Origin of the sequence: Longispora albida DSM 44784, assembly GCF_000379825.1 — a bacterium.
Lineage (GTDB): Bacteria > Actinomycetota > Actinomycetes > Mycobacteriales > Micromonosporaceae > Longispora > Longispora albida.
Genome location: NZ_KB903816.1, coordinates 1 through 57,170 on the forward strand (window position 1 = coordinate 1; position 57,170 = coordinate 57,170).

Genomic DNA, 57,170 nt, shown 5'->3' on the forward strand with positions numbered 1-57,170 from the left:
GGACCGGTCGGCCATCCCCGCCTCACCGAGCTCGCGATACCGGCCGGCCCACCGCGCCGCGGTCGTCGCCGACACCTGGAACCGCTCCGCGGCACGGCGCAACGGCCACTGATCATCAACAACGCAACGGGCAAGACGCAGCCTGCCCGTCTCGGACAAGGGTGCATTACGGTGGACCATCGAGGGCCTTCCGGCTCGGGTGCGGCTGACTTGGTAGCTCCACACCTAACCGGCAGGCCCTCACCCTTTCAAGACCCCACATCACCAACGTCCATGGACAGAACATCTAGAGCCTGTCTGGTAGATCTTGTCGGTGCGAGGCGAGTCTCAGGAGTCGGCTGACAAGCCGTTTTCGTACCGGAATACCGGTGTTGTATTCCGGTACGAAAACGGCGCAGGCAGGCGACTTCTGAGACTCGCCGCAGCCCGGCAAAGATCTACCGGACAGGCTCTCGTGGTCAGGCTGTCCCCACCCCGGCTCTGGTGCTGGCAGGCTCGTTCCTGAGCCGGGCGGACCATAGCGTCGAACACATGAGAATCCGCCTCACCAAATACACCCGCGCCACCGCCGTCCTCGCCCTCGCCGGGCTCCTCGTCAGCGGGATCGCCGCCCCGGCTGCCGCGTTCTCGTCCGCGCCGCCGGCCTTGGTCTCGGCGTCCAGCCATCGTGGACAGCTGATCCGGGCCGAGCTGATCCGGACCCTGAGCAAGGCCGAGGAGGTGTCGGCGTTCCTAAGTTCCGACGAGTTCGACGGCAGCCAGGCCAGGTACGGCGTGGACGTCTACCGGGTGACCTACTGGACGATCGACGTGAACGGCCGCCGGACCACGGCGAGCGGGCTGCTCGCGCTGCCCCGCAACCGGCAGGGCGGCCTGACGATCGTGTCCTACGCGCACGGTACGGCGACGACGAAGGCCGACGCGCCGTCCACGGCCGGGACGGTGTGGGCCGAGGGGCCTGCCGTCATGTTCGCCTCCGCCGGGTACGCGGCTGTCGCGCCCGACTATCTGGGCATGGGTACCGGGCCGGGTCACCACCCGTGGATGCACGTGCCGTCCGAGGCCACCGCCTCGCTCGACCTGCTGCGCGCGGCACGGGACTTCACGCCGCGGATCGGCAGGCAGGTCCTCGCCACCGGCTTCTCCCAGGGGGCCTCGGCGGCGATCGGCCTGGCCCGGGTACTGGAGGACGGCCGCGACCCGTGGTTCCGGCTCAGGGCCGTCGCGCCGATCAGCGGGGCGTACGACTTCCGGGGCGTCGAGCTGCCGGCCCTGCTCGGCGGCCAGGTACCGGCGCCGTGGGACACCGTGTACCTCACGTACCTGCTCGTCTCCTGGAACCGGCTGCACCACCTCTACGACGACCCGGCACAGGTCTTAACCGATCCGGCCGTCGAGAACCTGTTCGACGGCCTCCACACCGGCCCGCAGATCTTCGCGGCCCTCCCGAAGGACGCCGACGGGATGCCACAGGTGAGGCTGGTGCTCACGCCGTACGCGATCGAGCTGCTGCGCAACCCGCCGCCGAGACTGGCCGCAGCCCTCGCCGACCTCGACGCGACCTGCATGACCTGGACCCCGCGCGCCGCCGTCACCCTCTACTACGGCGACGGCGACAACGAGGCCCTGAACGCGAACACCGAGCACTGCGCAGGCGCACTGAGGTCGCACGGCGCAAACGTCTCCACTGTGGACGTCGGAACCCCGGACCACAGCGAGTCGAACAAGCGCGGGACGGCAGCAGCCGTGCGCTGGTTCCGGACGCTGTAGCGGAGTTCAGTCGCGGAGCGCCCTGGCATAGTTGGTCATCGAGCGGCGGTACCGGGTCATGTGGCCGGCCAGCTGCTCCAGGGCGATCGACAGGGCCTCGCGGTCGCGGCCGGCGCTGGAGAGCGCGAGGGCCAGAGTCGCGGCGAGGGCGTCGTCGTAGCCGTCGGAGGCCCGTTCCCGCTCGGCGGTCAGCAGCTCGATGGCCTCGGCCGGGTCGCCAAGGTTCCGCACGGAGCTGGAGAGCTGGACGATGACCTCACGGCGGCGGTAACCGTCGAGGCCGCCGGCGAGCGCCTCCCGGTACAGGACGACGGCCTCGGCCGGGTGTCCGGTGGAGTCGAAGGAGCCGCCGCGCTCGAAGGCGCTCACCGGATGCCCGGGCGGCAGCTCGGCACAGACGCTGGCGATGAGTTCGCGGAACTCCTCCTCCTTGCCTTCGTACTCGTCGGCGCTCGCCCAGGCGTCGGCGATGCGCTGTTCCCACTCGGCGGCCGGTGCTGCGTGCATGGTGGTGTCCCCTCGGTTCTTCTTCCAGCTGTATGAGTTGATCTTTGGGCCGGAGCTAGACTCGGGCAACTGATTCGGTCAGAAACGAATCTCAAGAGTTACCGAAGGGGATGCCGTGGCCGTCACGCTGCGATTCGGCCCGGCAGACCTGCTGCGTACCCGATTCGCGGTCTCCCCGGCCTTCGAGACGATCGCGGCGATCCGGCTCACCGCGCCCGGCGAGAGCCCCGGCCACCACGAACGCTGGCTGCACGCCGCCCGGCAGCGGCTCGGCGGGCTCGACCTGCGGCCGGTCACGGTGCTCCAGCCGAGGCGCGGGTACAGCCCGGACTTCCTCGCCCCGCCGCCGGGCGGGCCAGCCACCACCATCGGCGAGGACCTGGCCCGGATCGCCGCCACACCGCCAGAGCAGGCCCGCGCGGAGATCTCCCGGGCGCTCGCCGGGACACCCGGCGCGTCTGACAGCGAGCTGGGCCGTTCGCTGCTCGGCGACCCGGCTGCCGTTCTCACGCAGCTGACCGGCCTGATCAGGAACGCGTGGCACGCGATGGTCGAGCCGGTCTGGCCCCGGGTCCGCGCGCTGCTCGACGCCGACATCAGCCACCAGTCCCGGCGGCTGGCCGAAGGCGGGCTCGGCAGGCTGCTCACGGAGCTGCATCCGACCCTGAGCTGGCACGACGGCGTGCTGACCCGGTCGAGAGGCGACGACGAACACCGCGACCTGCGCGGCGAGGGCGTCGTGCTGATGCCGAGCTGCTTCAAGTGGGACCAGGTACTCGTGGTCCTCGACGAACCCTGGCAGCCCACCGTCATCTACCCGGCCCGGGGCATCGGAGCCCTCTGGGAACCCGTCGCGGGCACGGCCGACGCGGCCCTCGCCAAGCTCCTCGGCACGACCCGCGCGAACATCCTCAGTGGACTGACCGAGCCGGCCAGCACGACAGCCATCGCCTACCGGTACGCGCTCGCCCCGGCCACCGTCTCCCAGCACCTCACCGTGCTCCGGGACGCGGGGATGGTGGCAGGTGCCCGGCACCGGTACGAGATCCGCTACCGCCGCACCGAGCTGGGCGACGCCGTCGTGGCCGCCCGTGCCGCTACCCTCACGCCATGAGCTTGCAGGTGGCGTACATGACCGGAATGGCGGAAGACGAACGCGGCGGCGTGGCCGTGGTCCTCCTGCAGGGCTGGGGCGCCCCGGCCGATGACCTCGTACCCCTGGGCAAGGCCCTGGTCCGGCCGGGCCTGCGGGCCTTCGTACCCGGCGCGCCCCTCCCCGAGCTGGGCGGCGGCCGGGCCTGGTGGCACCTGAACGACGACGACCGGCCGGCCTGGTCGTGGGAGGGGAAGGCGCCCGACGGGTACACCCCGCACCGGCTCGTCTCCGCCGCGCGGCTGGAGGTGCAGACGCTGCTGGCGGCGATCCGGGAGCAGTACGCGCCGGAGCTCGTGGTCCTCGGCGGGTTCTCACAGGGCGCGATGCTGGCACTCGACGTCGCGCTGCGCCCGGGCTCCGGCGTCGACCGGGTGGCCGCGCTGTCCGGCGTGCTGATCGCGGACACGGCGCTCGCGCTCGACGAGACGCCACAGGCCGAAGACGAACGGCCGGCCCTGCTCGTCACGCACGGCGAGTGGGACCAGGCGCTCCCGTTCTCGGCCGGCGAGCAGGCGAAGGACGTGCTGGCCGGGCGCGGGTACCAGGTGGACTGGCTACCCTTCGAAGGCGGTCACGAGATCCCCGGCCAGGTACTGGAGGCGCTGCGCGCGCTGACCGTCGACGCGTGACGTTGTTCTCGCAGGTCACGGGCGAGTTGACTTCAACTGGGGTTCAGGTTTTAGGGTTCTGTCCGCCAACCCGGACACCACCCCCGCATCCTGCGCACAGACCCCAGAGGAGTACGTGGACATGAGCAGCACAGCCCTGCGCCTGGCCGTGATCATCGCCAGCACCCGGGCCGGCCGGCGAGGCCCGATGGTCACCAGCTGGTTCGCCGGCCAGGCCGGGGAGTACGGCGGCTTCGACATCGACGTGATCGACCTCGCCGAACACCCGCTGCCCCTCGACCTCACCGACGACCTGGACGAGGGCCCGGCGGCCGTCCTCGCCGAGGTGTCCGGCCGGCTGGACAAGGCCGACGCCTTCGTCATCGTCACGCCGGAGTACAACCACAGCTTCACCGCCCCGCTGAAGAACGTGATCGACTGGCACAAGGGCGAGTGGAAGGCCAAGCCGATCGGCTTCGTCGCCTACGGCGGCACGTCGGGCGGCCTGCGGGCCGTCGAGCAGCTCCGCCTGGTCTTCGCGGAACTGCACGCCGTCACCGTCCGCACCTCGGTCGCGTTCCCGCAGGTCTGGGAACAGTTCGACAGCCAGGGCCAGCCGGTCGACCCGGCGATGTTCGCCGACCACGCCAAGAACATGCTCAGCCAGCTCACCTGGTGGGGCGAAGCGCTCCGCGAAGCCCGCACCACAAAGCCCTACTTCGGCTAGTGCCGACCCGCTGAGGACGAATCTGGACTGCGCGACGCTTGCCAGATCCGCCCTCAGCGGGCCACCTCAGGTCAGATCAAGATCAAATATCAAGAGCAAGATCTGGTTGTACGCCTTCGCCGGGTCTCGTGCCAGCAGGGTGGCCCACTCGTCAGGGCCACCCTGCCCCTTATCTGGGATGCCGTTGAGGCGACCGGCCGCGATACTCGCCTGATGTTCTACGCGGCTCTCGGCGACTCGATGTCCATCGACGACTACGCGGGCGGACCCGGCCGGGGTGCCGCCAGCCTTCTGTACCGCAACGACGACCACCGCTTCCCCGCGTGGGCCGGGCGGGACCTGGCGACGGCGGGCTTCCGCTTCGCGTATCTGGCCAGGGACGGCGCGACAAGTGCCGACGTGCTCGAACACCAGCTCGGCCGGCTCCCGTCCGAGCCGCTGGGCCTGGCCACGCTGACGATGGGCGGCAACGACATCCTCGTCCGGTACGGCGACACGGCTGCGGCGATGGCCGGACTGGACGCTTTCGTGGCCCGGGGAGACGCCATCCTCCATACGCTCCGGCAACGGCTAGGGGACTGTCCGCTGCTCGTGAACACCATCTACGACCCGAGTGACGGGGCCGGGGCGATCCCTGAGGCCGGGCTGGCGGACTGGCCGGAGGGCCTGACGGTGATCGCCGCGTACAACGAGAAGATTCGTGAACTTGGCTCCGCCCACGGCGCCGTCCTCGTCGACCTGCACGCTCTCTTCACTGGCCACGGCCTGATGACCGGCAACCCGGCCCAGCTCGAAGCCGAACCGTCCAACCACGACCTCTGGTACTGCGGAGTGGTCGAACCCAACGCCTGGGGCGCCCACGCCATCCGCCGAGCCTGGCACCAAGCACACTCTCGCCACTGACCTCGCTCTTGCTCTTGCTCTAACACGAGGTGGCCCGCTGAGGGCGGATCTGGCAAGCAGAACGGCTTCCCTCGTACCGGTGTTGTACGTGGGAAGCCATTCTGCGCAGTCCAGATTCGCCCTCAGCGGGTCGGCACTACCCAGGCACAACCAAAGAAGTTTCATAGGCGGTTATTACTAGCTGGGCTCGGTCGCGGGCCTGGAGTTTGGCCAGTAGACGGCCGATGTGGGTCTTCACTGTCGGCATGCTCAGGTGCAGGCGCTCGGCGATCTCCACGTTGGACAGCCCGGTGGCGACCAGGGTGAGGACTTCGCGTTCGCGGGCGGTGAGACCGTCGAGGCCGTGCGGTGCCCGCCTCGGCTCGGCGGGGGCGTTCCGGGTGAACTCGGCGATCAGGCGGCGGGTGATCGACGGGGACAGCAGGCTCTCCCCTGCCGCGATGATCCTGATCCCGGCGAGCAGGTCGGCGGGCGGCGTGTCCTTGAGCAGGAAGCCGCTGGCCCCGGCGCGCAGCGCGGCGTACACGTACTCGTCCAGGTCGAAGGTCGTGAGCACCAGGATCTTGGTTGTCCCGGCGAGCCTGCGCGCCGCCTCGATCCCGTCCATCTCCGGCATCCGGATGTCCATCAGCACGACGTCCGGGCGGGTCTGGCCGGCCAGGTCGACGGCCTCGCGGCCGGTGGCGGCCTCGCCCACGACCTCCATGTCGGGGGTGGTCTCCACGAGCAGCCGGAAGCTGCCCCGGAGGAGGGCCTGGTCGTCGGCGATGAGGACTCGGATCACTGGTTGATCTTCCCGTACGGCAGGGTGGCGAACACGCGGAAGCCGCCGCCCGGCCACGCTCCGGCCTCGAACTCGCCGCCGAACAGCGCGACCCGCTCGCGCATGCCGATCAGCCCGTGACCGGGAACGGCCTGCGGGACCGGGGCCGGCCCCTGGTTGGTGACCTCGATCGTGATGGCGGAACTGTCCACTGTGAGGTGTGCAGCGCAGGTGGCCGGGGCCGCGTGTTTGACCACGTTCGTGATGGCTTCCTGGACGATCCGGTACGCGGACAGTGCGGCCGTCTCCGGCAGGCCGGTGCCGTCCCCGGTGATGGTCAGGCCGACGGTGACGCCGGCCTGGGCCGCGCGGTCGGCGAGGGCTGGCAGGTCGGACAGGCCGGGTGCCGGGCCCAGCTCGGCGGCTTCGCCAGCGGCGAGACGGAGCGCGCCGACCGTCCGGCGGATCTCGGTCAGCGCGGACCGGCTCGTTGCCTCGATCGCGGCCAGGGCCGCGCCGGCCTCCTCCGGGCGGGCCTGGGCGACGTGCTGGGCGACGGCTGCTTTCACCGCGATGATGCTCAGGCTGTGGCCGACCACGTCGTGCAGGTCGCGCGCGATCCGGAGCTGCTCGGCGCTGACGGCCTCGGCGGCACGCTGCTCGATGGACCGGGCTGTGGCCGCCCGGCGCTCGGCTGCCAGGAGCCCGGCGAGCCAGGGCGCGACGACCAGCAGCACCGCCGTACCGGAGCCTTCCGCTGCCTCCCACATCGAGTCGCTGCCCGAGACGATCAGGGTCACGATCGCGAGGAGGGCCAGCACGAGCGCGCCGAGCGCTGGACGGCGCGGTACTGACCGGCCGACGGTGAAGAGAGCCAGGGCGACCGCCGCATACGGGGCGAGGGCCGCGTAGGCCGGGATGACGCCGGTGCCCGTGGCGGCGAGGGTCGCGGCCACGGTGCCAGTCAGGGCCAGCACCGGCCAGCGCTGCCGGAGCAGCAGCGGCAGGCTGACAAGGGCGGCCATCAGCACAGCGACCCAGCCGGGGGCCGTGCCCTCCCGGCCGGCCACCCAGCACACCACGCCGGTCACGAGCACCCCGGCCACCGTCACCCACCTGTTCACCCGGCCGAGCCTAGCCCCGGGCGGGCGGCGCGTCGCCGGCCTTGAGTACGTCATACCCAGGTATGGGCCGGGCCGCCGGGTGCATGCCCAGGTCCGATGTGGAGGGGCTGCCGGGCCGCGAGGCTGGTGGACATGATCGAGGTACAGGAACTCACGAAGCGGTACGGCGAGCACGTGGCGGTCGACCGGCTGAGCTTCACGGTGCGGCCGGGCGAGGTCACAGGATTCCTCGGGCCGAACGGGGCCGGCAAGTCGACCACGATGCGGGCCGTGCTCGGGCTCGACCGGCCGACCTCCGGCACGGCGCTCGTCGGCGGCAGGCAGTACCGGGAGTACGCCCGGCCGCTCACCGAGGTCGGCGCGCTGCTCGACGCCGGGGCCGTCCATCCCGGGCGGACGGCGTTCGGTCACCTGCACTGCCTTGCCCGGGCCAGCGGGATCGGCATGGGGCGTGTCACCGAGGTGTTGCAGCTGGCCGGGCTGGGCGGGGTCACGCGCAAGCGTGCCGGGACGTTCTCGCTGGGCATGCGCCAGCGGCTCGGCATCGCTGGCGCCCTGCTCGGCGATCCTGGCGTGCTGCTGTTCGACGAGCCGGTGAACGGGCTGGACCCCGAGGGCATCCGCTGGATCCGTGGCCTGCTGCGCGGGCTGGCCGCCGAGGGCCGGACGGTGCTGGTGTCCAGCCACCTGATGAGCGAGATGGCGCTGACCGCCGACCGCGTGGTCGTGATCGGCAGGGGCAGGCTGATCGCCGACCTGACGATCAGCGACCTCGCGGCACAGTTCCAGCGGGACGTGCTGGTCAGGACGCCGGACACGGCGCGGCTGCGTTCCACAGTGGAGAGCGCGGGCGGCGCGGTGTCCGCCGAGCCGGACGGCGGGCTCGCGATCACCGGGCTCGACGCGAGCCGGGTCGGGAGCCTGGCGGCCGGCGCCGGGATCGTCCTGCACGAGCTGACCCCGAGGAACGCGACGCTCGAGGAGGCGTACCTGGAGATGACCGACGAGAGTGTGGAGTACCGGCATGGCTGACGTGATCGTGTCCGAGTGGCTCAAGCTGCGCACAGTGCGGTCGACGTACTGGGTGCTCGCGGCGCTGGTGGCGTTCTTCGCTGGTGGCTCGGTCATCGCGTACCTGATGACCGCCGACTACGACGGATCGCCGCCCGCGATGCAGGTTCTGTTCGCGGCGGCCGACCCGGGGGTCGTGGTGGTGCCGCTGGCTCAGTTCTGCCTGGCGGTGCTGGGGGCGCTGGCGGTGACGAGCGAGTACGGGACGGGGACGATCCGGCCCAGCCTGACCGCGGTACCGGGCCGGGCGCGGCTCCTGCTCGGCAAGGTGCTCGTGGTCGGCGGGCTCGGGCTGGCGGCCGGGCAGCTCGTGACCTTCGCCTCCCTGGCGGCCGGCGAGCTGATCACCGGCGACCGTCCGGCCCCGATCTCCGCCTGGACCGAGTGGTCCGACGGCGTGCCGAGCGCGATCGCCGGCGGGCTGTCCATCATGGTCGCCGGGATCGCGGCCCTCGGGCTGGGCTTCGTGATCAGGTCGACGGCCGGGGCGCTGGTCACGATGACGTTGCTGCTGTTCGTGCTGCCGTCCGTGGCGTTCTTCCTGCCAGCCCCGTGGGGCGCGCGGGTCTCGGCCGTCATGCTGCCGAACCTGCCTGGCCAGCTCGCCGGGGCGTACCCGGACGCGGTGCTGTCGCCCGCCGGGGCCGGGGTCGCGCTGGCGGCGTACGGAATCGCCGCGATCGGTGCCGGATGGTGGGCACTGAGCAGGCGCGACGCGTAGAGCCTGCTCAGAGCGCGAGATCCCGGTGGCGGCCGGACCGGCCAGCGACTCCGGACCGGCCCGGTCGCCACTGAGGACTGTTAATAGTTGATCATGGCGGGATGAGTACAACTTTCGTGTTTGTTCCCGGAGCGGCCAGCAGCTCCTTCCACTGGGCGCCGATGATGCGCGAGCTGGCACTGCTCGGGCACCGCTCGCTGGCCGTCGACCTGCCCGGGCACGGCTTCGGCGCGACCTTCCCCGCCGCGTACCAGGCACCACAGGACCTGGCGGCCCTGGCCACCGCCCCGAGCCACATGGCGGGCAGGACCCTCGCGGACAACGTCGCGCACGTCGTGGAGACGATCAAGCAGGTCGCCGAGCACGGGCCGGTCGTCCTGGTCGGCCACAGCCGTGGCGGCCTCACCACCACCGCCGCCGGCAACGCCATCCCGGACCTGATCAGCCGGATCGTCTACGTCTCCGCATGGTGCTGCGTGGAAGAGGGCCCGGGCGACTACCACGCCGGCCCGGAGAACGCGTCCAGTGTGCTGCACCGGACCGCCGCCCTGATCGCCGCGAACCCGATGGACATCGGCGCGCTGCGCTTCAACTGGCGCACGGCCGACCCGGAGCTGCTGGCGGCGCTGAAGGAGGCGACGCTGGCCGACGGTACCGACGACGAGTTCCTCGCGATGCTCAACACGCTGGAGCCGGACGAGGGCCTCGACGTCGGCGAGCCGTCCGACCGCGCCCAGGCGGAGACCTGGGGCCGCATCCCGCGCACGTACATCCGGCTCACCGCGGACCAGTCCATGCCGGTCGCGCTCCAGGACCGGTTCATCCGGGAGGCCGACGCCCTCACCCCCGGAAACCCGTTCGACGTGCACTCCCTGGACAGCAGCCACAACGGCTTCCTGATCCGCCCACGAGAGACAGCAGAAATCCTGTCCAGCCTGGCTATCTAGCTTTTGATCTAACGCGAGGTGGCCCGCTGAGGGCGGATCTGGCAAGCGTTGAGAACGCCCGCATACCGGTGTTGTATGCGGGCGTTCTCAACGCGCAGTCCAGATTCGTTCTCAGCGGGTCGGCAACATCTCGTTGCGGAAGAGGTCTACGAAGATCTGGTGGTCCTGGCGGGCCTTTTCTCCGTAGCTGTGTGCGAACTCCGCGAGCATCGTCGCGAAGCCCTCGTCGTCCCCGCCGATCTGCGCCGCGATCGCCTCCTCCGTGGAGAAGGTGACCAGGTCGTGGCTCGACTCGTCGTCGGCGACCGAGTGCATGCGGGCGGCGGCCCGGCCGAGGTAGGTGATGACCTGGCGGACGTCGTCCGGTTCGCTCAGTTCCGACCAGTCGAGGTCCGTCGCGTATGGCGAGACCTCGGCGACGAGCTGGCCGATCCCGCCGAGCTGGGTGTGGCCGAGCCACGGGTCGGCGTAGGCCTGGAGCGCGCGCTGTGACTCGGCTGTGCGGTGACCCTGGTCGGTGAAGTAGCCGCGCACGCGCTCGTCGTCGATGACCCGGCTGACGGCGGGGGCCTGCGCCTGCTTCATGTAGATGATGACGTCGTTCTCCAGGGCCTGCGTCGGGCCTTCCAACAGCAGGTTGTACGAGGGCAGCCCGGCCGACCCGATCCCGACGCCCTTCCGGAGCACGATGTCCTTGATCGTGTACTCCGACTGCCGCCGGGTCTGCGCGGCTGGCAGCGTGGCCAGGTACGCGGCGAAGGCCTCCCGGACAGCTTCGGCCGTCACGGAGTCGATGGGGAAGACGCCGTCGGCGACGGTGAAGCGCCGGTCGTAGTTCTCGATGGTGGTCTGGGCGTCGAGCAGCGACACGCGCGTGCGGAGCCGGGCCCGCTGGAGCGCCTCGTGCAGCGGGCCGGACGTGTTGTCCAGGGTCAGCGAGCCGATCGCGTCGTCGCCGCCGGCCGCCAGCGCCCGCAGCTCGGAGAGGTAGCTGTGCGCGAAGCCCTCGACCAGCCCGGTGATCGCGGCGTCGGACAGCGCCTTGGCGTACCCGATGAGCGCCACGCTCGCGGCGAACCGCATCAGGTCCCAGGTGAACGGGCCGACGTACGCCTCGTCGAAGTCGTTGACGTTGAAGACGTAGACGCCGTGCGCGTTCATGTACGAGCCGAAGTTCTCCGCGTGCAGGTCGCCGTGGATCCACACCCGGCTGGTCTGCTCGTTGAGGTACTTCGCCGACGGGTCCTCCTCGGCCAGGTCGGCGTAGAACAGGCAGGCGCTGCCCCGGTAGAACGCGAAGGGCGAGGCGGCCATCTTCCGGAACTTGCGCCGGAAAGCGGCCGGATCGGCGGCGATCCCCGCGCCGAACTCGGCGGTCAGCACGTCAACGATCCGCGTGGCGCGGGCACCGGCATCAGTCACGGGGCCAAGCATGGCTCGGACGTTAGCTCACTGGCCATACGAGTATCGGGTAGTACGCAGATTCACCAGGAGTTATGGCGCCGAAAGTCCCGTCACGATGGGTTTGCGAGCTGCCCGGCCCGCCGTGATGGCCGCAGCCAGGACCGCGGTGAGGACGGCGGCGAGCCCGATGACGGCGAGCTGCCCGAAGGGGACTGTCGGCGTGCCGTGGCCGTAACGGCTGATCAGGGCGAGTGCGGCCAGCCAGCCGACGGCGGCGCCGAAGAGGACACCGCTGAGCGCTCCGGCCGCGCCGATCAGCCCGGCCTCGGCAAGGAGCATGCCGCGTAGCTGGCGGCGGGACAGGCCGAGTGCACGGAGGGTGGCCGACTCCCGCGTCCGCTCCACGATCGACAGCGCGAGCGTGTTGCTGATCCCGAACAGTGCGATGAGGACGGACATGCCGAGCAGCGCGGCGAAGATGCCGAGGAGTTCGTTCAGGGAGGCCGACAGCGCGTCCGCCCGGTCGGATCCGGCGCTGACCTGGATCAGCGGGTAGGCGCTGGCGACCTCCTCGATGACCGTGCGGGCCTCGCGCGGGGCGTTGACCAGGACCTGGTGGGCTTCGCCCGGCCCGTAGGACTCGGCGTACTGCTCCCAGGAGACCAGGGCGTCGGCGTCGACCGGGGAGTCGTCGTAGGTGGCGACGACGGTCAGGTCCCGGTAGGTCTCGCCGACGTGCAGGCCTGTCCGGCGGCTGACCGCGACCGTCCCTGGCCGCAGGTCGAGCAGCCCTTCCGTGATCTCCGGGGTGAACACGCCGGGCGGCGTCATGGCCCAGACCGGCCCTGAGCTGCGTACTCCGGCGACGGATTCGATCTCCGGGCGCTGGCGGAGTGCCGTGATCAGTGCTTCGGGGATGGTCGGCCGGATGCGTTCACGCTCGGCGACGGTGCCGGTGGCCGAGGCCGGGGCCAGGCGGAAGTCGACGCGGAAGTTCTCGCGGAGTTCGGAGCCCGCCTGCACGCGGGCCGTCGACAGCAGCACGCTGAACAGGGCCATCAGGGTCACGCCGATCATCAGGGCCGTGGCGGTGGCTGCGGTGCGGCGCGGATTGCGCCGGGCGTTCGCGACGGCGAGCCTGGCGGTCACGCCTGGCAGCCAGCCGCCAGCCCCGACCAGCCGCTTGATCAGCGCCGGGGCCGCCGCCGCGAACCCCAGGAAGACCAGCATCGCTCCACCCAGGACGAACGGCAGCCCGCCGAAGCCACCGCGCAGGCCCAGCAGCGTGCTGCCCAGGCCGGCCAGCCCGCACGCCCAGGCCGTGACGACCCTCGAAGAGCTGATTTTGTACTCCGTGGCAGCGCTCGCCCTGATCGCGGCGACCGGCGGGATCCGCCCAGCCGACAGTGCCGGGAGCAGTGCCCCGAGCAGGGTCACGGCGGTGCCGAACGCGACGGTCAGCACGACTGTCCGCCAGCCGAGGACGAGGTCGTGGCCGGGGATCTGGGTGCCGACCAGCTCACGGGAGACGAGCAGCCCCCAGCCGACGACCAGGCTGAGCACGACACCGCCGAGCGAGGCGAGCGCCCCGAGGACGAGAGCCTCGGCCGTGACGACCCGCCAGACCTGGGCGCGCCCGGCTCCGGCACAGCGCAGCAGGGCCAGCTCGGCGGCGCGCTGCGCGGTGAGGATCGTGAACGTGTTGTAGATGACGTACCCGGAGACGACCAGCGCCACCAGCCCGAACGCGATCAGCACGCTGAGGAACCCGTCGACGTACTTGCCGGCCCGCCAGGCCAGACCGCCCCGGTACTGGTCCCCCGTGATCACGCGGTGCGGCCCGGCGAGCACGCCGTCGACCCGGGCGCGCAGTGCCGCCTGGCTGACCCCGGGCTGCGCGGCGATCGCCACGTCCATGTACCGGGTCGTGCCGGTCAGCCTGGCCAGCTCGGCGTCGGTGAGCACCCCGGCGGGCGAGCCGCTGAAGATCCGGTTGACGCCGAGGTCGACGATCCCGACCAGCGCCAGCGAGTGCTGCGCCCCGGTACGGTCGGTGACCCGGACGGTGTCCCCGGCCTTCCAGCCCTGTTCACCGGCCGTCAGCTTGTCGATCGCGATCTCACCGGGCGCGCCAGGCAGCCGCCCGGTCAGCAGGTCGTACCTGGCCATCCGAGGGTCCCCCGGCAGCGACAGCCCGTACCCGACGTGGCCGTCGCGGACGAGCAGCCGCCCGTTGCGGTCGAGGACACCGAGAGGACCGACGATCCGCGGGTCCACGGCCGCGACACCCGGCAGGGCGCGGATCTCGTCCACCGTCTCCCGGTCGATGAGCACCGGACCGGACTGGGCCAGCGCGTCCACGCCCCGCGCCGAGCGGGCCAGGTCGTCGTAGAAGGCCGCGCGGGCCGTGTCACCGTACACAAGGGACCCGGCAAGGAAACTGACCCCGGCCATGATGGCCAGCGCGGTGAGCAGCAGCCGGGCGGGATGGGCACGCAGCCCGGCCAGGGCTACCCGGGCCATAGGGAACCTCACGCCTCCCAGAGTAGGGAGTGCCGCCGCGTCACCGGTGGGGTGTGGATGGGGTGGGGGCCGGGCAGCAGGTACAAAATAATGGGGTTGGGGCTTATAAAGGGGTTGGGCCTTTCGTGGCGGGAAGCTACTAGGCTTGGCAAGTGCCCGCATTTATCGATCCGCCCGGCCTTGACGTACAGGCGTTGCTGAGCGCCCCCGATCCGGTGCCGGCGCTGCGAGAGTGGTCTGCCGCCCCGGAGCCGGACCTGGCGATCGCCCTGCACGCGCTGCTGGCGGCCCTGCGCACCCAGCCGCATCCGGTGCTGAGCCAGGTCCCGCTGGACCTGACGCTCGGCGAGCAGTCCACCCACCTCGATCTCCTGCTGCTGCCGAGCACCTTCGCGCCGGAGCAGTGGGGCACGACGTTCCTGGAGGGGCTGCTGCGCAAGCCGCTGCGCGCCTACCGGGGCAAGCGGCTGATCGAGCTGGGCACCGGGACGGGCTGGGTGGCCCTGGCGCTGCTGCGTTTCACGGAGCTGGCTGCGGTGCTCGGCGCTGACCTCAACCCCGAGGCCATCCTGATCTCGAAGCTCAACGCCGTGCTGAACAGCTACACCGCCGACGGCGACCCGCTGCCGGTGCTGCTGACCGAGCGGTTCGAGGCCGTCGAGTCCGACCTGCTCGCCGAGCCCCGGCGGCTGGGCTGGCGCGCGGACCTCATCGTCGGCTGCATCCCGCAGGTGCTCGCCTCGGCCGCCGACCTGTACGACCTGTCGAACTACGCCGAGGCCCAGGGCCTGGTCGAGGACCAGTTCGGCCTGGGGCTCAACGCCCGGGCGCTCCAGGAGGCGCTGCGCCTGCTCGAACCGGGTGGCTCGGTGATACTCAACCTGGCCGGGCGGCCGGGCCCGGCGGCGCTGGACCGGATGTTCCGGCGGCGCGGTTTCGAGCCGGAGACGCTGTGGCGGACCAGGGTCCAGCAGGCCGGCGACACCGACATCCGGCCGCTGGTCGAGCTGGAGGCCAGGACGGGCAGCCCGTTCGCCTTCCAGCTGCACCGGCAGTCGCAGCAGAGCGTCCCGGCCCGGGTGGCGCTGGCCGCGCACGAGGCCGGGCTGCCGATCTACCACGAGCTGCAGGTGATCGAGGGCCGTCCGCGCAGCGAGGCGCTGTTCCCGCTGGCGGCGGCGCTGGAGGAGCTGGAGCTGGAGGAGCTGTGGAGTTCCGTCGACCTGTCCGACTCCGGTGACGTGCTGGACGAGCAGCTGCGGTTCGTGACGCGCGTGGCCGAGGGCTTCCTGGCCGACCCGCGCGCGCCGTATCCGCACGAGGCCGGCGACCTGTCGTTCCGGGGCCGGGTCGCTGGTTTTCTCCGGAAGTTCCACGACCTGCCGTTGGAACCGGGTGACGTGTTCACCGCCCCGAACCGGGCCGAGCTGCTGCACGCGCTCCTGCTGAACCTCACGGTGCCCGGCGACCTGGTCGTGCTGAGCGAGACACTCCGGCCGAGCCTGGAGCCCGCCCTGCGCAAGGCCGACCGGGAAGCTGTCTGGCTGCACGACGACGCGGCCGAGATCGCTGAGCTGCTGCCGCACCTGGCCCCGAGGTTCGTGGTGCTGTCCGGTGTCCTCGGCAGCCTGGAGCCGATCCTCGCGGTCTGCGAGCAGATCGGAGCGCTGCTGATCGCTGACGAGTCGGCCCGCTTCGAGATCGGCTCCGGTAAGCCGGAGACCCCGGGACTGCGGCTGCTCGCCCGGCACCTGACCAGCGGCCACCTCGCCGTCATGGTCGGCCTCGAACGCAGCCTCGCCTTCCCCGACACCGAGCTGGCCCTGTTCGTGACCCGCGACCGACTGCTCACCGAGGGCCTGATGGCCGCGGCCGAGCTGACCTGGTCCCGTGTCTCGTACTTCCACCAGGCCTACTACGAGTCACTGTTCGACGAGCTGCTGACCTTCAAGGTGAACGCCGCCGAGGGTGTGCGGGCACCCGACCCGTGGCCGGGCCCGTCGCTCGTACCGTCCATGCTGGACCTCCTGCGCAGCGCGGCCCTGGGCCGCCCGGCCCCCGACGCCGACGTGATCCGGCTCGACTACGGCGAGAACGAACTCCCCATGCCGGCCGCGCTCCAGGCGGCGATCCTCCACGGGTACCTGGTGCCGCCGTCCCCCGCGAAGGTCGTTGACGGGCCGGCGAGACCGGCCAGGGAAGTTGACGGGCGGGCGATCCCGGCCGTCGCCGAGTACCTGCGCGCGACCCGGCTGCCCGACCTGCGCGACGACCAGGTGCTGCTGGGCATGGGTACCCTGCCGCTGCTGCTCGACGCGCTCCGGGCCGTGGAGCTGCGGCGCAGCCAGCCGCCGGTCGTGCTGCTGCCCGAGGGCTCGTACGGCATGTTCGCGCCGCTGATCCGCTGCGCGGGCGCGCAGCTGCGGATGCTCCCCGCGACCGGGCCGGACTTCCTGGCCACAGTGGACGCCGTGCGGGCCGTGGACGGGCCGTACGACCTGCTCATCCTGACGAACCCGGCCAACCCGAGCGGAGCGTCGTACGAGCCAGGCCAGCTCACGGAGCTGATCCAGCTCGCGGCGGCGGCCGGCGGCCGGGTCGTCATCGACGAGATCTTCGGGCTGCTGGCCGATCTGGACGGCCCGCTGCCCCTCGGCCAGGACCGCTGGGCAGGCCTGACCGAGGCCGAGCGCAACGCCCTGCTGATCCTCGGCGGCGCGTCGAAGGAGTTCGCGGCCGGCGGCCTGCGCCTCGGCTTCGCGGCGAGCGCCGACCGCGACTGGCTGGCCACCATGGAATCGCTGCGGCTGACACCGATCCCGGCCAGCATCTCCATCGCCGCGACGGACCTCTTCGCCGACCTGCCGGCCCTGTGGTCGCAGTTGGAAGGAATGCGCGCCGACCTGCGCCACCGCCGGGCTCTCCTCGCCGAAGGCCTGGCAGAACTCGGGTTCACCGTCCCGCCCGGCGACCGGGGCGGCCTGTTCCTCTACCCCGACATCAGCGCACTCACCGGCAACCCAGACCAGTTTGTCCTCGACCTCGAAAAGCACGCCCGCGTCCGGCTCAACACGCCGTCCTGGTCCGGCGTCACCACCAACGCCCGGGCGTGCTTCGCCGTACCGGAGCAGACGATCGCCGCGGCCCTCGACCAGCTCCGCAAGCTACTGCAGTAGATCGATCAGTGTCGCGGCGTTGCGCTGGGCGTAGTCGCTGTAGCAGTTGTTCATGAGTACGTGGGTCCGGCCGGCTTCGCTGGAGAGTTCGGCGAGCCGGCCGGCCCACTCTCGCAGCTCCCGTTCCGAGTACATATAGCCGAACTTCTCGTGGATGTCGGTACTCGTCCACAGCTCACTGTGCCCGTGGAAGCGCACCATCGCCAGGTCAGCCGTCGCCTCCACGACCGGCGGAATCGACGACTTGTGCCCCTGCGGCATGTCCACGCAGACGAACGGCAGCTCGTGCTTCCGCAGGAACTCCAGCGTCTCGGCCGCGTTGTCCCCCTCGAACCACGAGGCGTGCCGGAACTCGATCGCGACCGGCAGCGGGCTGCACCGGTGCGCGACCTCCAGCACGTACTGCTTGTTGTCCTTCCGGATCGTGAACCACGGCGGGAACTGGAAAAGAATCGCCCCCAGCTTCCCCGCCTCCACCAGCGGATCGAGCGCCGACAGGAACCGCGACCACACGTCCTCGTACACCTGAGGTTCGAGATCCTTCGGGTACACGTTCTTCTTGTCCGTCTCCGGCCGCAGATCCTTGTACAGCGCCGAAACCTTGGTCGGATGCCCGGTCAGCAGGCTGAACGCCTTGATGTTGAACGTGAACTCCTTGGGCGTCCGGTCAGCCCACAACTTGGTGGTCTGCTCGGCCGGTGGCCCGTAGTACGTCGCGTCCACCTCGACCAGCGGGAAGTTCCGCGCGTAGTACGCGAGCCGCTTCTCCGCCGTGTTCGCACTCTCCGGATACCACCCGGAGCCCAGCAACGTCTTGTCAGTCCAGGAAGCGGTACCCACCAGGATCTGGCCCATGATTCCAGTCTGGCCCGGATTCATGCCCATCATCGGGGTTTCGCCGGATGCTAGCGGCGTTCCAGGAGGAGTTCGAGGGCGTCGAGGAGTTGCCACCACCAGGAGGTCGCCCGGTACCGGTGCTGCTCGCCCAGGTGCTGGCGGAGCACGTCGGCGGACAGCCAGCCAGCCTGGGTGATCGCGTCGGCGACCGGGCCGGACGAGTTGGCGATCCGCTGCGGGGTCAGGAGCTGCGAGTTGTTGCCCCGGCTGGCGAAGAGCGCCCCGAGCAGCAGGATCGCCGCGTCGAGGCTGCCGGCCGGGAGGGCGCTGGTGGAGTCGGCCGGTACGGGTACCCAGGCTCCGCGCGCGTCGCGGTGCATCGGCCGGGAGCTCGGTTCGCAGGAGGCGGCGAGTACCGAGCCGATCCCGAGCAGGTCCACGGTCTCCGGCGGCCCGAAGGCGTCCGGGGCTGGCAGGTCGGCCCACGGGTACCCGGAAACGAGCTCCGGCCACGACCGGTTACCCATGAACGTCATGAGCCGCTCGGGATTCCGGAATGCGAAGACGCGCCTCGGGGAGCCGAGGAACGACGGAGGCCGGCCAGCAGTGATCACGTGCACCGGGCCGCTCGGCAGCTGGAAGACGAGTACGCGCGGAAGCGGGAGCTGCATCTCCGTGGTCAGCGTGTACGCGACGGGCTGCGTGACAGCAGCGGGAGCGACGGGCACCGGGGTTTCCACGGGTGCCCAGATGGGCATGGGGCTGGAGAACTCCACCTCAGGAGCGGCCGGCTTTATGACGGGGAGTTCGCGGGTGTCGGACTCAGCCGCTGGCACTGTGGACAATGCTTCGGCTGGTACGACGAGGCTGCCTTCTGCGACGACGAGTTCCGGTTGTTCGAGCACCGTCGGCGCCACTCCGAATGCCCGGTGCAGAAGTGTCGCCACGGCCGGCAGGCGGCTCGATCCGCCGACCAGGAACACGCCAGCGAGTTTCTGCGGTTCGGCCTGGGCGGCAGTGATGGCCTCTCGGGTCGCCACGACGGTTCTGTCGATGAGCGGGGCGGCCAGCCGGTCGAGTTCTTCGCGGCCGATAGGCGCTTCGGCTTCGACTATCGGTACGTAGACAAAGGCTTGCGGGGTGCGGGCGAGCATTTCTTTCGCGCCACGTACATCATCGAGAAATTGTTTTGCCAGACGACGGTCGCTGGCCGAATCCGGATCGGCGAGGCGCTCCCATTGTTCTGTCGTGCGGGGCAGTGCGGCACGCAGGTGCTCGATGAGAGCCGCGTCGACGTCGAGCCCGCCGACGTCGGGCAGGCCCGAGGCTGACAGGACCGTCGGGCCGGGACCGACGACCGAGGCGTCGAACGTGCCGCCGCCGAAGTCGTAGACAACCAGCGCGCCGTCCGCGCCGAGCGTGCCGCGCAGGACAGTGGTGAAGTAGCAGGCAGCGGCGACGGGCTCGGGGACGAGGCGCGGTACGGGCAGCCCCGCCCGGCGGGCGGCGTCGGCCAGGAGCCGGAGGCGCTCGGCGTCCCAGGCCGCGGGGTGGGTCAGGACGACCTCGTCAGGCGGGCCGCCCATCGTGCGCTCGGCCTCCGCGCTGACCCGGTGCAGGACGGCGGCGATCAGCGTGACCGCGCGATCGGTGCCGGCGCCTTCCTCGTCCAGCAGCCGCTTCGGGTTGGCCACGAACCTGTCCGGGGCCAGCCGGGCGCTGTGCGCGGCGTCGCGGCCGGTCAGGATCTCGCCTTCCGGCGTCGTGAACACCCCGGAGGGCAGCACAGGGGAACCATCGAACAGGAGCTGGCGGACCTGGCCGTCCGGACGGCGCATGACCGCGACGGTGTTCGAGGTGCCGAAGTCGATACCCAGCCGGTGAGCCATGCCGCCAAGGTACCGGCCAAACCTGGGCCAGGCGTCGCGCGGGCGGGGCGTGTACGGTCGGAAGAGTGATATGGGCGCTCTTGCCGTCTCCGATCGGCCTGCTGGCCGCGGCAGCCGACGAACACGGTATCTGCAAGATCCGTTTTGACGGCGAGGTGCACGGCACCGTCGGGGACTCTTCCGTGCTCGACGAGCTGGCCGCGCAGCTCACGGCGTATTTCGCTGGCGAGCTGACCGAGTTCACCGTGCCGCTGTCCGTGCGGTCCGGCACGGCGTTCGAGCGGGAGGTCTGGCTGGCGCTGCGCCGGATCCCGCACGGCGAGATGCGGACCTACGGGCAGATCGCCACCGAGGTCGGCGACCACGACCCGCTGGCGGCCAGGGCCGTCGGGACAGCCAACAACCGCAATCCGCTGCCGATCGTCGTCCCGTGCCACCGCGTCGTGGGCGCCGACGGGAAGCTGGTCGGCTTCGGCGGCGGCCTTGACCGGAAACGCTTCCTGCTGGAGCTGGAGGCCAGGGTCCGAGTAGAACGCGACTTCTTCTTGTGAGAGTGCCGACCCGCTGAGAGCGACGATGCGCGCGTTGCGGGTCTTCCCAGATACAACACCGGTATCTGGGAAGACCCGCGCCTTCGCCTCGCCGCTCTCAGCGGGCCACCTCAGGTCAGATCAAGAGCAGAAAGACCTCCTGGCACCACGTAGTGCCGGTCGTATCGGGCCAGCTCAGCGGCGTCCGGGGCACTGAAGTACTTCAGGTACTCCTCGATGTGTTCCGGGGTCAGTGGCACCGTCCCGTGCTCGCCCGCCACGTTGCGGAGCGCGAGCCGGCGGTTGAGTTCTGGCACCGGGACGTCCAGGTGGTACAGCTCGACCTCGGCGCCGAGGGCCTGACCGGCGGCGCGCTTGTCCTCGCGGTGCTCGGGCACCCACAGGCCCCATTCGAGGATCACGTGCTGGCCGAGGCGCAGCAGGTCCTGGGCGAGCAGCCAGAAGCGCTGTTCGAGCCGGTCGCGGGCCTGCTCGTCGAACAGGTCGATGTGCAGGTCTGCCAGCCATTCGTCGGGGCAGAGCCGCACGGCGGGCACCTGCGCGGCCAGCCGCTTCGCCAGCGTCGTCTTGCCGGATCCGGGCAGGCCACACAGCAGGATCAGTCGAGCCACGCCACGCATGCTCACAGGCTGAGGCCAGCCATCGCCGCCGCCCCGGTCCCGGCATGCTCGCCGCCAGCGAGGATGAGCGTGCGGGCCCACTGGTACCGGCAGCCGGCGGCGTCGAACGCGGCCGCGACGGCGAGCAGCCGGCCCTGGTCACCGTCGAGCAGTGCCTCGGCCCGGTCGAGCAGCGCGCCGGCGACCGGGTTCCCGCCCACGATCGTGCGGGAGTCCTTGATCCGGTCACGGGCGTCGGGGCTCGCGGTGAGCGCGGCTGCCTCGGCGCGCAGCGCGACGTACCAGTGCTGCCATACCCAGATGACCCACTCGTTCATCTCGCCGGGCTCGGCCAGCAGGCCCGTCAGTGCCCGGTCTGCCTGACCGTGGTGGAGCTGCACGATCGCGTCGAACACCGCGCTGTAGCCGGCCTTGTGTTCCGGCATCGCACCCAGTCCGTCCATGATGGACAGCCATTCGCCTCTCGGACCGTCGTCGCGGCGCAGGCCGTGGACCATCGCCACCGCGGCCGCCGCTGTGGCCAGGTCGGGGGCGTGCGGGCTGCCCGAACGTTCCCAGGCATCGCGGAACCGCCTGCTGCCGGCGAGTACGTCTCCGATGTTGCCCGCCAGCGCGTCCGCCACCAGGAGCCGGGAGGTGGCGAAGTCACCGCGTTCGGCCAGGAGCGGCAGGTCGCGCAGTTGCTCGCCCCACCGGCGGGCACCGTGGAGGTCGCCCACGCCGGTGCAGGTCTCGGCCGCCTCGGACAGCGCGTTGGCCTGTTCGTGCGCGCTGGCCGGCGTCACCGGTACTGAAGCGAGCAGTTCGACGCGCCGGCGGGTCGTCTGCGCGGTGGCGAAGGTGTCGCCGGCCCAGCACTGGACTGCGGTGAGCGCGTCCAGTGCGGCGCTGAGGGCGAGCGGGTCGCGGGTACGGGTGGCCAGCTCGACCGCGTGCTCGGCGCGCGCGAGCGCTACCGGCATGACTGTCTCCGGCTCGGCGTCGCTGAGGACTCCGCATTCGGCCAGGGCCACGGCAGCCAGGGCGGCGGGATCAGCGCCGGCCAGCTCACGTGCCTGGTCGAGCAGTGCGGCGGCCTCGCCAGGGGATGGCGCCTGGGAGAACGTGCCGGAGAAGCGGTACGTCGTCGCTACGGCCGTGGCCAGGTCACGGGCGGCCCCAGCGGTGTCACCGGCGCTCAGTGCGGTGTCCGCAGCAGCGCGGTACAGCCGGTACATGGCGTCGCCGTGCAGCCGGCAGCCGGCCACCGCTGCGGCGTGCCGGAGCGCCGAACGCACGGCGACCGGGTCGTCGGCCAGCGACGCCGCCTGTTCGTAACGCTGCTGGGCCTCGCTGGCCAGGTTCCGGGTGAAAGTGAGCTGAGCCAGGGCGACAGCCAGGTCGTGCGCGTCGGCCCGGGACTCGGGACGGCCTGCCGCCCAGCCCAACGCCGCCCGGATGTCGTCGGCCGCCACGTCGAACCCGGCGCGCCACACCCCAGTACCCGCCGGCGCAGTCCCGGCCAGGCTGGTGGCGGTCGCCAGGCACCAGCGCAGGTGGCGCGAGCGGACATCGTCGAGCTCACCGGCCCCAGCAAGCTGCTCTGTCCCGTACTGCCGGATGGTCTCCAGCGTGCGGTACCGGGTGCCACCCGGCGTCGGGGCGACCGTCAGCAGGCTCTGCTCAGTGAGCCGGGCCAGCGCGTCGGCGGTTTCGAACAGCCCGAAACCGGTCACCTGCCGCGCGGCGTCCACAGTGAACGGTGCGACGAAGACTGAGATCCGGCGCAGCACCGTACGGTCGTCCGGCTCCAGCAGGGCGTGGCTCCAGTCCAGCATGGCCCGTACCGAGCGGTGCCGGTCTTCGGCGCGCGCCCCGCCGGTCAGCAGCCGCAGCTGGTCGGGGAGTACCCCGGCCAGGCCGTCCAGGCCGAGCGCTGGCAGCCGGGCGGCCGCCAGCTCGATCGCCAGCGCCACCCCGTCCAGCCCCCGGCAGATCTCGGCGGCCTGGGTACGCTGCTCCGGCGTCACCGGCCAGCCCACAGCCGCAGCGCGTTCGAGGAGCAACGCGACCGCGTCCGGGTCGCCGGTCTCGCTGTCGAGTGACAGCGGCGGGATGGGGTGGACGCGCTCGAACGGTACTGTCAGCCGCGCCCGGCTGGTGGCCAGCACGGTCAGCCGGGGGCACCCCGCGAGCAGCCGTTCCAGCAGGGGCGCGACGCCGTCTCGTACGTGCTCGCAGTTGTCGAGTACCAGCAGGGCGTGCCGGTCGGCGAACGCGGCGACGACCGACTCGTCCATGCCACGGCTCTGCTGCTCACCGATGCCGGCCGCTGCTGCCACCGCCGCGCTGACCATCGCCGGATCGGTGACCGGTACCAGGTCGGCGAACCACACGCCGTCGGCGAAGTCGCCGGCCGCGGCCTCCGCGACCGCCAGCGCGAGCCGGGTCTTGCCCACCCCGCCCGGGCCGACAGCGCTCACCTGCCGGTGTTCCCTGACCGCCGCGATCAGTTCCGCCAGCTCACGTGACCGGCCGACGAACGAGGTCACCGGCGCGGGCAGCCCCAGCGCCGGCATGCCACCACGTGCGGTCCGGCTCCACTCCGCGGCTAGTTGCGCGAGGCCCCGCCGGTCCGCGGCACCGAGCTTGCGCAGCAGCGAGGAGACGTGTGTCTCGACGGTACGGACCGAGATGAACAGCCGCGCGCCGATCTCGGCGTTGCTGAGATGCTCCCCAACCAGGTTCAGCACCTCGGCCTCCCGGCCAGAGATCCCCTGAGCTACCACGGGCCCATCCTGCCCTACACCTGCGCCCGGCTCAGTGGTGGTCTCCGTGGTCAGTACGGATGTGTGGCCGGCCTGGCCGGGAGAAGCTCTGTGCATGGCCGGCGCCGAACACGCCGGCCGGGCCAGCCAGGCCGAAGCGCCTCACGACTCAGGAGCCAAACATGATCAAGACTGTGCTGCACCCCGTGTCCGACCTCGCGGCGGCCAAGGCGGTGTACTCCGCGCTGACCGGCACCGCGCCGCAGGTCGACAGCACGTACTACGTCGGCTTCGACGTCGACGGCCAGCAGATCGGCCTGGTACCTGCTGGCGGCCCGCAGGGCATGACCTCTCCGGTGGCCTACTGGCACGTGCCGGACATCGAGGCGAAGCTGGCCGAGGTCACCGCAGCTGGCGCGACCATGCAGGACCCCGTCCGCGACGTCGGCGGCGGCCGCCTGGTGGCCACCGTGACCGACCCCGACGGCAATGTCCTCGGCCTGATGCAGGACAGCTGAACCGAACTTCCCGGCCAATAGAGGAGTACGCCATGAAGTTCCGCACTCTCGTCGAGCCGCCCGAGCCCATGCGCGGGCTGGAGGTTCCGCCCGAGGTGATGGAGGAGCTCGGCGGGGGCGCCCGGCCACCGGTGACCATCACGATCAACGGGCACTCGTGGCAGAGCCGGGTCGCCATCCTGCGAGGCCGCCACCTGCTCGGCCTCAGCAACGCCAACCGGCGGGCCGCCGGGGTCGAGATCGGCGAGGAGATCGAGGTCGAGCTGGAACTCGACACCGAGCCACGCGTCGTCGCCGAACCAGCGGACTTCGCCCAGGCCCTGGACGAGAATCCGGCCGCCCGCGCCGCGTACGACAGCCTCGCCTACAGCCACAAGCGCGAGCATGTCCGCGCCGTCGAGAGCGCGAAGAAGCCCGAGACGCGCCAGCGGCGTATCGAAAAAGCCATCACCACCCTCCTGAAAGGACAAACATCATGAAGCGCCTCATGACCGGCCTGTACTGGTTCCTCGCCCTGGAGTTCATGCTCGGAGCTGTGACCAAGTTCTGGCCTGGCGACACGATATTCAGCTCGGCGTACTCCGTGAAGTTCGCCGAGTGGGGTTACCCGGCCTGGATGCGCTTCGTGGTCGGCGCGCTGGAAGGCATCGCCGCCATCCTGCTCGTGATCCCCAACAAGCGAACGCGTTTCGTGGCCGCGACGACGCTGATGTTCGTGCTCACCGGCGCGGCCACCACGCACATGGTCAACCACGACCCGGCAGTGGAGAGCTGGGCCGCGCCGGCCCACCTCGTCATCATGGGCATCCTCGCGCTGGCCAACTGGCCCGCCACCTGGAGAGACCTCCTGCGCGCTCCCGCCGCCGCCGCCGGAACACCGCTCCCGGCAAAATGACGAACTTCTATCCCGTACCGGCCACCGCCGCCCCGTCCCCCGGCGCGTTCTCCGGGAAGTGGCAGGCGACACGGTGTCCGGGGCGGAGTTCGCGCAAAGGCGGCTCGATCTGACGGCACACGTCCTGGGCCTTCCAGCACCGCGTGTGGAACGGGCAGGCCGGCGGCGGGTCGAGCGGGCTCGGCACGTCGCCTTCGAGGCGGATGCGCTTCGGGCGTTTCGTGCTGGCCGGGCCGGGGATGGGCACCGCGGACATCAGGGCGACCGTGTAGGGGTGCATCGGCGTCTCGTACAGCGACTTCCGGGGGCCGAGCTCCGCGATCTTGCCGAGGTACATGACGGCGACCCGGTCGCTGATGTGCCGGACGACGGAGAGGTCGTGCGCGATAACCAGGTACGTCAGGCCGAGGGTGTCCTGGAGGTCCTCCAGCAGGTTGATCACCTGGGCCTGGATCGACACGTCCAGCGCGGACACCGGCTCGTCGGCGATGATCAGTTTCGGCTTGAGCGCGAGGGTGCGGGCGATGCCGATCCGCTGGCGCTGCCCGCCGGAGAACTCGTGCGGGTAGCGGTTGTAGTGCTCGGGGCTGAGGCCGACGAGTTCGAGGAGTTCCTGGACGGACTTCTTCACGCCCCCTTCCGTGCTGATCTTCTGGATCCGGAAGGGCGCCCCGACGATCGCGCCGACCGTGTGCCGGGGGTTGAGGCTGCTGTACGGGTCCTGGAAGATCATCTGGATGTCGCGGCGGAGCGGCCGCATCTGACCGGGCCGCAGGTGCGTGATGTCCCGGCCGTCGAACACGATCCGGCCGCTGGTCGGCTCGATGAGCCGGACGAGCAGCCGGCCGGTGGTCGTCTTGCCGCAGCCCGACTCGCCGACCAGGCCGAGCGTCTCGCCGGCCGTGACGGTGAAGCTGACCCCGTCGACGGCCTTGACGAGCTGCTTGGGCTTGAACAGTCCACTGTGGGCGGGGAAATGCTTGGTCAGCGCCTCGACTTCGAGCAGGGTCTCCCCCTGCGGCGCCTCCGGGGGTACCTCCAGCGGCACCACGTCCATCGGCCTGGCCACGAGATCCCGGCCAGCCTGGCCCCGCCCGGGCGAACCCTCACCGAAGCTGTTCATCGTCCACCCTCCACGGCTGGCCTGATGTCGTGCTGCCAGATCCGGCGGCGTTCCTCCACGGGTATGTGGCAGGCGACCCTGTGGCCCGGTGCCACCTCGGTCAGCGGCGGGACGAGGGTGCGGCTGGCCAGGTCGGCGTACGGGCAGCGGGGGTGGAAGGCGCAGCCAGCCGGTACGTTGATCATGCTCGGCGGGGTGCCCTTGATCTGGAGCAGCCGGTCCGTCGGCTCCGCGTCCAGCCGGGGCATCGAGCCGAGCAGGCCCCAGGTGTAGGGATGCTCGGGGGCGGTGAAGAGGTCCTCGGCGCTGGCGTACTCGGCGGCCCGGCCCGCGTACATGACGAGGATGTTGTCGGAGAGTTCCGAGACGACGCCGAGGTCGTGGGTGATGAGGATGACGGCGGTGTTGAAGTCGCGTTGCAGGTCGCGGATCAGGTCGAGGATCTGGGCCTGCACGGTGACGTCGAGCGCCGTCGTCGGCTCGTCGGCGATCAGCAGCTCGGGATCGCAGGACAACGCCATCGCGATCATGGCGCGCTGCCGCATGCCGCCGGAGAACTGGTGCGGGTAGTCGTCGACCCGCTTGTCCGGCCGGGGGATGCCGACCCTGTTCAGCATGTCGATCGCGTGCTTGCGGGCCACGGCCTTGGTGACGCGGTGGTGGATCCGGTACGCCTCGATGATCTGCTGGCCGACGCTGTAGAACGGGTGCATCGCCGAGAGCGGGTCCTGGAAGATCATGGCCATCTTCCGGCCGCGCAGCTTCCGCACCTCCTCGCTCGACGCGTCGAGCAGCGAGATCCCGTCGAGCCAGATCTCCCCGGATCGCTTCGCGCCCTTCAGCAGGCCCATGATCGCCAGGCTGGTGACCGACTTCCCCGAGCCGGACTCCCCCACGATGCCGAGCGTCTCGCCGCGTGCCACGCCGAACGACACGTCGTTCACCGACCTGACCAGCCCGTCGTCGGTCGGGAAGGACACCTGGAGGTCCTTGACCTGGAGGAAGGGTGCGGTCATGACAGCCTCACGCGCGGGTCGGCGACCGCGTAGAGCAGGTCGACGATCAGGTTGGCGACCACGATGAAGAAGGCGGCCAGCATCGTCACGCCCAGCACCTGCGGCAGGTCGTTGTTGTTGATCGCGTCGATCGCGTAGCGGCCGATGCCGGGCAGGGAGAACGTGCTCTCCGTCAGCACGGCCCCGCCCAGCAGCAGCCCGATGTCCAGGCCGAACACGGTCAGGATCGGGGTCAGGGTCGCCCGGAGCGCGTGCCTGGTGACAACGATGCGCTCGGGTAGACCCTTGGCACGTGCCGTCCGGATGTAGTCCTCACCCATCGTCTCCAGCATGCCGGCCCTGGTCAGCCGGGCATACAGCGCCGCGTAGAGGAACGCGAGCGTGATCCAGGGCAGCAGCAGGTTCTTCGCCCAGGCCAGTGGGTCGTCGGTGATCGACACGTAGCTCACGCCGGTCGGCAGGAACAACGCCAGCGACAGCAGACCCGTGAAGAAGATGGGTAAGGAAACCCCGGCCAGAGCCGTGATCATGGCTGCCCGGTCGAAGAACGAGCCCTTTCTCAAGGCCGACAGGACCCCGATCGACACCCCGGCCAGCAGCCACAGCACCGAGGCGCCGAAGGCCAGCGAGGCTGTCACCTCCATCCGGTCCACCAGGTCGGGCCACACCGGGCGCTGCGTTTTGAAGGAATAGCCAAAACAGGGCGGAGGACAATATTCGGTACTGGGACCGAAGGAGTACTCCCGCCCGGCGACGATGCCCTTCACGAACCGGCCGTACTGCACCGTGATCGGCTGGTCCAGCCCCAGCTTCACCTTCGTCGCCTCGATCTCGGCCTGGCTCGGGTCCTTACCGACGTACTGGGCTGCCAGCTGGTCGACCGTCTGGCCGGCCAGGCGCGGTACCACGAAGAAGATCGCGAAGGTCACCATGCTGGTGACGACCAGCAGCAGTACCGCGCCCAGCGCCCGCCGGATCACGAACCCGGCCATGCCTGCCCCCTAGCCCTTCCCGAGCCCGACGTAGTCGTACATGCCGAACGGGTACGAGATGAACACGTTCGTCATCGCCGGGTTGCGGTAGAGGAGGCCCTTGCCGTACAGGAACGGCACCACGGAGGCGTGTTCCATCGCGGCCTTGTCGATCTGGCCGTAGATGGTCTCGCGTTCCTTGGCGTCGGTGCTCGCCGCCGCCTTGTCGAACATCGCGTTGATCTCCGGGACGTTCATCTCCTGCACGTTGGTGTTGCCCTGTGCCTTGATGGTCCGGCCGTCCACCAGCTGCTGGAGGAAGCCGTAGCCGGTCGGCCAGTCGGCCTGCCAGCCGTGGAAGGCGATCCCGATCTGGTTGCCCTTCATGTACTCGGGCGCGCCGGCGAAGCGGGTGAAGTACTGGCCCGCGGGCACCGAGCGGATCTCCGCCTTGATGTTCACCTTCCCCAGCGCCTGCTGGAGCGCCTCGCCGGCTGCCACCTCGTTCGGCCGGTCGGCACGGAGCAGGATCTTGGTCTCGAAGCCGTCCGGCCTGCCGCACCTGGTCAGCGCGTCCTTGGCCTTGGCCACGTCACCCTTGCTCTCCGGCGTCGCGTACAGGTCGAACTTCTGGTACCCGACGATGGTCGGCGGCAGCATCGTCGTCGCCACGTCGCCACCTGCGATCGGCCCGCCGTACGCGGTCTGGAGCGCCACCTTGTCCGTCGCGTACTGGACGGCCTTGCGGCACTCGATGTTGTCGAACGGCGCGACCTTCTCGTCCATCACGAAGAACCACAGCCGGCCGGTGAAGGTGTTGTCGGAGTTCTTCTTCAGGTTCGGGTCGGACAGCACCCGGGACCGGGCGGCGGCCTGCATGCCGGAGCCCGCGATGTCGGCGTCGAGCGAGCCGGCCAGTAGCCGGTTGTCGATGTCCTCAGCGTTCACCTTCAGCTTCACGTCGATCTTGTCGACGAGCTGCTTGCGGTTCGGGTCGGAGCTGTCCCAGTTCGGGTTCTTGCTCAGCACGAACTGCTTGCCAGGCTCGTAGGTGTCCACTTTGTACGAACCGGTGGACATCGGGTGCTCCTGGTACTTGGCACCCGTGTCCTTGGCCTGCGGCACCGGAATCGTCTGCGGGCTGGACACCAGGAAGTCGAAGTCACCGAACGGCTGCTTCAGCTTGAACACGACCGTCGTGTCGTCCGGCGTCTGGATGCCGGTGAAGGCGTTGATGTCCGTGTTCTTGTACGGGCCGGTGTAGGTACCGGCGTCGAGCAGGTCCACGAAGTACGTGGGGCCGTTCGGCAGGACGTCACGGGCGTAGGTCCGCGCGACGGCGTACTTGACGTCCTTCGCGGTCACCGGAGTGCCGTCCTCGTACTTGATGCCCGGCTTGAGCTTGTAGGTGACCGTCCGCCCGCCGTCACTCACCTCGCCGAGGTTCTGCGCGAGGTCGGGTACGAGGGTCAGCCCGTCCTTGCCGGCCGCCGGTTTGAACGTGGTCAGCGCCCGGCCGTACAACCGCGCGAAGTTCCACGAGAAGGCGTAGTACGTGTTACCGGGATCGATCGAGTCCCAGTCGTCGGACAGCGCCAGGTTCAGCGTGCCGCCCGTCTTCGCCGACTGGTTCACGATCGAGGCGTCGGCCGCGTTGAACTCCGCGGTGCCGCCGTTGTCCTTGTCGTCCCCGCTGGAACACGCCGTGACCCCGAGGGCCAGGGCCACGACCGCCGCTAGACCGGTCTTCTTCATCATCATGGTGTCCACCCCCTCGGGTGTCCGCTGTTGGTTGTCACCGGGCGCGCGGGTCGAGCGCGTCGCGCAGCCCGTCGCCCAGCAGGTTGAAGGCCATCACCGTGACGAAGATGGCCAGGCCCGGCACCACCAGGTACATCGGGGCGACGGAGTAGAACGGCACAGCGTCGGCCAGCATCTTGCCCCAGGACGGGGTGGGTGGCCGGATGCCGACGCCGAGGAAGGACAGCGCGGCCTCGAACAGGATGTTGGCGGGGATCATCAGCGTCGAGTACACGAGGATCGGGGCCGCGAGGTTCGGCAGCATCTCCTTGAACATCACCCACCGGCCGCGCGCGCCCAGGCTGCGGGCGGCGTCGACGAACTCGCGCTCGCGCAGCGACAGCGTCTGCCCCCGGATGATCCGGCCGATGTACGGCCAGTTGAAGAAGCCGATGATGAAGACGAGTACAGCGATCCGGAGCGTGTTGCCGCTCAGCCCGAAGGCCCGGTCGGGGATCACCCCGGCCAGGGCCAGCGCGAACAGCAGCAGCGGGAACGCGAGGAAGGCATCCATCAGGCGGCTGATCAGGGTGTCGACCCAGCCGCCGAAGTACCCGGCGACGATGCCCATCAGGGTGCCGATCGCGACGGAGACCAGGGTCGCGAGGAAGCCGATCAGGAGGGAGATCTGCGCGCCGTACAGGATCCGGCTGAACACGTCACGGCCGGAGCGTGGCTCGACGCCCAGCGGGTGCTCCCAGCTGAACCCGGCGAAGGTTCCCTCACCCTTCGGCTTGCTGAACGTGGGGTCGACCAGGTCCTGGTGGAAGTCGGTCGGCGAGCCGCCGGTGATCCGGGTGAGGAGCGGGGCGGCGATGGCCGCCAGGATCAGGACGACGATCACGACGCCGCCGGCCAGCGCGACCCTGTCGCGGCGCAGTCTCAGCCAGGCGATCTGGCCCAGCGACCGGCCCTCGATGGCACGCCCGGCCCCCGCCAGGACCGCTTCGGGCTGGGCCTGGGTGGCCGTTTCCGGTACATCGAGCGGACTGGTCATCGCACCGTCCCCGTAGTACGGAACGTTGCCCGACCGGCAGCCTGCGCGGCCACCCCCGTGACCCGATCAGGGCCTCACAGTCCCCAATCCTAGCCCGCTATATCCGTTATTCCCGGACGCTTGCCAGCGCTCCACACATCTCTCGTACATAGGGCCAATCAGCTGTAATCCGACCAGAAAGCACGCTCGTCCGGATCGAGCGGCCTCGACTTCTTCCCCTCGTACGAGTACGCGACCAGCACGCACTCGCACGAGGCCACCAGGTCCTCCCCGTCGTACATCTCCTGGCTCAGCGTCCACGACGACGTCCCGAGCTTGCTGGCCCAGGTCTCCACGCGCAGCAGCAGCCCCGGCCGGTACTCCACCGGATAGCGGTAGTCCACAGCGACCCGCGCCGCGATGTACCCCCGGTCGCCGGGCGCACCGGCCAGCCCCGACGGCGACGTGGACAGCAGTTCCATCCGGGCATCCTCGAAATAGGACAGATACCGCGAGTGGTTCACGTGCCCGAGCTGGTCGGGGTCCGACCACCGGACCTGGGCGTGGTGCACAGCTTTAGCCATGCCGAGAACATACGTGGGACCCCTCACGTCGTGATAGCGACGTGAGGGGTCCCACGATCATGAAGCCGGGACCTCCACAAGCTTGCCGGTGTCCGGGCAGACCCGGCTGACCTTCGCAGCGCCGATGTCGAAGTACAGCCCGTGCAGCCGGAGCCGCCCGGCGGCGATGGCCTCCGCGACCGCCGGGTATGTCCGCAGGTGGGCGAGCTGCTGGAGGACGTTCATCCGGCCCAGCCACTCGTGGCCCTTCACACTCGCCGACTCCGGCCAGGCCCGGGTCTCCCGGAACAGCCGGACGCTCGGCGTCACGTGCCGCAGCCACTGGCCGAGGTGCCCGCCGAGCTGCTTGCCGCTCAGCGTGGCCTTCATGGCCCCGCAGTCGGAGTGGCCGCAGACCGCGATCGAGGTGACGCCCAGTTTCACCGCGAACTCGATCGCCGCGCCGATCGACGGGTCGATGCCGTGCTGGGGCACCAGATTCCCCACGTTACGGACGCAGAACAGGTCCCCGGGCCCGCTCATGGTGATCACGTTCGGTACCACGCGCGAATCGGCGCACGTGATGAAGAACTGCTCCGGCTGCTGCCCGTCCGCGAGATCCATCAGGTACGGCCGGACGAGTTCCGCCCCGCGCCGCTGGAACTCGGCCACCCCCGTCGTGATCGGATCCCGGCTCGCCCTGGCCCACGACCCCCACGGCGCGAGGAACCGGCGCGGCGGGCCGGGCAGCGTCTTGCGCAGCAGCGGGTGCCGGGCGCCTGCCCGCTGGTACCAGCTGTCGTGAACCTCCTCCACCATCACCCGGCCGCCGAGCTGCTCCTGCTCCTCGCGCCAGGTCCGCAGCGCCTCGAAGGCCGCGTGGTCGAGGAAGTCCACGTGCAGCTCGAGGGTCACGGCCGAGCCGGGCGGCACGGCGCGCAGCTCGCGGAGCAGCCGGCCGACGCCGAGGAAGACGAGCGTGCCGCGCACGGTGACCCGCCAGCCGGCGTCCTCGCACGGGGCGACCGTGACCGTGCAGTGGGTCAGCCGGTACACGGAGACGGCCAGGGCCGCGAGCAGCCCGAGCACCACCCCGGCGACCAGCCCGCCGAAGAGCACACCGGCGGCGGTGACCACGTACGTGAGGATCTCGTGATGCCGCCAGAAGGTCCGCAGGTGGGCCACGCCGATCAGCTTGATCCCGCGCACCCCGCCAAGTACCCCGGCAGCGACGGCGATCGCCCCGACGATCAGGGTGTGCTGGAGCCCGCCGTCACCTTCCGGCCACAGCCGGACGATATCGGGCAGGTCGAGCAAAGCGTGCACCTGGTCGAGCACGATCGTCGCCGCGGCACCCGTCAGCGCCCCGTGCACGACGGCGGGAGACAGTCTCAGCGTGCCCGGCCCGAGCCGCGTCGCCCCCAGGACGAACCGGACACCAGCGGCACCGAGGACCACCGCGCTCGCGACCGGCCAGCCGTACTCGTGACTGAGCCCACCAGCGAGAATGAGCACGGCAAGCGGCAGTTCCAGCCGAGTAATTACGCTACGCATGTACACAGTCACACATTGTGACGTGTCACATAGGGGGTGTCACCACCCGCCCAGGGTGCTAACCTTCGGTGAGGTTGCAGTCATAGCTTTTTGGCACGTGCTTGTTACGCCCGCAAAGTTTGTGACAGGCGGGCGTTCGCTTTCCCGAGTTGACGTTCGTCGCAGCCGGCCAGCCCACGAGGTGTGGGGTGGAGCTAGCTACGTTTCAGGGAGAGCGCATGGCGCAGGGCACCGTGAAGTGGTTCAACGCTGAAAAGGGCTACGGGTTCATCACGCCGGATGGTGGCGGCGCGGACCTGTTCGTTCACTTCTCAGCTATTCAGTCGAGCGGCTACCGCTCCCTGGAGGAGAACCAGCGGGTCGAGTTCGAGGTCACCACGGGCCAGAAGGGCCCGCAGGCCGACCAGGTTCGCCCGCTGTAACTACAGCCACTCACGGGCTTGTGCTATATGCACAAGCCCGTGTTTGCTTTCTGGTGGTGCCGACCCGCTGAGAACCAATCTGGACTGCGCAAGCGCGAGAGCCCGCATACAACACCGGTATGCGGGCTCTCGCGTTGCTTGCCAGATCCGCTCTCGGCGGGCCACCTCGCCTTAGATCGAAAAACATCTAAAAATGCATCATGCCGGGCATCTGGCCCATACGCTTTTCGGCGAGTCCAACTCGACCGTGAAGGGCTGATGATGATGGCTGATTACGCAACCGGTACCCGGGTCAGTGCCACTAACCCGCAGTCTGGCGAAGAAGGCTGGCAGTGGGTGATCGTGGACGGCACGCGCCGGCCGATCGCCGACACCACGTACAACACCCTCTATGTCGACAAGAACTCGTTCCAGCTCGACAACCTGTACGACATTCCCGAAGGCTCCGAGATCAGCAGCGCGTATCTCGCCAATGACGACGACGGGACGACGTACCTGGTGACCGAGGGGACCAAGTACAAGATCACCAGTCAGGCGGCTGTCGACAAGCTCGGCTTCGACAAGTCCAACGCGCGTACCGGCGAGGATCTGAACTCGATGGGCGCGGGAGCCGACATCTCCTGACCCAGCCAGCGGTGCGGCGGAAGAGGGCGCAGCGTGCGCCCTCTTTTCGTTTCCGGCTACTCGGCCTCGGCGGCCGCGAACTCCCGCGTGGCCCGGCGCTTGATGTACAGCGTGGTCCCGATGCCGAACAGGACCGCGATCAGCAGGCCGGCCCAGCCGAAGCCCTTGAGCCACTTCTCGGCGACCTCGCCCAGCCAGTAGATGACGAAGGTCGTGCCGAAGGCCCAGACGATCCCGCCGGCCGCGTTCGCGACGAGGAACCGGCCGTAGGGCACCTTGAGCGCGCCGGCCAGCGGACCAGCGAGGATCCGGAGCAGGGCGATGAACCGGCCGAAGAACACGGCCCACACGCCCCAGCGGTCGAAGAAGCTCTCCGCCTTGGCCAGGTGGGCCGGGCCGAGGTGCTTCGGGAAGCGCCGTCCGAGCCGCTCCAGCAGCGCGCGGCCGCCCCGCCTGCCCACCGCGTACCCGACGGAGTCGCCGATGATGGCGCCCGTGCTGGCCGCGATGGCCACGCCCCACGGGCTGACCGCCTTCATCGCCGACATCAGTGACGCGCTGACCAGCACGACCTCGCCGGGTAGCGGGATGCCCATACTCTCGACCCCGATGACCAGGCCGACGACGAGATAGACGACGAAAGGCGGCAGCGTTTGCAGCCACTCAGCCACGAACTCCACTTGGCCAGCCTCCCTGCGCGAGAACCCGTGATCTACCCTCAGTACGTGACCGAGCAGCCGTCAGCGCCCAGCGCGCTCTATGTGGTCGGCGACGTGCACGGCCACCGTACCGAACTCGCCGGCGCCCTGCACAACGCCGGACTGACCGGCGAGGGCGGCGAGTGGGCCGGCGGGGACGCGCAGCTGTGGTTCCTCGGCGACCTGGTCGACCGCGGCCCGGACGGCCTCGGCGTACTCGATCTTGTAATGAGCCTGCACAGCCAGGCTGACGGCCAGGTGGAGCTGCTGCTCGGCAACCACGAGATCCTGCTGCTCGGCATGCACCGCTGGGGTGAGACGGAGATCTCACTGTCCACCGGTTCCGCGTCCTTCGCGCGCTCGTGGCTGCGCAACGGCGGGCAGCTCGGCGACCTGCACGGGGTCGAGGAGACCCACCTCGCCTGGCTGCGCGAGCGCCCGCTCGCCGCCGTCGTGGCAGACCGGCTGCTCGTGCACTCCGACACGCTGTCCTACCTGGCGTACGGCGACACGATCGAGGAGATCACCAAGACGGTCCACGACGTCCTGAACGGCGACGACGCGGGAGCCTGGTGGGACATCTGGCGGCGGCTGACCACCCGGTTCGCCTTCCGGGGCGAGGACGGGCCGGCCCACGCCGCCACGCTGCTCGGCGCGCTCGGCGGGCAGCGGATCGTGCACGGGCACTCCCCGGTGCCCGACCAGCTGGGCATCCTGCCGGAGGACGCGCCGGTGTCCTTCGAGTACTGCGAGGGCCTGGTGACCAATGTGGACAGCGGGCTGTGCCAGGGCGGCCCGGTGCCGCTGCTGCGGCTCAGCTGAATCGATCTTCCTGGTTACTGCTGGCAGCTGTGGCCGACTACAACCAGACTCAGTTCCAGGAGTACGCCAGGGGCCGCGCCCTCGATCCGGCGGAGCTCCGGCAGCGGACCGAGCGGTTCGAGCGGCACGCGGCGGAGGCACCGGAGGACGAGCTGGTGACCGGAGAGGCCGGCCTGCTGGTCTTCGAGCGGCCGTGACGGGGTTGTCAGGGGTACGCCGTAGGCTGGGCGAAACAACAGGCGGCAGGGCAGCGGATCGGGAGGCTCAGGGTGTCGGGCAAGATCCGGGACGAGGACATCGCGCTGGTCCGGGAGCGGACCTCGATCGCAGAGGTCATCTCCGAGCACGTCACGCTCAAGCCAGCCGGCGGCGGCAACCTCAAGGGCCTGTGCCCGTTCCATGATGAGAAGTCCGCGTCGTTCAATGTGAGTACCGCCCGAAATGTCTTCTACTGTTTCGGTTGCGGAGCTGGTGGCGACGCGATCTCGTTCATCCAGCAGATCGACCACCTCAGCTTCGTCGAGTCGATCGAGCGGCTGGCGGCGAAGGCCGGCATCCAGCTGCGGTACGCGGAGGCGGGCAGCGGGGGCGGGCAGCCACGGCAGCAGCAGGCCGGGCAGAAGCAGCGGCTGATCGCCGCGCACCGCGACGCCGCCGAGTTCTACGCCAGCCAGCTCGGCACGCCGGGTGCCCGGGCCGCGCGGGAGTTCCTGGCGCAGCGGAGCTTCAGCCGGGAGCACGCCGTCGAGTACGGCTGCGGGTACGCGCCGGACGCCTGGGACACGCTGTCGCGGCACCTGAGGCAGAAGGGGTACACGAGCCAGGAGCTCATCACGGCCGGGCTGGCCAAGGAGGCCAGGTCCGGCAGCCTGATCGACCGGTTCCGCCGCAGGCTGCTGTGGCCGATCAAGGACCTCGGCGGCGACGTGATCGGCTTCGGCGCGCGCAAGCTCTACGAGGACGACGACGGCCCCAAGTACCTGAACACGCCGGAGACCCCGCTCTACAAGAAGTCCCACGTGCTCTACGGCATCGAGCACGCCAAGCGGGACATCGCCAAGCAGGGCCGCGCGGTGGTCGTCGAGGGGTACACGGATGTCATGGCCTGTCACCTGTCCGGCGTGCCGACGGCGGTGGCCACGTGCGGGACAGCCTTCGGCTCCGACCACATCGGAGTGCTCCGCCGGCTGCTGCACGACCTGAACACCAACGGCGAGATCATCTTCACCTTCGACGGCGACGCTGCCGGGCAGAAGGCCGCGCTGCGGGCGTTCGCCGACGACCAGCGGTTCGCCTCGCAGACCTTCATCGCGGTCGGGCCGGACGGGATGGACCCGTGCGAGCTGCGGCTGGCCAAGGGCGACGCCGCCGTCCGCGACCTGGTCGCCCGGCGGGAGCCCCTGATCACGTTCGCGCTGCGGACCCTCACCGGCAAGTACGATCTGTCCACTCCGGACGGCCGGATCGGCGCGCTCCGCGAGGCCGCCCCGCTGGTCGCGCAGATCAAGGACCGGGAGCTGCGCCCGGAGTACGCACGGAAGCTCGCAGGTGACCTCGGCATGGAGGTCGAGCCGGTGCTGCGCGCGGTGACCCAGGCCGCTGGCAAGGCCGAGCCGCCCCGTCCGCGGGCCGCGGCGAGTGCCGTCAGCGAGCCACAGCGGCTGGTCGAGCGGGAGGCGCTCAAGCTCGCGTTGCAGTCCCCCGTGCTGGCCGGCCCGTTCTTCGACGCGATCGACGAGACGCCGTACAGCTTCCCGCCGCACGTGGCGCTGCGGCAGGCGATCACCTCGCTCGGCGGGGCCGCGACGGCGTCCGGCGGTGCCGACTGGGTCGAGCGCATCCGCGACAACTGCGATGACCTGGCGGCCAAGGCGCTCGCCGCCGAGCTGGCCGTCGAGCCGCCGAGGTGCGACGGGGAGCCCGACCACCGGTATGTGAACATCACCCTCGCCCGGCTCCAGCTCCCGGCCGTCGAGCGCCGGATCGGCGAGCTGAAGGGCGGCATCCAGCGGCTGAATCCGGTGGAGAACAAGGACGAGTACCTGCGGCTCGCCAGCGAGCTGTTCGCGCTGGAGCAGCAGCGGCGCGGGCTGCGCGAGCAGGCTGTCGGGGGGCTCTGAGATGTTCTTCCGCAAACCGAAGCTCCCGGCCGATGCCCGTCCGGACCTCGCGCCGGACGAGCGCGTCGTCGCCTGGGCAGCCACAGTGGACGGTCACGTGGTCGCGACCACCGTCGGGCTCTGGCTGGGCAAGGAGCGGCGGCTCCGCTGGGACGAGATCAGCAAGGCGAGCTGGTCGGGCTCGGCGCTGACGATCGTCCCCGGGCCCGCCGGCGGGTACACGGACGAGGTGGGGCTGGTGGCCGAGGAGGAGCCGGTCAGCTTCGCGCTGACGGTGCCCGGCGAGATCCCGCGTCAGGTGCACGAGCGGGTGACGCGTTCGGTGGCCTACACGAGTCATCACCTGCTGCCCGGAGCGCCGGGTGGCGTGCGGGTGCTGGCGAGGCGGGTGCCGGGCATCAACGGGCTGCGCTGGGCTGTCCGCTTCGACGCCGGTGTCGACCCCGAGGATCCGGCGGCCCGGGCCGCGGCGCTGGAGCTGGTCCACGCCGCGCAGCAGGAGTTCTAGGGCCCTGGGGTCAGACGCCGACGGAGTGGTCCTCGTGCCGGAAGGCGCGGACCACGGCGTCCTTGCCGGTGTGGACGAGCTTGCCTGCCTGTTCCTGCACCACTCCGGCGGCCTCCTGCACCGTGGGGCTCTGCCGGACCTTGCGGGCCACGCGGGCGATCTGGTCGTACCGCGACCGGCCGGCCTTGGCGCCGAGGATGTACCCGGCTGCGGCGCCGAGGACGAACGCCACTTTCCATCGCATGCTCATCACCTCATACTGCCCGAAAGTGCCGCCGCGCGGGCAGTACCCGGCACGCGAGGACGGTAAACGCTCAGCTGATCCGGGCCCGGTACCGGGAGAACAGCTCGTGCCGCTCGTGGTCGGCCTGGCCGGTGAAGGCCTTGAACCTGCCGAGCCGGTAGGCGGCACCCGTCTTGCCCTCCGCGATCTCGATCTCGAAGTCCCGGCCGAGGAGGCTGATCCGCCGTTCGAGCTCGGGGGCGTCGAGGTCGAGGCCTGCGGCGCGGGCGATCTGGGCAGGGGTCATGTGCCCGCCGTGCTCGCGGAGCGCCCGGTAGACCGGGTCCTGCTCCGGGCCGGCGTCGCGTTCCCTGGCCGGGCCTTCCTGGCGGAGCGCGACGGCGATGGCCTGGCCGACGGCGCGGGCGACGGGCGGCGGGAAGGCGTTGCCGATCTGCCGGTACCTGGTGGTCTTGCGGCCGGTGAACTCCCAGCCCCACGCGTCGTCCCAGCCCTGGATGCGCGCGACCATCTCGCAGGTGAGCCGGGGCCCGACCGGGTACTCGGCTCCGGGCGGCGGTGGGGCGTCGGCCACGCCCATGCCGTCGACGCCCAGCTCGGCCCAGGCGCGCTTGGCCCGGGTCGGCCCGAGGTCCGCGCCGCCGTGCTTCTTCGAACCGCCCACAATGGTCGGTGCGATCCGGTCGGCTCGGCGTGCCCAGTCAGCGGCGCCCTCCCAGCCGGCCGAGCCCATCAGGTCCTCCAGCGCCGCCCCGACCGTGACCTGGCCGGCGAGCGGCTGCGGCCAGTGGAAGTACGGGGCATGCTCGGGCTGGAGCGCCACGAGCACGAACCTGGGCCGCAGCTGGGGCACGCCGTAGTCGGAGGCGTGCAGGAGCCGCCACTCGCCGACGTAGCCGAACTCGCGCAGCCGGTCGAGGACGTGCTGCCGGTACCCGGTGAAGCGGGGCATGCTGAGCCCCCGGACGTTCTCCAGCAGCAGCGCGCGGGGCTTGACCACGTCGACCTGTTCGATGGCCCACGCGAACAGGTCCCGCTCGTCGGACGCGCCGAGCTGCTTGCCTGCGATGCTGAAGGGCGGGCACGGCACGCCACCGGCCAGCAGGTCGATGCCCTGGTAGTCGGCGGGCTTCCACACCTCGGGGTCCGCGACGTCGCCCTGGGCGATCCGCCAGCCGGCGCGGGCCGGGTGCCGGTCGCGGTTGGCCTCCAGGGTGCGGCAGGCGTTCTCGTCGAGCTCCACGGCGAGCCGGTGGCCGAATCCGGCCAGTTCCAGCCCGAGCGCCTGGCCACCAGCCCCGGCACAGATCTCCACGGCTTCAAGGTCGGCGGATCGCATCACCAGAGGCTAGCGGACGCCGGCGGGGGCGACTGTGGACGGCCGGCGGGCCCCGCCGGTACACAGAAAAAGTCCCTGACCTGTGTTTCCACTGGTCAGGGACTTTTGATCCTGCTCCCGCGACTGGACTCGAACCAGTAACCCTCCGGTTAACAGCCGAATGCTCTGCCAATTGAGCTACGCGGGATCGTGCTTTTCTTGCCGTCTTGCTTGCCGTGCTGAGATAGGTTACATGACACCCCCCGGAGTGGTGCAACCCGGTACCCTGTCTGCCGGCCAGATGTTTCCCGGGTCCCGGCCTCAGGCGAGGTAGGTGCGCTCGCCGACCGTCCGGGTGGCCTTCACCTCTGGGAACTGGCTGGCGCCGTCGGCCCGGAGCCCGGCGGCCGGGCCCGCCTCGTAGGCGGCGAAGGCCTCGCGGGACGCGAAGACGTACCGGCTCTCCACCGTCCCGTCGTCGAGCACGGTCACCTCGCCGGAGGTCGCGCCGGCCGCGACGACGGCCGCCACGTGCCCGTCGTGCAGCCAGGCCAGGAAACGGTCGCGCTCGGCCGGCGACGTGAACTCGGAACGCACCGCGTAGATCAGCATCAGCTCACCGGCTTCTTCGTGTACATGGTCAGCAGGTCCTGCCCGTTGGCCGTCTCGAACGTGACCCCGCCGAACTGGGACTTGCCGTCCTTGCGGATGTTCTGCCCGACCCAGGCGCCGGCCGCGTTCTGCGGTGAGAGGAACGGCAGGCCCGCCGCCATCGCGAAGAACGGCTGGAGTTCCTTGTCGGTCACCTTGGTCTCGCTGGTGATCCCGGTGCCGCCGTTGGCGACGATGCCGGTCACGCTCTCCTCGTCGATGAAGTGGATCGTGACGCTGAACGTCGCGTTGACCACCAGCTTCTCGCAGCGCGCGATGGTCTTGCCCGGCGGCATGCAGGTGAAACCGTCCTTCTTGAGCTTCTCCATCACGCCGGTCGTGGTGATGCCGGGAACCGCCCCTGCGCTGGCCTGCTGCCCGCCCTGCGGCCCGAAGTACCAGTAGCCCACACCAGCCAGGAGCAGCAGGACACAGACAACACCAATGATCGTGTACTTGTTCAGGAAACCGCCGCGCCCGGTGCTCTCCCGTTCGAGCCGCTCGGAACGGGCGTCGCGGCTGTCAGCCCGGCGGACCGCCGACGGAGCCTGCTGGCCGCCCTGCTCGTAGGCCTGCTGCTCCTGCGCGTACTGCTGCGGGTCGTACTGCTGCTGCTGGTCGTAGGACTGGTCGTACTGCGGCGCCTGCTGCTGTTCGTAGGCCGGCTGCTGCTGGGGGTACGCGGGCTCGGCAGCCCGGCGGGGCATCCGGGGCTCGTCGTACCGGCGGCCTCCGTGCGGCACCTCCAGCCACTCGTCGTTGCGGGCCTGACGGCGCGTGTCGCCCCGGCCGGGTGACGCCCAGGCGTCCTGGCGGGGCGTTTCGCGCCAGGCCTCCTCGTCGTCCCATTCGCGGCGGCGGCGCCTGCGCGGCGGCGGGGGAATCCGGACCTGCTCGCTCGCCGGGAGGCCGAGGGACGCGCTGGCCCAGGTGGGCTCGTCGCCGGGCGCGGCCTGGTACGAGCGGCCGTAAGCCTGCGGCTCGGGCATCGCGTAACCCTGCGGCTCCGGGACGGCGTATGTCCCCGTCTCGGACGGCGTGCCGTAGGTCTGAGGCTCGGGCGTGGCGTAGCCCTGGGGCTCCGGGACCGTGTAGCTCTGGGGCGGCGGGACGGCGGCGTGGGAGCCGGAGGTCGGCTCACCGTGCACGTACTGCGCCGGAGCCGCGTGGGAGCCGGTGGTGGGCTCGAGCTGCTGGTACGAGGGCACGGCGGCGTGGGAGCCGGAGGTCGGCTCGCCGTGCGGGTACTGGGGCACGGCGGCGTGGGAGCCGGTGCCCTGCGGCTTCGGCACGGCGTATGAGCCGGTGGACGGGCCGCCGTACGTGGTGCCGGCCGGCGGCACCGGAGGCACGGCGTGCGAACCGGTGGGCGTGCCCGGCGCCTGGTACGGCCTGGCCTCGGGGACGGCGTAACCATCCGGGGCCGGGTACTGCTGACCCGGCGAGGGCTGGGCCGGGTAGGCGGGCTGCTGTGGCTCTACCTGGCGGCCGTAGACCCGGGGCTCGGGCGGCGCGCTGTACTCCTGCGGGGGCTGCTGCGGGGTGCCGTAGACGGCCGCCGAGCCGTACACACGCGGCTCCGGCGGCGGAACCTGGCTGTACGCGCCGGAGCCACGCGGCTCTGGCTGCGCGTACTCCCCCGGCGCCTGGCGGCGCATGATGCCCGTGGGCTGGTCGTAATCGTCGTGATCACGACGGGGCTGCTCCCAGGGCTCACGGGGATCTTCGTCGGGGGACGGTGTCCAAGGTTGCACAGGCCGGAGTCTATCCGCTCCGGGGAACGGACTGATCAGCCTGAGCGGCAGTCGTCACCGACTCCGGCGTATGATGACAAATCAGCTATCCGGCTGGTGGAGCTGCTCAGAAGCGGTTATCCGGCGTCCGATGAGTGCCCCGGGAACAGGTGCGCGGCGGGGTCTATCGCGACTGCGGCATTGTTCACAGCCGTGGCCGCCTCACCGAAACCGGTCGCGATCAGCCGGACCTTGCCCGGATATTCCGTGATATCCCCTGCGGCGAAGACACGCGGCAGATTGGTCGCCATGGTCGAGTCGACCCAGACGTGCCGCTTGTCGAGCCGCAGGCCCCACTCGGCGAGCGGGCCGAGGTCCGCGATGAAGCCGAGCGCGGCGACGACCGTCTCGGCCGGCAGGACCACCGGCTCCTCACCCCGGGCCACCACCCGGACACCGGTCACGCGCTCCTCGCCCAGGATCTCGGTGACCTGCGCGTTCACCAGGATGCGCACGCCGAGCTCCTTGACCCGGGCGACGGTCCCCGCGTGGGCCCGGAAGGCGTCGCGCCGGTGGATGATGGTCACGCCGGCCGCGATCGGCGCGAGGGCCATCGCCCAGTCGAAGGCCGAGTCGCCGCCGCCGACGATGACGACCCGCTGGCCGGCGTGGTCATCCAGGTGCGGTACAAAATAGACAATGCCCGCGCCAGTGAAGGACCCGGCGGCGGGCAGCGGCCGGGGGCTGAAACTGCCGATCCCCCCGGTGAGCAGCACAGCTCCAGCGTGGACAGCGGTGCTGTCCGCAAGAGTCAGTACCGGCCGTTCCTCGGCGTAGGACAGCTTGTCGGCCTGCACGCCGAGCAGGTAGCGCGGCTCGAAGGGTGCGGCCTGGGCGACGAGCCCCTCGACCAGGTCACGGCCGCGGATGGCGGGGAAGCCGGCCACGTCGTAGATCATCTTCTCCGGATACATCGCGGTGACCTGGCCGCCCGGCTCGGGCAGGGCGTCGATCAGCACGGTGCTCAAGCCGCGGAATCCCGCGTAGTAAGCCGCGAACAGGCCCGCTGGGCCCGCCCCGACGATCGCGATGTCGACGTCGATCCGCTCGGTGACCGCCATCATTCCACGGTAACCACGTCATAAGATCCAAAACAGAGCCCATTTTGTACCCGGATGAGCGGTTCACTGTGGCCCGGGTCAGCCGACCAGTCTCCGGTGCCAGGTGACCGCTCCGGGGTCGGTGAGGCTGGCGACCTGGTCGATGACGACCCGGAGGCGGGCAGCGTCGGTGGGCGCCGCGCGCCACAACGGGGCGAACACCGGGTCGAGGGCGTCAGGGGCCCGGAGGGTGAGGGCGTGCACGAGTTCGGCGAGGAGGTCGCGCTGGCGGGCGTAGCCGGGCTCGGCGCCACGGCGGCGCATCACGTACCGGAGGGCCAGCCCCTTCAGCAGCGCGCACCGGGCCCGGTCGAGCCGTGGCACGACCAGGTCTGCGCCGTACCGGCTCAGCGGCTTGTCCCCGAACGCCTCCCGGGTCGCCGTCACCGCCGACGCCACGAACCGTCCAGTGAGGACACTCGTGGCCCCCTTCAGGGCCGCCTGCGCGCCGTGACTGCCGTCGTACGCGGCGAGCGGAGCCAGCACCGGATCGGCCAGCAGTTCGTCGAGGACGGGCGCGAGGAAGTCAGGTGACTCGGCGGAGTACTCGAAGGCCACGTCCTGGCAGAGTGCGACCCGCTCGTCCACTGCGGACAGGCCGGCCAGCTTGATGTACCCGCCGTGGATGCCGTCCTCCACGTCGTGCACCGAGTACGCGACGTCGTCGGCCCAGTCCATCACCTGGGCTTCGAGGCAGCGGTGCTCGTCCGGCGCGCCCTCACGGAGCCAGGCGAAGATCTCGGCGTCGTCGGCGTACACGCCGAACTTGCGGGAACCCGGCCGGTGCGGCCACGGGTACTTGCTGATCGCGTCCAGTGTGGCGCGGGTCAGGTTCAGGCCGGCCCCGGGCACCTTGGCCTCCAGCCGGGCCACGACCCGCAACGTCTGGGCGTTGCCCTCGAAACCGCCACAGGACGCGGCGACGGCGTGCAGCGCGTCCTCTCCGTTGTGGCCGAACGGCGGGTGCCCGAGGTCGTGCGCGAGGCAGGCCGTGTCCACGACGTCGGGGTCGCAGCCCAGGCGCTCGCCCAGCTCACGGCCGATCTGCGCGACTTCGAGGGAGTGGGTCAGCCGGGTACGGGGAAAGTCGCCCTCGCCGGCGGTGTGCACCTGCGTCTTGGCGGCCAGCCTGCGGAAGGCCGCCGAGTGCAGCACCCGCGCGCGGTCCCTGGCGAAGGGACTCCGCCCGGCGGCGGAGTCCTTCGGCGGTTCGGGGGCGAACCGGAGATCGTCCATCTCCCCAAGGCTACGTCCTCTCCGGGGCTACGGAGCCGAGAAGCTCTTCACGTCCCAGACCCAGACGCCGCCCGATTCCTTGCCGGGGCCAAACAGGGCCTCACCGAGGGCGTACAGCTGGGCCTCGTTGTACTCGCCCTTCGGCAGGACGACCACGTCGGCCTTCCAGAACGTGAGGTCGTCCTTGGCCTGGTTGCGGACGTCGTCCGTGATCTGCGGCAGCTCGCCGCTGCGCCAGACATGGCTGATCAGGTGGCCGGTCGGGCGGCGTTCGGCGTTGTAGAAGCCGACCTTGTCCGGGCCGTGCGGGCCGACGAAGTAACCCTCGATGTTGCGGAAGCCCATGTTCGTGGCCAGCTGCCAGCGCACGGGCTGCATGTTCGAGTTGTCGGACACCGGCAGCGAGACCAGCGAGCGACCGTCCCTGATGTACTGCTTCCACGTGCCGGCCGTGAAGAACTCCGGGATGGACCGGCGCTCGATCGCCGGCAGCGGTACGGGGATCAGCGGCACCATCACGGCGGCGATCGCGCCGAACCAGAGCAGCTTCGCCGGGAGCCGCTTCGTGGTCTGCTCCTCCCCGCCGGAATCGGCTGCCCGCCAGGCCGCGCTGACCGCGACGATCCGGGCCGTGCCGAGCGCGAGGATCGCTGCCATCGCCGGCATCGCGACGAACGTGAGCCGGCCCGGCAGGATCGAGCCGACCAGCGGCAGGCCGGAGAACAGCTTCCACGGGCCGGGGATGCCGGTCCGCTGCGTGTTGATGATGATCTCGGTACCGAGTGAGAGCACCAGGAACGTGCCAGCCGTGATCGCCAGCGCCTTGACCAGCGCGGAGCCCCGCCACAGCCAGGCTGCGACCACGCCGGTCAGGATCAGCAGCGCCCAGCCGAAGAAGCCGTTCTCCTCGGTGGGGTTCATGGCGATGATGCCGGCCACCGTCCGGCCACCGCCGATGATCTGGCTGCCGTAGGTGGTCAGCGAGTACAGGTCGTTGCCGGCCGCGGCGGCGTGCGGGAGGCCGTTGTAGGACTGCGGGCCGTAGAACTGGTACCAGAGCGGGTAGCCGGCCAGCACCACCGTGACCAGCACAGCCACGCCCAGCCCGGCCAGGAACGGCTTGAGGGCCTCAAGGGCTGCCTTGTGGATGATCAGCGCGTACACGATGGTGAAGAAGCCCAGGCCCATCGCGGCGACGAGCAGCGGCTCCTCGCCGATGAAGATCTGCCAGGTGATCAGCAGGCCGGCGATGACGCCGTTGCGCAGCCAGCGGCCGGGCTCACGCAGCTTGATCACGCGCCAGACGATCACGGGGAGCAGGAACTGGGCCACATAGTTCAGGTGCCCGCCGTTGGCGTGGGAGATCATCGGCGGGGCGAACGCGCAGAACGCCGCCGCGATCACGGCGCCGGCCCGGGAGGACGGCACCAGGTGCCGGGAGAACAGCCAGTACCACCCGATCGCCGTGCCGGCCAGCGAGCCGGTCAGGATGACGGCGAAGGTCACCGACGGCCCGAACAGCAGGGTCACCGGGATGAGCGGGATCGACAGGCCCATGATCGAGGTCTGGGCCATCACGTTGATGCCCAGCGGCATGTTGATCATGTCAGTGAACAGCGGATTCTGCCCGTTCAGCACCGAGTGCGTGACGAGCTGGATGATCCACTCGAAGCCCTGCTGGTCCGCGTGAGTGATCTTGAGGTACCTGGTCACCGGGTTCACCCAGAGCTGGGCGAGCAGCAGGAGGCTGACCATGACGAAGCCGCCAGCCACCATCAGGCCGGCGCTCTGGCGCTCTTTCCTGGCGGCGTCGGCCGCGGCCTCTTCGTCCGGCGCGAGAACGCCGTCCCCATCATCGTCCGGCGCGAGCACGCCGTCTCCCTTGGCGATCTCGGTCGGCATGGCGGCGAGCTTACACGGCGGTTCCCTTCCGGAATCCCCTCGCGAGCCTCACACTCACCGATCTTGTCCGACTGGGTATGACAATACAGACATCCTGCCGGGTCGATGCGGGGAACGTGGGACCCCTCAAGTCGCTATAGCAGCATGAGGGGTCCCACGTGCACGTCAGCGGGAGTCGGAGCCCGCCGCCTCCGAGGCGGCCCGGCCGGCTTCCAGGCGGGCGACCGGTACCCGGAAGGGCGAGCAGGACACGTAGTCCAGCCCGACCTCGTGGAAGAAGTGCACCGAGTCCGGGTCGCCGCCGTGCTCGCCGCACACGCCGAGCTTGAGGTCGGGGCGAGCCTTCCGGCCCTCCTCCGCGGCGATCCTCACCAGGCGGCCGACGCCGTCACGGTCCAGCGTCTCGAAGGGCGACACGCCGAAGATGCCCTTCTCCAGGTACGCGGAGAAGAAAGCGGCCTCCACGTCGTCCCGGGAGAAGCCCCAGGTGGTCTGGGTGAGGTCGTTGGTACCGAAGGAGAAGAACTGGGCGGCCTCGGCGATCTGCCCTGCGGTCAGCGCCGCGCGCGGCAGTTCGATCATGGTGCCGATCAGCGCGTTGATCACGACGCCGGTCTCGTCGGCGACCTGGGCCAGCACCGTCTCGGCGTCCGAGCGGACCGCCTCCAGTTCCTGCACCGCGCCGACCAGCGGAATCATGATCTCCGCGCGCGGGTCGCCGCCGGCCGAGATCCGGGCGGCAGCGGCCTCGGCGATCGCCCGGACCTGCATCGTGAACAGGCCGGGGATCACCAGGCCGAGCCGGACGCCGCGCAGGCCGAGCATCGGGTTCTGCTCGTGCAGCTTGTGGACGGCCTGGAGCAGGCGCAGGTCGTTCTCGTGCTTCTCGCCCCTGGCCTCGGCCAGCGCGACCCGGACCGACAGTTCCGTGATGTCCGGCAGGAACTCGTGCAGCGGCGGGTCGAGCAGCCGCACGGTCACCGGCAGCCCGTCCATCGCCTCGAAGATCCCGATGAAGTCCTCGCGCTGGAGCGGCAGGAGGCCGGCCAGCACCTCCTCGCGCTCCGCGTCGCTGTCGGCCAGGATCAGCCGCTCGACGTGCTGGCGGCGGTCGCCGAGGAACATGTGCTCGGTCCGGCACAGGCCGATGCCCTGCGCTCCGTACCTGCGGGCACGCGCGGCGTCCTCCGGGGTGTCGGCGTTGGCGCGCACACCGAGGCGGCGGGTGGTGTCCGCGTGCCGCATGAGCCGGTCGACGGCGCGGACCAGGTCGTCGGAGAGGTCGGTGTGACCCTCGAAGTACTCGGCGACCGGAGAGGGCACGACGGGGACGGAGCCCCGGTACACCTGGCCGGTCGAGCCGTCGATCGAGATCACGTCACCTTCCTCGATGACGATCCCGCCCGGGGCGAGGAGCCGGCGGCGCTTGGTGTCGACGTCCAGTTCCTCGGCGCCGCAGACGCAGGTCTTGCCCATGCCCCGGGCCACGACGGCAGCGTGGCTGGTCTTGCCGCCGCGCGAGGTGAGGATGCCCTCGGCGGCGATCATGCCGTTCAGGTCGTCGGGGTTGGTCTCCCGGCGGACCAGGATCACCTTCTCCCCCGACCGGGACCACTTCACCGCGGTGTACGAGTCGAAGACAGCCTTACCGACCGCGGCACCCGGCGAGGCGTTCATGCCCCTGCCCAGCTTCTCCGCCTTGGTCTCCGCGTCGAACCGGGGGAACATGAGCTGCGCCAGCTGCCCGCCGCTCACCCGGTGCAGCGCCTCGTCGAGGTCGATCATGCCCTCGTCCACGAGCTGCGTGGCGATCACGAACGCCGCGGCCGCCGTCCGCTTGCCGACCCGGGTCTGGAGCATCCACAGCTTGCCGCGCTCGATCGTGAACTCGATGTCACACAGGTCGCGGTAGTGCCGCTCCAGCGTGGACATGATGTCCATCAGCTCGTCGTACGACGACTTGTCGATATGGGCCAGTTCCTGCAGCGGTACCGTGTTCCGGATGCCGGCTACCACGTCCTCGCCCTGCGCGTTGACCAGGTAGTCGCCGTAGACGCCGCGCACACCGGAGCCCGGGTCACGCGTGAAGGCCACACCGGTGCCGGAGTCGGAGCCCAGGTTGCCGAAGACCATCGAGCAGATGTTGACCGCGGTACCCAGGTCGGCGGGGATGCGCTCCTGGCGGCGGTAGAGGATGGCGCGTTCGGAGTTCCACGAGTCGAAGACGGCGTGGATCGCGGCGGCGAGCTGCTCGCGCGGGTCCTGCGGGAAGTCCTCACCGGTGTGGGACTTGTAGATCCCCTTGAAGGTACCGACGAGTTTGCGCAGGTCAGCGGCGTCGAGGTCGAGGTCGTTCTCCGTGCTGCGGACATGCTTGAGGTCTTCGAGCGCGTGCTCGAACTCCTCGCCGGGCACGCCGCGCACGGTCTTGCCGAACATCTGGATCAGGCGGCGGTAGGAGTCCCAGGCGAAACGGTCGTCGCCCAGGCCAACCACGGAGGCGTCGGTCAGGCCGATGTTGAGGACGGTGTCCATCATGCCGGGCATCGAGAACTTGGCACCCGAGCGCACCGAGACGAGCAGCGGGCCGTCCGGGTCGCCGAGCCGCTTGCCCATCTTCTCCTCGAGCGCCGCGAGGTGCTCACCGATCTCCCGCTGGAGGCCCGGCGGCTCGCTCCCGGTGTCCAGGTATGCCCGGCAGGCCTCGGTGGTGATCGTGAACCCGGGAGGCACCGGCAGCCCCAGGTTCGTCATCTCGGCGAGGTTCGCGCCCTTGCCGCCCAGCAGGTCTTTGAGGTCCTTGTTACCTTCGGCAAAGTCGTAAACGAACTTCGTCACAGCAAGCCTCCCGGCCTGTAGCTGCGCCCTGTGCCGGCCCGCACTACGCGCTTTGGCGGCAGGCTAGCGGGTTCAGTTCGACCGAGGGCACCCTTTGGTGACGCTCGGCACACAGTCAGTACACCTCTGTGTTCAAAGTAGCGCATGGCTTGCTGATACCACGCCCATCCGCTCATGAAACGTCACCTGGCCGGGTGGCAATCGACGGGTTGAGGCGTGAGAAAAAGTGGCCTGGGCACGCGAAAAGGGCCGGGCGAACCCGGCCCTTTCCCGTCTGACCTCTGTGGATGCCCGATCGCGGCTACTTGGCCAGGCCCGCCCGGCGGAGGGCGTCGGCCAGGGCGCCACCGGCCGGCTCCTCCCGGCGCTGCTGGCGCGGCTGGCCCCCGCCGCCACGCTGGCCGCCGCGCTGGTCCCTGCCGCCCCGGTCCCGGCCCTGGTCCCTGTCCTTGTTCGCCGGGGGCGGGGTGTCCTCCAGGCGCAGCGTCAGGGAGATGCGCTTGCGCGGGATGTCCACCTCCAGCACCTTGACCTTGACGATGTCGCCCGGCTTGACCACGTCCCTCGGGTCCTTGACGAACGTGCTGGACAGGGCGGACACGTGCACGAGCCCGTCCTGGTGCACGCCGACGTCGACGAACGCGCCGAACGCCGCCACGTTGGTGACGACGCCCTCCAGGACCATTCCCGGCTCCAGGTCGGTGATCTTCTCCACGCCGTCCTTGAACGTGGCGGTCTGGAAGGCCGGTCGCGGGTCGCGTCCCGGCTTCTCCAGCTCCTTGAGGATGTCGGTCACGGTCGGCACGCCGAACGTACCGTCGGCGAACTCCTCCGGCCTGACCTTGCGCAGCGCGGTGGTGTTGCCGATCAGGCCGGACATCTCGCCGGTCGTGGCCGCGAGGATCCGGCGGACCACCGGGTACGCCTCGGGGTGGACGCTGGAGGAGTCGAGCGGGTCGTCGCCGCCCGGGATGCGGAGGAAGCCCGCGCACTGCTCGAAGGCCTTCGGGCCGAGCCGGGCCACGTCCTTGAGCGCCTTGCGGGTCCGGAAGGGTCCGTTGGCGTCGCGGTGGGCGACGATGTTGTCCGCCAGGCTGGGCGTGACACCGGAGACCCGGGTCAGCAGCGGGGCCGACGCCGTGTTCACGTCGACGCCGACCGCGTTCACGCAGTCCTCGACGACGGCGTCCAGCGAGCGGGACAGCTTGGTCTCCGACAGGTCGTGCTGGTACTGGCCGACGCCGATCGACTTCGGGTCGATCTTCACCAGCTCGGCCAGCGGGTCCTGGAGCCGCCGGGCGATGGACACCGCGCCGCGCAGCGAGACGTCGAGGCCGGGCAGCTCCTGGGAGGCGAAGGCCGAAGCCGAATACACCGAGGCTCCGGCCTCCGACACCATCACCTTGGTCAGCTTGAGCTGGGGCATCATCGACAGCAGGTCGGCGGCGAGCTTGTCGGTCTCGCGGGAGGCCGTGCCGTTGCCGATCGCGACCAGCTCGACGTTGTGGGCCTGGCAGAGCCCGGCCAGGGTGGCGATGGACTGCTGCCACTTGTTCTGCGGGACGTGCGGGTAGATGGTGTCGGTGGCGACGACCTTGCCCGTCCCGTCGACCACGGCCACCTTCACGCCGGTACGGAAACCGGGGTCGAGGCCCATCGTCGCGCGGGCTCCGGCCGGGGCGGCCAGCAGCAGGTCGCGCAGGTTGGCGGCGAAGACCCGGACGGCCTCGTCCTCGGCGGCCTGGCGCAGCCGCATCCGCAGGTCGATGCCGAGGTGGACGAGGATGCGGGTCCGCCAGGCCCAGCGCACGGTGTCGAGCAGCCAGCGGTCGGCTGGCCGGCCACGGTCGGCCACGCCCACCTTGGCCGCGATCTCGATCTCGTAGTCGGTGGGACCGGCCTCGTTCGCGCCCGCCGGATCCAGTACGAGATCGAGAACCTCCTCGTTCTCCCCACGGAACAGGGCGAGGATGCGGTGCGAGGGGAGCTTGGCGAAGGGCTCGGCGAAGTCGAAGTAGTCGGCGAACTTGGCGCCCTCGGTCTCCTTGCCCTCCCGGACCCGGGCCGTGACCTGGCCGGAGCCCCACATCCGCTCCCGGAGCGAGCCGATCAGGTCCGCGTCCTCGCCGAACCGCTCGACCAGGATCGCCCGCGCGCCTTCGAGCGCTGCCGGGACCTCCATGCCGAACCCGGCCGCGAGGACCTGCGGGTCGTTCGAGGGGTCGTTCAGCAGCTGGTCGGCCAGCGGCTCCAGCCCGGCCTCCCGCGCGATCTGCGCCTTCGTCCGCCGCTTCGGCTTGTAGGGCAGGTAGATGTCCTCCAGCCGGGCCTTCGAGTCGGCCGCGTTGATCTGGGCTTCCAGCGCCTCGTCGAGCTTGCCCTGCGAGCGGACGGACTCGAGGATGGCGGCCCGGCGTTCCTCCAGCTCACGGAGGTAGCGGAGCCTTTCCTCCAGTGTGCGCAGCTGCTCGTCGTCGAGCATCCCGGTCGCTTCCTTGCGGTACCGGGCGATGAAGGGCACTGTCGCGCCGCCGTCGAGCAGGTCGACAGCCGTGACGACCTGGGCGTCCCTGACGCCGAGTTCGGCGGCGATGCGCTGGTAGATGGACATTCGCCCAATGTAGCGGGGGCCTGTGACAACCAGGCCCCCGCACGTGCGTGTCTAGCTCACATGTACGGGTAACTTGGCGTACCCGCGCAGGAGCAGCTGCGCGTTCATCACCGGCTCAGCCCCCAGCCGCAGCTTCGGGAAGCGCTGGAGCAGCCGTGGCAGGGCGAGGCGGCCCTCCGTGCGGGCGAGGACGGCGCCGAGGCAGTAGTGCGCACCGGCCCCGAAGCTGATCGCCTGCCCCGTCGGCCGGGTCGGGTCGAAGACGCCGGGGTCCGGGAAACGGGCCGGGTCGCGGTTCGCCGCGCCGAGCATGACGAGCATCGACCGGCCGGCCGGGATGTGCACGCCGTCGAGTTCACTGTCCACTGAGGCCCAGCGGACGACGAGGTGCACGGCCGGCTCGTAGCGCAGGATCTCCTCCACGTAGCCGGGGACGCAGTCCGGGTCGGTGCTGACCGCGTGCGCGTGGTCCGGATTGCGGAGCAGCTGGGCCATGCCGTTGCCGAGCATGTTGAGCGTCGTGACGAACCCGGCGTTGAAGGTGACGACCATGTTGCCGATCAGCTCGGTGTCGCTGATCGGCTGCTCGCCGGCCTCCATCGCGGCCAGCAGCGCGCTGAGCAGGTCGTCGCCCGGCCTGGCGCGGCGCAGGGCGATCTGGTCGGTGTAGTAGCCGGCCAGCTCGGCCGCCGCCACGTCCGCCGCGGCCTTCGCTTCCTCGTTGCCCAGGTCGAGGGCCTTGTTGACGGTGTCGACCCGCGGCCGGAACCAGTCGAGGTCCTCCTCAGGGATGCCGAGCAGCGCCGCCATCACCGTCGTCGGGAACTTGTACGCGAACTCCGACATGAACTCCACTTCGGACCCGCCGGACCCGAGATCGGCGATCCGGTCCAGCAGCCGGTCGATCATGCCGGTCATGGCTGGCTCGAGCGCGGAGACCCGGCGCGGGGTGAGCACGGCGTGGAAGAGCCGCCGCATGCGCGGGTGGTCCGGCGGGTTGGCGAACATGGTGGAGTTGAGCAGCGTGTTGTACATCGGGCTGTCTCGCCAGTCCGGCTTCTTGCGGGCCACAATCTCGTGCCCCGTGACGAGGAAACCCGGGTCGCGCAGCACCTTGTCGACGGCGGCGTAGCCGTGGACGATGGCCGCGTGCGGGCTGCTGTCGCCGAGGGCCGCGACCTGGCCCAGCTCGTGCATCGCCGCGTACAGGGGGAACGGGTCCGCCCGTCCCTCCTTTGTGGACAGTTTGGCCATAATGCTATCTATGTTCACAAGTAATTCCTTGATTGTCGGGGCGCTCATTCATTGCGGTGAAAGCGCCTCTCAAGTAATTACTGGGCCGCAGGCCGCACCGCAAGCTTGACAAATGCCTTCTCACCGTGCGGGAGTATCTGGAGAATGGGGATGATCTTGCCGATCGTGTTCCCTTTCTCGTCGAGTTCGAGCGGGCCGGTGACCCCGGTGTAGCGGTTCTCGCCCTGCACGCCGTGCCAGCCGTTGATCAGGGCGCCGGGCTGCACCTTGCCCGCCGTCGACGCCACGTCGCGCAGGGCCTTGATGGCCGTGCCGACCGCGTCGTGCCCCATCATCGCCTGCCCGTCGTCGAGCGGGGCGTTCGGGAACTCGCTCCGGAAGACGTCGCTGAACTTGGCGAACTGGCTCGCGCCCGGAGCACTCGCGTCGAGCGTCCACTGCTTCGGATGGGCCAGCCCGGTGTACGTGAGCTTGATCCGTCCACTGTCGAGCGCCTTCGTGAACAGCTGGTCCTCGGCGTTCGACGGGTCCAGCCGGATCTGGCTCGCGTCGTCGCCGGTCATGATGGTGACCTCGCCGCACGTCCGGTCGCCGAGTGCCTGGACGAACTGGCGGATGGCTCGGCTGCGCCCGGCGAAGTACACCTTCGGGTACTTGAGCGAGCACACCTCCAGCGCGATCTGCCGCATCCGGTTGGCCACGGCCGGCTCCGAGGAGTCGTAGTTCTGCGGCTTGGCCTCCTTCGTGCGGATCTCCAGGAACCGGTCGCCGAGCGTCTTGGCGTACCGGTCCGCCGGGTTCGTGTCCCGCACCAGCAGCACCGGCCCGTCGCCGAGCTGGCCGAGCCCCGCGCGCGCCTCGTCGCTGTTGGTCGGGGTGACCCGGGCCAGGCCGCGGATGCCGTCCGCCCCGCCGTGCAGGTCGTCGGTGGTGATCACGGCGCCGATCATCGGCAGGCCGAGCCGGGACAGCTCGCCGAGCGCCTCCCGGGTCGCGTCGAGGCTCTGGCCGAGGCCGGCCACGGCGACGATGCTGTCGGGCCCCTTCCGCTCGGCGATCTTCGGGGTGAGGTGCCGCCACTGCGCGCTGGCGTTGCCGGAGTTGGCGATCAGTACCTTGATCTTCGGCAGCTCGCCGGTCTGCCGGTTGGCCTCGTACTGCGCGACGTATGCCCCGCGCAGCTGCCCGGCCACGGAGGCGATGCTCGACGAGCCGCTGGTGTCGTACGGGACGGGCACCATGTAGACGATGCTCACCCAGGACCTGCCGCCCTCGACCTCGTCGTTCTCCTTCTTGATCAGGCTGGTGACCTGGTCGAGTTCCTCGTCGAAGGAGTAGGAGCCGTCGCTGACCCCGATGCACTCGCCGTGCTCGCCGTGCTTGGTGATCCCGTCGGCGCACTGGTTGAGCCGGTCGGCGAGGAAGACTCCGCCGGCGATGACGACCGCGAGCGCCACGGCCGCGCCCAGCCAGCGGAGCACGAGGCGGCGGCCGGAGGTCCCGGGCTGGATCGGGGTGGGGCTGGAAGGCAACGGATTAGAACTCATAGTCTCTGGCCCTTCTCCGGTACTCCTCGGCCTTGGCGAAGAACTCGTCCGAACAGGACGGCAGCAGCGAACCCAGCTCGGCGAACCGGGTCGCGATCGACCGGTACAGCAGACCTTCCGGGTCGCCGAGCGGGTCGGCGGCTATCCACAGCTCCGTGGTCAGCCTCGCCAGGGCGCGCACCCGGGGCTGCTCGGCGTCCGCCCAGCTCAGCAGCCGCCTGGCGCTCGCCTCGCCCCGCCGGGGCAGCTTGTTGGGCGCGGCGGTGACGGCGTGCAGCAGCTTCAGCCACGCGGCCGGGCCCGCCGGATCGCCGTCCGGATCGGTACCGGTCAGCGCGGCGTCGAGGCCACGGACGGCCGACTCGGTGTCCTCGAGCGCGAGGTCGTGGTAGTGCTGGCCAGCGAGGTCCTTCTGCTCGGCGTACAGGGTGCGCAGCCGGAGGTGGACGATCGACCAGTCGTCCTCCAGCCGGAGCAGCAGGAGGCGGCGCAGCCAGGGATGGAGTGCCCCGCCGGTCAGCCACAGCCGCTCGGTGACCAGCTGGCGGAGCCGGTCGGCCAGCTCGGCCTCCTCGCCGAGCGCCGCGCGCATCGTGGCCGGTACGAGGTCGCGGGCCGCCGCGCACCTGGCCAGCGGGGCGTGGAAGCCGGGCGGGATGTCGGCGAGCAGCGTGTCGAGCAGCTCCGCGCCGAGCGTGGCGTCCTCACCGGGATCGTCGAGCACCGACCGGCGCAGCTTTCCCCGGACCATCGGCAGCACCGCGTCCGTCCCCTGTGGATGGCCGTGCGTGAGCCGGTGGGCGAAGAGCGGGATCGGGCCGCCGTACACCTGGTGCTGCCTGGCCCAGTGGGTGACCTCGTCGTCCGTGAGGTCCCGGAGCTGCACGGGCAGGAACCAGCGCCGCCAGTGATCATTGGTGCGCTGCCGCCGCCAGGCACCCAGGTCGATCCGCTCCGGGGGTACCGGATCGGAGGTGTGCATCCGCTGGGGCAGGAGCCGGCCGGTGGCGGCGAACACCAGTAACGGCAGGGGCTCTGGCTCGTAGGTCCGCACGCGCGCGAGCAGCTCCAGCACCTTGTGCCCAGGCGTGGTGTGGGCGTTGTCGAGCAGCAGCACGCTGGAGACCGTCCGGTCCGGGCCACGGAGCTGGTTGTTGTACGCGGCCAGCAGGTCGGCCACGAACGCGCGGCACAGCCTGTCCTCCGCCTCGCGCCGCTCGTCCGGCGTGCCGACCGTCAGGTGGTGGTGGAGTTCGAGGAGGGCGTCGACGGCTGGCTGGTGGCCGCTCGCCCACCAGATCTGCCCGGGAGCCCGCCACAGCTTCAGCGCGGCCTCGATCCCGCCGAGCGCCAGGTCGGAGCTGCCGTCCGGGATGGGAGCCGCGATGTCGATCAGCCGGGCGCTGATCTCCCGGATCTCCTCCGGGAGCCTGCGGAACCGCTTGATGCTCTCCAGCAGCCCCCGCACCCTGGCCCGGTCGGCCTCCGGGCTGCGGCCGAGCGGCAGCTGCCCGACGAGCTGCCCGAGCAGGAACCTCGGGAACCGCAGCCTGCCGATCTTGCGATGCCCGAGGCTGAGCTGGAACACGGCGGCGGTCAGCACGTCCAGCGCCGAGCCGTGCCGCCCGGACCCAGTGTCCACAAAGGCATGCGGAAGGTGCTGCACGACCCGGCGCAGCTCGCGCAGCATCACGGTCTTCCCGCTGCCCGCGGGCCCGGTCAGCAGGACTATCGGCAGGTCAGCCCCGGGCCTGCGCCAGTGCGCGCACTCCACGGCCAGCTCCGATATCCCCGCGCGTCCCAGCACAATGGAGTCAGAGGCCACCACTCATTATGTTTTACCTAGCCGCCGGAGTCATCCAGCTCTGCCCCTTCGGGCACCGCACGGTCGTCGCGGTCGGCGAGCCAGCCCTGCGGCAGGAAGACCTTGCCCGGCTCGGTGATCCGGCCGCGCGGCCCGGTCTCCCCCGCCGGATAGGGCTGCGCGTGGTCGAGCAGCGCCAGCAGATCCTCCAGCTCGGC

The 57,170-nt window shown here is 70.4% G+C and carries 50 protein-coding genes and 1 tRNA gene (1 of these 51 running past the window's edge); 19 read left to right on the forward strand and 32 right to left on the reverse strand.

Features of this window, described 5'->3' with window-relative positions; genetic code table 11:
* A partial coding sequence (locus tag A3G1_RS39520; protein ID WP_157641023.1) for a helix-turn-helix domain-containing protein occupies positions 1–180 on the reverse strand: 180 nt, incomplete at its 3' end.
* 351 nt (positions 181–531) lie between these two features.
* Between A3G1_RS39520 and A3G1_RS0109225 the strand changes: the two genes are divergently transcribed.
* The gene (locus tag A3G1_RS0109225; protein WP_018349189.1) at positions 532–1,770 is read left to right on the forward strand and encodes an alpha/beta hydrolase family protein; all 1,239 of its coding nucleotides are present in this window, start codon (positions 532–534) and stop codon (positions 1,768–1,770) included.
* 6 nt (positions 1,771–1,776) lie between these two features.
* Here A3G1_RS0109225 and A3G1_RS0109230 read toward each other — a convergent pair whose 3' ends face one another.
* Entirely contained in the window at positions 1,777–2,277 is a 501-nt protein-coding gene (locus A3G1_RS0109230) for a tetratricopeptide repeat protein (RefSeq protein ID WP_018349190.1), read from the reverse strand.
* Between the two features lie 115 nt (positions 2,278–2,392).
* Between A3G1_RS0109230 and A3G1_RS0109235 the strand changes: the two genes are divergently transcribed.
* The 4 genes from A3G1_RS0109235 (at position 2,393) to A3G1_RS0109250 (ending at position 5,671) form a co-directional block, all read left to right on the forward strand.
* Entirely contained in the window at positions 2,393–3,391 is a 999-nt protein-coding gene (locus A3G1_RS0109235) for an ArsR/SmtB family transcription factor (protein WP_018349191.1), read from the forward strand.
* Complete coding sequence (locus A3G1_RS38325; protein ID WP_157641024.1) at positions 3,388–4,062, forward strand: alpha/beta hydrolase; 675 nt, start codon at positions 3,388–3,390, stop codon at positions 4,060–4,062. The genes A3G1_RS0109235 and A3G1_RS38325 overlap by 4 nt, the downstream gene beginning before the upstream one ends.
* 121 nt (positions 4,063–4,183) lie before the next feature.
* Complete coding sequence (locus A3G1_RS0109245) at positions 4,184–4,768, forward strand: NADPH-dependent FMN reductase (protein WP_018349193.1); 585 nt, start codon at positions 4,184–4,186, stop codon at positions 4,766–4,768.
* Between the two features lie 213 nt (positions 4,769–4,981).
* Positions 4,982–5,671 carry an SGNH/GDSL hydrolase family protein gene (locus tag A3G1_RS0109250; RefSeq protein WP_018349194.1) on the forward strand — a complete coding sequence of 230 codons (690 nt, stop codon included), beginning with the start codon at positions 4,982–4,984 and terminating at the stop codon, positions 5,669–5,671.
* 136 nt (positions 5,672–5,807) lie between these two features.
* On the opposite strand, the gene A3G1_RS0109255 is transcribed toward A3G1_RS0109250, so the two are convergent.
* On the reverse strand, positions 5,808–6,455 hold the full coding sequence (locus A3G1_RS0109255; RefSeq protein ID WP_018349195.1) for a response regulator: 648 nt from the start codon (positions 6,453–6,455) through the stop codon (positions 5,808–5,810).
* Positions 6,452–7,558 carry a sensor histidine kinase gene (locus tag A3G1_RS34005; protein WP_157641025.1) on the reverse strand — a complete coding sequence of 369 codons (1,107 nt, stop codon included), beginning with the start codon at positions 7,556–7,558 and terminating at the stop codon, positions 6,452–6,454. Before A3G1_RS34005 ends, A3G1_RS0109255 begins: the two co-directional genes overlap by 4 nt.
* Positions 7,559–7,690: 132 nt before the next feature.
* Between A3G1_RS34005 and A3G1_RS0109265 the strand changes: the two genes are divergently transcribed.
* The 3 genes from A3G1_RS0109265 to A3G1_RS0109275 all read left to right on the forward strand — a co-directional run bounded on the left by A3G1_RS0109265 (position 7,691) and on the right by A3G1_RS0109275 (position 10,297).
* Positions 7,691–8,590, forward strand: a complete 900-nt coding sequence (locus A3G1_RS0109265) for an ABC transporter ATP-binding protein (protein ID WP_040477982.1) — start codon at positions 7,691–7,693, stop codon at positions 8,588–8,590.
* Complete coding sequence (locus A3G1_RS0109270) at positions 8,583–9,350, forward strand: ABC transporter permease (RefSeq protein WP_018349198.1); 768 nt, start codon at positions 8,583–8,585, stop codon at positions 9,348–9,350. Before A3G1_RS0109265 ends, A3G1_RS0109270 begins: the two co-directional genes overlap by 8 nt.
* A gap of 101 nt (positions 9,351–9,451) precedes the next feature.
* Positions 9,452–10,297, forward strand: coding sequence for an alpha/beta hydrolase (locus A3G1_RS0109275; RefSeq protein ID WP_026211960.1), 846 nt, complete (start codon positions 9,452–9,454; stop codon positions 10,295–10,297).
* Between the two features lie 111 nt (positions 10,298–10,408).
* Here A3G1_RS0109275 and A3G1_RS0109280 read toward each other — a convergent pair whose 3' ends face one another.
* On the reverse strand, positions 10,409–11,719 hold the full coding sequence (locus A3G1_RS0109280; RefSeq protein WP_026211961.1) for a DUF2252 domain-containing protein: 1,311 nt from the start codon (positions 11,717–11,719) through the stop codon (positions 10,409–10,411).
* A gap of 72 nt (positions 11,720–11,791) precedes the next feature.
* On the reverse strand, positions 11,792–14,236 hold the full coding sequence (locus A3G1_RS0109285; protein WP_169437557.1) for an ABC transporter permease: 2,445 nt from the start codon (positions 14,234–14,236) through the stop codon (positions 11,792–11,794).
* Between the two features lie 140 nt (positions 14,237–14,376).
* Between A3G1_RS0109285 and A3G1_RS0109290 the strand changes: the two genes are divergently transcribed.
* Positions 14,377–17,400 (forward strand): aminotransferase class I/II-fold pyridoxal phosphate-dependent enzyme, encoded by a 3,024-nt coding sequence (locus A3G1_RS0109290; protein ID WP_157641026.1) that lies wholly within the window; start codon positions 14,377–14,379, stop codon positions 17,398–17,400.
* Here the strand turns inward: A3G1_RS0109290 and A3G1_RS0109295 are convergent.
* Together A3G1_RS0109295 and A3G1_RS38330 are read right to left on the reverse strand one after the other, a co-directional pair.
* Positions 17,389–18,255: a DUF72 domain-containing protein gene (locus A3G1_RS0109295; protein ID WP_018349203.1), complete on the reverse strand. Its 867-nt coding sequence runs from the start codon at positions 18,253–18,255 to the stop codon at positions 17,389–17,391. The two genes, A3G1_RS0109290 and A3G1_RS0109295, sit on opposite strands and share 12 nt — an antisense overlap.
* Positions 18,256–18,305: 50 nt before the next feature.
* Complete coding sequence (locus A3G1_RS38330) at positions 18,306–20,126, reverse strand: Hsp70 family protein (protein WP_051110488.1); 1,821 nt, start codon at positions 20,124–20,126, stop codon at positions 18,306–18,308.
* A 65-nt stretch (positions 20,127–20,191) separates the two neighbouring features.
* Between A3G1_RS38330 and A3G1_RS0109305 the strand changes: the two genes are divergently transcribed.
* Entirely contained in the window at positions 20,192–20,677 is a 486-nt protein-coding gene (locus A3G1_RS0109305) for a methylated-DNA--[protein]-cysteine S-methyltransferase (RefSeq protein ID WP_026211963.1), read from the forward strand.
* Positions 20,678–20,787: 110 nt separating this feature from the next.
* On the opposite strand, the gene A3G1_RS0109310 is transcribed toward A3G1_RS0109305, so the two are convergent.
* Together A3G1_RS0109310 and A3G1_RS0109315 are read right to left on the reverse strand one after the other, a co-directional pair.
* Positions 20,788–21,297 (reverse strand): P-loop nucleotide/nucleoside kinase family protein, encoded by a 510-nt coding sequence (locus A3G1_RS0109310; protein WP_040477959.1) that lies wholly within the window; start codon positions 21,295–21,297, stop codon positions 20,788–20,790.
* Between the two features lie 2 nt (positions 21,298–21,299).
* Positions 21,300–24,065, reverse strand: a complete 2,766-nt coding sequence (locus A3G1_RS0109315) for an ATP-binding protein (protein WP_018349206.1) — start codon at positions 24,063–24,065, stop codon at positions 21,300–21,302.
* 161 nt (positions 24,066–24,226) lie between these two features.
* On the opposite strand from A3G1_RS0109315, the gene A3G1_RS0109320 reads away from it, so the two are divergent.
* Genes A3G1_RS0109320 through A3G1_RS0109330 form a run of 3 tightly spaced genes read left to right on the forward strand, consistent with a single transcriptional unit; the run spans position 24,227 to position 25,457 of the window.
* Positions 24,227–24,562 (forward strand): VOC family protein, encoded by a 336-nt coding sequence (locus A3G1_RS0109320; protein WP_018349207.1) that lies wholly within the window; start codon positions 24,227–24,229, stop codon positions 24,560–24,562.
* 32 nt (positions 24,563–24,594) lie between these two features.
* A complete protein-coding gene (locus tag A3G1_RS0109325) occupies positions 24,595–25,041 on the forward strand; it encodes a YdeI/OmpD-associated family protein (protein WP_018349208.1) in 447 nt (148 codons plus the stop codon).
* Entirely contained in the window at positions 25,038–25,457 is a 420-nt protein-coding gene (locus A3G1_RS0109330) for a DoxX family protein (protein ID WP_018349209.1), read from the forward strand. The genes A3G1_RS0109325 and A3G1_RS0109330 overlap by 4 nt, the downstream gene beginning before the upstream one ends.
* Positions 25,458–25,464: 7 nt before the next feature.
* Here A3G1_RS0109330 and A3G1_RS0109335 read toward each other — a convergent pair whose 3' ends face one another.
* The 7 genes from A3G1_RS0109335 to A3G1_RS34015 form a co-directional block, all read right to left on the reverse strand.
* Complete coding sequence (locus A3G1_RS0109335; protein ID WP_157641035.1) at positions 25,465–26,514, reverse strand: ABC transporter ATP-binding protein; 1,050 nt, start codon at positions 26,512–26,514, stop codon at positions 25,465–25,467.
* A gap of 62 nt (positions 26,515–26,576) precedes the next feature.
* A complete protein-coding gene (locus A3G1_RS0109340) occupies positions 26,577–27,596 on the reverse strand; it encodes an ABC transporter ATP-binding protein (RefSeq protein ID WP_018349211.1) in 1,020 nt (339 codons plus the stop codon).
* Positions 27,593–28,588, reverse strand: a complete 996-nt coding sequence (locus A3G1_RS0109345) for an ABC transporter permease (protein ID WP_018349212.1) — start codon at positions 28,586–28,588, stop codon at positions 27,593–27,595. Before A3G1_RS0109345 ends, A3G1_RS0109340 begins: the two co-directional genes overlap by 4 nt.
* Positions 28,589–28,597: 9 nt before the next feature.
* Positions 28,598–30,328, reverse strand: a complete 1,731-nt coding sequence (locus A3G1_RS0109350; protein WP_026211964.1) for an ABC transporter substrate-binding protein — start codon at positions 30,326–30,328, stop codon at positions 28,598–28,600.
* A gap of 34 nt (positions 30,329–30,362) precedes the next feature.
* Positions 30,363–31,364, reverse strand: coding sequence for an ABC transporter permease (locus tag A3G1_RS0109355; protein ID WP_018349214.1), 1,002 nt, complete (start codon positions 31,362–31,364; stop codon positions 30,363–30,365).
* A 158-nt stretch (positions 31,365–31,522) separates the two neighbouring features.
* Positions 31,523–31,927, reverse strand: a complete 405-nt coding sequence (locus A3G1_RS0109360; protein WP_040477960.1) for an acyl-CoA thioesterase — start codon at positions 31,925–31,927, stop codon at positions 31,523–31,525.
* A gap of 57 nt (positions 31,928–31,984) precedes the next feature.
* Positions 31,985–33,460 carry a carbonic anhydrase gene (locus A3G1_RS34015; RefSeq protein ID WP_157641027.1) on the reverse strand — a complete coding sequence of 492 codons (1,476 nt, stop codon included), beginning with the start codon at positions 33,458–33,460 and terminating at the stop codon, positions 31,985–31,987.
* Positions 33,461–33,678: 218 nt separating this feature from the next.
* On the opposite strand from A3G1_RS34015, the gene A3G1_RS0109370 reads away from it, so the two are divergent.
* Both A3G1_RS0109370 and A3G1_RS0109375 read left to right on the forward strand, forming a co-directional pair.
* Positions 33,679–33,882 carry a cold-shock protein gene (locus A3G1_RS0109370; RefSeq protein WP_018349217.1) on the forward strand — a complete coding sequence of 68 codons (204 nt, stop codon included), beginning with the start codon at positions 33,679–33,681 and terminating at the stop codon, positions 33,880–33,882.
* A gap of 264 nt (positions 33,883–34,146) precedes the next feature.
* Positions 34,147–34,506 (forward strand): hypothetical protein, encoded by a 360-nt coding sequence (locus tag A3G1_RS0109375; RefSeq protein ID WP_157641028.1) that lies wholly within the window; start codon positions 34,147–34,149, stop codon positions 34,504–34,506.
* 56 nt (positions 34,507–34,562) lie between these two features.
* Here the strand turns inward: A3G1_RS0109375 and A3G1_RS0109380 are convergent, their stop codons facing one another.
* Positions 34,563–35,186: a DedA family protein gene (locus A3G1_RS0109380; RefSeq protein WP_018349219.1), complete on the reverse strand. Its 624-nt coding sequence runs from the start codon at positions 35,184–35,186 to the stop codon at positions 34,563–34,565.
* A 45-nt stretch (positions 35,187–35,231) separates the two neighbouring features.
* On the opposite strand from A3G1_RS0109380, the gene A3G1_RS0109385 reads away from it, so the two are divergent.
* The 4 genes from A3G1_RS0109385 to A3G1_RS0109400 all read left to right on the forward strand — a co-directional run bounded on the left by A3G1_RS0109385 (position 35,232) and on the right by A3G1_RS0109400 (position 38,654).
* On the forward strand, positions 35,232–36,026 hold the full coding sequence (locus A3G1_RS0109385) for a metallophosphoesterase (protein ID WP_026211966.1): 795 nt from the start codon (positions 35,232–35,234) through the stop codon (positions 36,024–36,026).
* A 29-nt stretch (positions 36,027–36,055) separates the two neighbouring features.
* On the forward strand, positions 36,056–36,223 hold the full coding sequence (locus A3G1_RS40445; RefSeq protein ID WP_018349221.1) for a hypothetical protein: 168 nt from the start codon (positions 36,056–36,058) through the stop codon (positions 36,221–36,223).
* A 72-nt stretch (positions 36,224–36,295) separates the two neighbouring features.
* On the forward strand, positions 36,296–38,146 hold the full coding sequence (dnaG, locus tag A3G1_RS0109395) for a DNA primase (RefSeq protein ID WP_018349222.1): 1,851 nt from the start codon (positions 36,296–36,298) through the stop codon (positions 38,144–38,146).
* 1 nt (position 38,147) lies between these two features.
* A complete protein-coding gene (locus tag A3G1_RS0109400) occupies positions 38,148–38,654 on the forward strand; it encodes a hypothetical protein (RefSeq protein ID WP_018349223.1) in 507 nt (168 codons plus the stop codon).
* A gap of 10 nt (positions 38,655–38,664) precedes the next feature.
* On the opposite strand, the gene A3G1_RS0109405 is transcribed toward A3G1_RS0109400, so the two are convergent.
* From A3G1_RS0109405 to dusB, 14 genes are all read right to left on the reverse strand, one after another.
* Complete coding sequence (locus A3G1_RS0109405; protein ID WP_040477990.1) at positions 38,665–38,898, reverse strand: hypothetical protein; 234 nt, start codon at positions 38,896–38,898, stop codon at positions 38,665–38,667.
* Positions 38,899–38,968: 70 nt separating this feature from the next.
* Positions 38,969–40,237: a DNA cytosine methyltransferase gene (locus A3G1_RS0109410; protein WP_040477963.1), complete on the reverse strand. Its 1,269-nt coding sequence runs from the start codon at positions 40,235–40,237 to the stop codon at positions 38,969–38,971.
* Between the two features lie 114 nt (positions 40,238–40,351).
* Positions 40,352–40,424, reverse strand: a tRNA-Asn gene (locus A3G1_RS0109415).
* Between the two features lie 113 nt (positions 40,425–40,537).
* A complete protein-coding gene (locus tag A3G1_RS0109420) occupies positions 40,538–40,828 on the reverse strand; it encodes a DUF4286 family protein (protein ID WP_018349226.1) in 291 nt (96 codons plus the stop codon).
* Positions 40,828–42,621 carry a hypothetical protein gene (locus tag A3G1_RS0109425; protein WP_157641029.1) on the reverse strand — a complete coding sequence of 598 codons (1,794 nt, stop codon included), beginning with the start codon at positions 42,619–42,621 and terminating at the stop codon, positions 40,828–40,830. Before A3G1_RS0109425 ends, A3G1_RS0109420 begins: the two co-directional genes overlap by 1 nt.
* Positions 42,622–42,737: 116 nt before the next feature.
* Positions 42,738–43,724 (reverse strand): NAD(P)/FAD-dependent oxidoreductase, encoded by a 987-nt coding sequence (locus tag A3G1_RS0109430; RefSeq protein WP_018349227.1) that lies wholly within the window; start codon positions 43,722–43,724, stop codon positions 42,738–42,740.
* Between the two features lie 75 nt (positions 43,725–43,799).
* The gene (locus A3G1_RS0109435; protein WP_018349228.1) at positions 43,800–44,996 is read right to left on the reverse strand and encodes a deoxyguanosinetriphosphate triphosphohydrolase; all 1,197 of its coding nucleotides are present in this window, start codon (positions 44,994–44,996) and stop codon (positions 43,800–43,802) included.
* 27 nt (positions 44,997–45,023) lie between these two features.
* Complete coding sequence (locus A3G1_RS34020) at positions 45,024–46,898, reverse strand: hypothetical protein (RefSeq protein WP_018349229.1); 1,875 nt, start codon at positions 46,896–46,898, stop codon at positions 45,024–45,026.
* A gap of 165 nt (positions 46,899–47,063) precedes the next feature.
* The gene (ppdK, locus tag A3G1_RS0109445; RefSeq protein ID WP_018349230.1) at positions 47,064–49,736 is read right to left on the reverse strand and encodes a pyruvate, phosphate dikinase; all 2,673 of its coding nucleotides are present in this window, start codon (positions 49,734–49,736) and stop codon (positions 47,064–47,066) included.
* 301 nt (positions 49,737–50,037) lie between these two features.
* Positions 50,038–52,347: a Tex family protein gene (locus A3G1_RS0109450; RefSeq protein ID WP_018349231.1), complete on the reverse strand. Its 2,310-nt coding sequence runs from the start codon at positions 52,345–52,347 to the stop codon at positions 50,038–50,040.
* Between the two features lie 51 nt (positions 52,348–52,398).
* Positions 52,399–53,601, reverse strand: coding sequence for a cytochrome P450 (locus A3G1_RS0109455; RefSeq protein ID WP_018349232.1), 1,203 nt, complete (start codon positions 53,599–53,601; stop codon positions 52,399–52,401).
* 77 nt (positions 53,602–53,678) lie between these two features.
* Entirely contained in the window at positions 53,679–55,148 is a 1,470-nt protein-coding gene (locus tag A3G1_RS0109460) for a type 1 periplasmic-binding domain-containing protein (protein WP_157641030.1), read from the reverse strand.
* Positions 55,138–56,976 (reverse strand): ATP-binding protein, encoded by a 1,839-nt coding sequence (locus A3G1_RS0109465; protein ID WP_157641031.1) that lies wholly within the window; start codon positions 56,974–56,976, stop codon positions 55,138–55,140. The genes A3G1_RS0109460 and A3G1_RS0109465 overlap by 11 nt, the downstream gene beginning before the upstream one ends.
* Positions 56,977–56,990: 14 nt before the next feature.
* Positions 56,991–57,170 carry the 3' portion of a tRNA dihydrouridine synthase DusB gene (gene dusB, locus A3G1_RS0109470; RefSeq protein WP_051110489.1) on the reverse strand. The gene runs 927 nt beyond the window's last position, so the window shows 180 of its 1,107 coding nt (coding positions 928–1,107); the start codon falls outside the window, past its right edge — the gene reads right to left on this strand; the stop codon is at positions 56,991–56,993.

Coding starts and splice junctions, on each gene's coding strand:
- A3G1_RS0109270 (WP_018349198.1), top strand. CDS start 8,583: ATGGCTGACGTGATCGTGTCCGAGTGGCTCAAGCTGCGCACAGTGCGG.
- A3G1_RS38330 (WP_051110488.1), bottom strand. CDS start 20,126: ATGGCTCACCGGCTGGGTATCGACTTCGGCACCTCGAACACCGTCGCG.
- A3G1_RS0109355 (WP_018349214.1), bottom strand. CDS start 31,364: ATGACCAGTCCGCTCGATGTACCGGAAACGGCCACCCAGGCCCAGCCC.
- A3G1_RS0109455 (WP_018349232.1), bottom strand. CDS start 53,601: ATGGCCAAACTGTCCACAAAGGAGGGACGGGCGGACCCGTTCCCCCTG.
- A3G1_RS0109230 (WP_018349190.1), bottom strand. CDS start 2,277: ATGCACGCAGCACCGGCCGCCGAGTGGGAACAGCGCATCGCCGACGCC.
- A3G1_RS0109370 (WP_018349217.1), top strand. CDS start 33,679: ATGGCGCAGGGCACCGTGAAGTGGTTCAACGCTGAAAAGGGCTACGGG.
- A3G1_RS0109335 (WP_157641035.1), bottom strand. CDS start 26,514: ATGGACGTGGTGCCGCTGGAGGTACCCCCGGAGGCGCCGCAGGGGGAG.
- A3G1_RS0109435 (WP_018349228.1), bottom strand. CDS start 44,996: ATGGACGATCTCCGGTTCGCCCCCGAACCGCCGAAGGACTCCGCCGCC.
- A3G1_RS0109410 (WP_040477963.1), bottom strand. CDS start 40,237: ATGCGATCCGCCGACCTTGAAGCCGTGGAGATCTGTGCCGGGGCTGGT.
- A3G1_RS34020 (WP_018349229.1), bottom strand. CDS start 46,898: ATGCCGACCGAGATCGCCAAGGGAGACGGCGTGCTCGCGCCGGACGAT.
- A3G1_RS0109275 (WP_026211960.1), top strand. CDS start 9,452: ATGAGTACAACTTTCGTGTTTGTTCCCGGAGCGGCCAGCAGCTCCTTC.
- A3G1_RS0109420 (WP_018349226.1), bottom strand. CDS start 40,828: ATGCTGATCTACGCGGTGCGTTCCGAGTTCACGTCGCCGGCCGAGCGC.
- A3G1_RS0109340 (WP_018349211.1), bottom strand. CDS start 27,596: ATGACCGCACCCTTCCTCCAGGTCAAGGACCTCCAGGTGTCCTTCCCG.
- A3G1_RS38325 (WP_157641024.1), top strand. CDS start 3,388: ATGAGCTTGCAGGTGGCGTACATGACCGGAATGGCGGAAGACGAACGC.
- A3G1_RS0109310 (WP_040477959.1), bottom strand. CDS start 21,297: ATGCGTGGCGTGGCTCGACTGATCCTGCTGTGTGGCCTGCCCGGATCC.
- A3G1_RS0109460 (WP_157641030.1), bottom strand. CDS start 55,148: ATGAGTTCTAATCCGTTGCCTTCCAGCCCCACCCCGATCCAGCCCGGG.
- A3G1_RS0109245 (WP_018349193.1), top strand. CDS start 4,184: ATGAGCAGCACAGCCCTGCGCCTGGCCGTGATCATCGCCAGCACCCGG.
- A3G1_RS0109450 (WP_018349231.1), bottom strand. CDS start 52,347: ATGTCCATCTACCAGCGCATCGCCGCCGAACTCGGCGTCAGGGACGCC.
- A3G1_RS0109265 (WP_040477982.1), top strand. CDS start 7,691: ATGATCGAGGTACAGGAACTCACGAAGCGGTACGGCGAGCACGTGGCG.
- A3G1_RS0109430 (WP_018349227.1), bottom strand. CDS start 43,724: ATGATGGCGGTCACCGAGCGGATCGACGTCGACATCGCGATCGTCGGG.
- A3G1_RS0109350 (WP_026211964.1), bottom strand. CDS start 30,328: ATGATGATGAAGAAGACCGGTCTAGCGGCGGTCGTGGCCCTGGCCCTC.
- A3G1_RS0109325 (WP_018349208.1), top strand. CDS start 24,595: ATGAAGTTCCGCACTCTCGTCGAGCCGCCCGAGCCCATGCGCGGGCTG.
- A3G1_RS0109345 (WP_018349212.1), bottom strand. CDS start 28,588: ATGGCCGGGTTCGTGATCCGGCGGGCGCTGGGCGCGGTACTGCTGCTG.
- A3G1_RS0109360 (WP_040477960.1), bottom strand. CDS start 31,927: ATGGCTAAAGCTGTGCACCACGCCCAGGTCCGGTGGTCGGACCCCGAC.
- A3G1_RS0109330 (WP_018349209.1), top strand. CDS start 25,038: ATGAAGCGCCTCATGACCGGCCTGTACTGGTTCCTCGCCCTGGAGTTC.
- A3G1_RS0109295 (WP_018349203.1), bottom strand. CDS start 18,255: ATGGGCCAGATCCTGGTGGGTACCGCTTCCTGGACTGACAAGACGTTG.
- A3G1_RS0109250 (WP_018349194.1), top strand. CDS start 4,982: ATGTTCTACGCGGCTCTCGGCGACTCGATGTCCATCGACGACTACGCG.
- A3G1_RS34015 (WP_157641027.1), bottom strand. CDS start 33,460: ATGCGTAGCGTAATTACTCGGCTGGAACTGCCGCTTGCCGTGCTCATT.
- A3G1_RS0109225 (WP_018349189.1), top strand. CDS start 532: ATGAGAATCCGCCTCACCAAATACACCCGCGCCACCGCCGTCCTCGCC.
- A3G1_RS0109320 (WP_018349207.1), top strand. CDS start 24,227: ATGATCAAGACTGTGCTGCACCCCGTGTCCGACCTCGCGGCGGCCAAG.
- A3G1_RS0109375 (WP_157641028.1), top strand. CDS start 34,147: ATGGCTGATTACGCAACCGGTACCCGGGTCAGTGCCACTAACCCGCAG.
- A3G1_RS0109400 (WP_018349223.1), top strand. CDS start 38,148: ATGTTCTTCCGCAAACCGAAGCTCCCGGCCGATGCCCGTCCGGACCTC.
- A3G1_RS0109405 (WP_040477990.1), bottom strand. CDS start 38,898: ATGCGATGGAAAGTGGCGTTCGTCCTCGGCGCCGCAGCCGGGTACATC.